61 protein-coding genes (2 of these 61 running past the window's edge) are annotated in these 53,975 nt (G+C 71.9%); 36 read left to right on the top strand and 25 right to left on the bottom strand.

Annotated features, from left to right (window positions below; all coding sequences use genetic code 11):
- Both R2E43_RS17750 and R2E43_RS17745 read right to left on the bottom strand, forming a co-directional pair.
- A protein-coding gene (locus R2E43_RS17750) for a hypothetical protein (RefSeq protein ID WP_093456609.1) crosses the window boundary here: on the bottom strand, positions 1-727 show its 5' portion. The gene continues 77 nt to the left of window position 1, outside the view; only the first 727 of its 804 coding nucleotides appear in the window; the start codon lies at positions 725-727; the stop codon falls past the left edge of the window.
- Between the two features lie 167 nt (positions 728-894).
- A complete protein-coding gene (locus R2E43_RS17745) occupies positions 895-1,203 on the bottom strand; it encodes a membrane protein (protein WP_003974839.1) in 309 nt (102 codons plus the stop codon).
- A gap of 382 nt (positions 1,204-1,585) precedes the next feature.
- Here R2E43_RS17745 and tgdA point away from each other — a divergent pair, with 382 nt between their 5' ends.
- Together tgdA and R2E43_RS17735 are read left to right on the top strand one after the other, a co-directional pair.
- Positions 1,586-2,608 (top strand): transglycosylase TgdA, encoded by a 1,023-nt coding sequence (gene tgdA, locus R2E43_RS17740; RefSeq protein WP_016326784.1) that lies wholly within the window; start codon positions 1,586-1,588, stop codon positions 2,606-2,608.
- 205 nt (positions 2,609-2,813) lie between these two features.
- The gene (locus R2E43_RS17735) at positions 2,814-3,530 is read left to right on the top strand and encodes a phosphatase PAP2 family protein (RefSeq protein WP_003974837.1); all 717 of its coding nucleotides are present in this window, start codon (positions 2,814-2,816) and stop codon (positions 3,528-3,530) included.
- Between the two features lie 3 nt (positions 3,531-3,533).
- Here R2E43_RS17735 and R2E43_RS17730 read toward each other — a convergent pair whose 3' ends face one another.
- The gene (locus tag R2E43_RS17730) at positions 3,534-5,117 is read right to left on the bottom strand and encodes an FAD-binding oxidoreductase (protein ID WP_189284220.1); all 1,584 of its coding nucleotides are present in this window, start codon (positions 5,115-5,117) and stop codon (positions 3,534-3,536) included.
- 637 nt (positions 5,118-5,754) lie between these two features.
- Between R2E43_RS17730 and R2E43_RS17725 the strand changes: the two genes are divergently transcribed.
- Both R2E43_RS17725 and R2E43_RS17720 read left to right on the top strand, forming a co-directional pair.
- On the top strand, positions 5,755-6,654 hold the full coding sequence (locus tag R2E43_RS17725; protein ID WP_106518676.1) for a hypothetical protein: 900 nt from the start codon (positions 5,755-5,757) through the stop codon (positions 6,652-6,654).
- A 77-nt stretch (positions 6,655-6,731) separates the two neighbouring features.
- Positions 6,732-6,896 (top strand): hypothetical protein, encoded by a 165-nt coding sequence (locus R2E43_RS17720; protein ID WP_016326788.1) that lies wholly within the window; start codon positions 6,732-6,734, stop codon positions 6,894-6,896.
- On the opposite strand, the gene R2E43_RS17715 is transcribed toward R2E43_RS17720, so the two are convergent.
- Complete coding sequence (locus R2E43_RS17715) at positions 6,882-7,283, bottom strand: metal-sensitive transcriptional regulator (protein WP_003974833.1); 402 nt, start codon at positions 7,281-7,283, stop codon at positions 6,882-6,884. The two genes, R2E43_RS17720 and R2E43_RS17715, sit on opposite strands and share 15 nt — an antisense overlap.
- 207 nt (positions 7,284-7,490) lie before the next feature.
- On the opposite strand from R2E43_RS17715, the gene R2E43_RS17710 reads away from it, so the two are divergent.
- A complete protein-coding gene (locus R2E43_RS17710) occupies positions 7,491-8,111 on the top strand; it encodes a DUF47 domain-containing protein (protein WP_003974832.1) in 621 nt (206 codons plus the stop codon).
- A 7-nt stretch (positions 8,112-8,118) separates the two neighbouring features.
- Positions 8,119-9,117 (top strand): low-affinity phosphate transporter PitH, encoded by a 999-nt coding sequence (gene pitH / locus R2E43_RS17705; RefSeq protein WP_003974831.1) that lies wholly within the window; start codon positions 8,119-8,121, stop codon positions 9,115-9,117.
- 120 nt (positions 9,118-9,237) lie between these two features.
- On the opposite strand, the gene pstB is transcribed toward pitH, so the two are convergent.
- The 7 genes from pstB to R2E43_RS17670 form a co-directional block, all read right to left on the bottom strand.
- Complete coding sequence (gene pstB, locus R2E43_RS17700; protein ID WP_003974830.1) at positions 9,238-10,014, bottom strand: phosphate ABC transporter ATP-binding protein PstB; 777 nt, start codon at positions 10,012-10,014, stop codon at positions 9,238-9,240.
- 53 nt (positions 10,015-10,067) lie between these two features.
- Positions 10,068-11,132, bottom strand: a complete 1,065-nt coding sequence (pstA, locus tag R2E43_RS17695; RefSeq protein WP_332056349.1) for a phosphate ABC transporter permease PstA — start codon at positions 11,130-11,132, stop codon at positions 10,068-10,070.
- Positions 11,129-12,139 carry a phosphate ABC transporter permease subunit PstC gene (gene pstC, locus R2E43_RS17690; protein ID WP_003974828.1) on the bottom strand — a complete coding sequence of 337 codons (1,011 nt, stop codon included), beginning with the start codon at positions 12,137-12,139 and terminating at the stop codon, positions 11,129-11,131. Before pstC ends, pstA begins: the two co-directional genes overlap by 4 nt.
- Positions 12,140-12,308: 169 nt before the next feature.
- Positions 12,309-13,436, bottom strand: a complete 1,128-nt coding sequence (gene pstS, locus R2E43_RS17685) for a phosphate ABC transporter substrate-binding protein PstS (RefSeq protein WP_016326789.1) — start codon at positions 13,434-13,436, stop codon at positions 12,309-12,311.
- A gap of 329 nt (positions 13,437-13,765) precedes the next feature.
- Positions 13,766-14,194 carry an NUDIX hydrolase gene (locus R2E43_RS17680; protein ID WP_030868516.1) on the bottom strand — a complete coding sequence of 143 codons (429 nt, stop codon included), beginning with the start codon at positions 14,192-14,194 and terminating at the stop codon, positions 13,766-13,768.
- Positions 14,195-14,240: 46 nt separating this feature from the next.
- Positions 14,241-15,383 (bottom strand): CHAD domain-containing protein, encoded by a 1,143-nt coding sequence (locus R2E43_RS17675; RefSeq protein ID WP_030868500.1) that lies wholly within the window; start codon positions 15,381-15,383, stop codon positions 14,241-14,243.
- A 214-nt stretch (positions 15,384-15,597) separates the two neighbouring features.
- The gene (locus R2E43_RS17670; RefSeq protein ID WP_161270140.1) at positions 15,598-17,838 is read right to left on the bottom strand and encodes an RNA degradosome polyphosphate kinase; all 2,241 of its coding nucleotides are present in this window, start codon (positions 17,836-17,838) and stop codon (positions 15,598-15,600) included.
- Between the two features lie 793 nt (positions 17,839-18,631).
- Here R2E43_RS17670 and R2E43_RS17665 point away from each other — a divergent pair.
- From R2E43_RS17665 to R2E43_RS17645, 5 genes are read left to right on the top strand one after another with little or no spacing between them, the layout of a single operon-like run.
- A complete protein-coding gene (locus R2E43_RS17665) occupies positions 18,632-19,174 on the top strand; it encodes an RNA polymerase sigma factor (protein WP_011029464.1) in 543 nt (180 codons plus the stop codon).
- The gene (locus R2E43_RS17660; protein WP_003974822.1) at positions 19,171-20,034 is read left to right on the top strand and encodes a cupin domain-containing protein; all 864 of its coding nucleotides are present in this window, start codon (positions 19,171-19,173) and stop codon (positions 20,032-20,034) included. The genes R2E43_RS17665 and R2E43_RS17660 overlap by 4 nt, the downstream gene beginning before the upstream one ends.
- A 46-nt stretch (positions 20,035-20,080) precedes the next feature.
- The gene (locus R2E43_RS17655) at positions 20,081-20,950 is read left to right on the top strand and encodes an ABC transporter ATP-binding protein (protein WP_011029465.1); all 870 of its coding nucleotides are present in this window, start codon (positions 20,081-20,083) and stop codon (positions 20,948-20,950) included.
- A complete protein-coding gene (locus tag R2E43_RS17650) occupies positions 20,947-22,476 on the top strand; it encodes an ABC transporter permease (protein ID WP_332056348.1) in 1,530 nt (509 codons plus the stop codon). Before R2E43_RS17655 ends, R2E43_RS17650 begins: the two co-directional genes overlap by 4 nt.
- A complete protein-coding gene (locus tag R2E43_RS17645) occupies positions 22,464-23,120 on the top strand; it encodes an ABC transporter (protein WP_265701297.1) in 657 nt (218 codons plus the stop codon). Before R2E43_RS17650 ends, R2E43_RS17645 begins: the two co-directional genes overlap by 13 nt.
- Positions 23,121-23,162: 42 nt before the next feature.
- Here the strand turns inward: R2E43_RS17645 and mshD are convergent, their stop codons facing one another.
- Positions 23,163-24,092 carry a mycothiol synthase gene (gene mshD, locus R2E43_RS17640; RefSeq protein WP_003974818.1) on the bottom strand — a complete coding sequence of 310 codons (930 nt, stop codon included), beginning with the start codon at positions 24,090-24,092 and terminating at the stop codon, positions 23,163-23,165.
- Positions 24,093-24,300: 208 nt separating this feature from the next.
- Between mshD and R2E43_RS17635 the strand changes: the two genes are divergently transcribed.
- The gene (locus R2E43_RS17635; RefSeq protein WP_093456613.1) at positions 24,301-26,139 is read left to right on the top strand and encodes a bifunctional metallophosphatase/5'-nucleotidase; all 1,839 of its coding nucleotides are present in this window, start codon (positions 24,301-24,303) and stop codon (positions 26,137-26,139) included.
- 145 nt (positions 26,140-26,284) lie between these two features.
- On the opposite strand, the gene R2E43_RS17630 is transcribed toward R2E43_RS17635, so the two are convergent.
- Positions 26,285-26,668: a winged helix-turn-helix transcriptional regulator gene (locus tag R2E43_RS17630; protein WP_011029469.1), complete on the bottom strand. Its 384-nt coding sequence runs from the start codon at positions 26,666-26,668 to the stop codon at positions 26,285-26,287.
- A gap of 106 nt (positions 26,669-26,774) precedes the next feature.
- On the opposite strand from R2E43_RS17630, the gene R2E43_RS17625 reads away from it, so the two are divergent.
- On the top strand, positions 26,775-27,176 hold the full coding sequence (locus tag R2E43_RS17625) for a RidA family protein (RefSeq protein WP_011029470.1): 402 nt from the start codon (positions 26,775-26,777) through the stop codon (positions 27,174-27,176).
- Here the strand turns inward: R2E43_RS17625 and R2E43_RS17620 are convergent.
- The 5 genes from R2E43_RS17620 to glnR form a co-directional block, all read right to left on the bottom strand.
- Entirely contained in the window at positions 27,151-28,596 is a 1,446-nt protein-coding gene (locus tag R2E43_RS17620; protein WP_191851118.1) for a sensor histidine kinase, read from the bottom strand. The two genes, R2E43_RS17625 and R2E43_RS17620, sit on opposite strands and share 26 nt — an antisense overlap.
- Positions 28,593-29,339: a response regulator transcription factor gene (locus R2E43_RS17615; protein ID WP_011029472.1), complete on the bottom strand. Its 747-nt coding sequence runs from the start codon at positions 29,337-29,339 to the stop codon at positions 28,593-28,595. Before R2E43_RS17615 ends, R2E43_RS17620 begins: the two co-directional genes overlap by 4 nt.
- A gap of 88 nt (positions 29,340-29,427) precedes the next feature.
- Positions 29,428-30,465, bottom strand: a complete 1,038-nt coding sequence (locus tag R2E43_RS17610; protein ID WP_030868480.1) for a S1C family serine protease — start codon at positions 30,463-30,465, stop codon at positions 29,428-29,430.
- Between the two features lie 126 nt (positions 30,466-30,591).
- A complete protein-coding gene (locus R2E43_RS17605) occupies positions 30,592-31,614 on the bottom strand; it encodes a LacI family DNA-binding transcriptional regulator (RefSeq protein WP_003974813.1) in 1,023 nt (340 codons plus the stop codon).
- Positions 31,615-31,656: 42 nt separating this feature from the next.
- A complete protein-coding gene (glnR, locus tag R2E43_RS17600; protein WP_093456616.1) occupies positions 31,657-32,460 on the bottom strand; it encodes a two-component system response regulator GlnR in 804 nt (267 codons plus the stop codon).
- Positions 32,461-32,678: 218 nt separating this feature from the next.
- On the opposite strand from glnR, the gene R2E43_RS17595 reads away from it, so the two are divergent.
- The 7 genes from R2E43_RS17595 to R2E43_RS17565 all read left to right on the top strand — a co-directional run bounded on the left by R2E43_RS17595 (position 32,679) and on the right by R2E43_RS17565 (position 37,952).
- Positions 32,679-33,539 carry an alpha/beta hydrolase gene (locus R2E43_RS17595; RefSeq protein ID WP_332056347.1) on the top strand — a complete coding sequence of 287 codons (861 nt, stop codon included), beginning with the start codon at positions 32,679-32,681 and terminating at the stop codon, positions 33,537-33,539.
- Between the two features lie 36 nt (positions 33,540-33,575).
- Positions 33,576-33,830 carry a MoaD/ThiS family protein gene (locus R2E43_RS17590; RefSeq protein ID WP_003974810.1) on the top strand — a complete coding sequence of 85 codons (255 nt, stop codon included), beginning with the start codon at positions 33,576-33,578 and terminating at the stop codon, positions 33,828-33,830.
- Between the two features lie 3 nt (positions 33,831-33,833).
- A complete protein-coding gene (locus R2E43_RS17585; RefSeq protein WP_136207981.1) occupies positions 33,834-35,099 on the top strand; it encodes a hypothetical protein in 1,266 nt (421 codons plus the stop codon).
- A 156-nt stretch (positions 35,100-35,255) separates the two neighbouring features.
- Positions 35,256-35,993 (top strand): LmeA family phospholipid-binding protein, encoded by a 738-nt coding sequence (locus R2E43_RS17580; protein WP_003974808.1) that lies wholly within the window; start codon positions 35,256-35,258, stop codon positions 35,991-35,993.
- A gap of 434 nt (positions 35,994-36,427) precedes the next feature.
- Positions 36,428-37,273 (top strand): sulfurtransferase, encoded by an 846-nt coding sequence (locus R2E43_RS17575; RefSeq protein ID WP_003974806.1) that lies wholly within the window; start codon positions 36,428-36,430, stop codon positions 37,271-37,273.
- 33 nt (positions 37,274-37,306) lie between these two features.
- A complete protein-coding gene (locus R2E43_RS17570; protein ID WP_003974805.1) occupies positions 37,307-37,594 on the top strand; it encodes a DUF1416 domain-containing protein in 288 nt (95 codons plus the stop codon).
- A gap of 100 nt (positions 37,595-37,694) precedes the next feature.
- Positions 37,695-37,952 (top strand): DUF3099 domain-containing protein, encoded by a 258-nt coding sequence (locus R2E43_RS17565; protein WP_332056346.1) that lies wholly within the window; start codon positions 37,695-37,697, stop codon positions 37,950-37,952.
- 28 nt (positions 37,953-37,980) lie between these two features.
- Here the strand turns inward: R2E43_RS17565 and R2E43_RS17560 are convergent, their stop codons facing one another.
- On the bottom strand, positions 37,981-38,613 hold the full coding sequence (locus tag R2E43_RS17560; RefSeq protein WP_003974803.1) for a TetR family transcriptional regulator: 633 nt from the start codon (positions 38,611-38,613) through the stop codon (positions 37,981-37,983).
- Between the two features lie 90 nt (positions 38,614-38,703).
- On the opposite strand from R2E43_RS17560, the gene R2E43_RS17555 reads away from it, so the two are divergent.
- The 5 genes from R2E43_RS17555 (at position 38,704) to R2E43_RS17535 (ending at position 42,915) form a co-directional block, all read left to right on the top strand.
- Positions 38,704-39,498: an SDR family NAD(P)-dependent oxidoreductase gene (locus R2E43_RS17555; protein WP_326655727.1), complete on the top strand. Its 795-nt coding sequence runs from the start codon at positions 38,704-38,706 to the stop codon at positions 39,496-39,498.
- 40 nt (positions 39,499-39,538) lie between these two features.
- Positions 39,539-40,303 (top strand): glucose 1-dehydrogenase, encoded by a 765-nt coding sequence (locus tag R2E43_RS17550; RefSeq protein WP_136207977.1) that lies wholly within the window; start codon positions 39,539-39,541, stop codon positions 40,301-40,303.
- 112 nt (positions 40,304-40,415) lie between these two features.
- Complete coding sequence (locus R2E43_RS17545) at positions 40,416-41,273, top strand: hypothetical protein (RefSeq protein ID WP_332056345.1); 858 nt, start codon at positions 40,416-40,418, stop codon at positions 41,271-41,273.
- Positions 41,270-42,025 carry a hypothetical protein gene (locus R2E43_RS17540; RefSeq protein ID WP_265701290.1) on the top strand — a complete coding sequence of 252 codons (756 nt, stop codon included), beginning with the start codon at positions 41,270-41,272 and terminating at the stop codon, positions 42,023-42,025. Before R2E43_RS17545 ends, R2E43_RS17540 begins: the two co-directional genes overlap by 4 nt.
- Positions 42,022-42,915 (top strand): hypothetical protein, encoded by an 894-nt coding sequence (locus tag R2E43_RS17535; protein ID WP_332056344.1) that lies wholly within the window; start codon positions 42,022-42,024, stop codon positions 42,913-42,915. The genes R2E43_RS17540 and R2E43_RS17535 overlap by 4 nt, the downstream gene beginning before the upstream one ends.
- A 19-nt stretch (positions 42,916-42,934) precedes the next feature.
- On the opposite strand, the gene R2E43_RS17530 is transcribed toward R2E43_RS17535, so the two are convergent.
- The 3 genes from R2E43_RS17530 to R2E43_RS17520 are packed head-to-tail and all read right to left on the bottom strand — an operon-like array spanning position 42,935 to position 43,966.
- On the bottom strand, positions 42,935-43,297 hold the full coding sequence (locus tag R2E43_RS17530) for a DsrE family protein (protein WP_003974797.1): 363 nt from the start codon (positions 43,295-43,297) through the stop codon (positions 42,935-42,937).
- A 28-nt stretch (positions 43,298-43,325) separates the two neighbouring features.
- Entirely contained in the window at positions 43,326-43,577 is a 252-nt protein-coding gene (locus R2E43_RS17525; RefSeq protein ID WP_011029485.1) for a hypothetical protein, read from the bottom strand.
- Positions 43,574-43,966, bottom strand: coding sequence for a hypothetical protein (locus tag R2E43_RS17520; RefSeq protein WP_193487456.1), 393 nt, complete (start codon positions 43,964-43,966; stop codon positions 43,574-43,576). Before R2E43_RS17520 ends, R2E43_RS17525 begins: the two co-directional genes overlap by 4 nt.
- 172 nt (positions 43,967-44,138) lie before the next feature.
- On the opposite strand from R2E43_RS17520, the gene R2E43_RS17515 reads away from it, so the two are divergent.
- The 5 genes from R2E43_RS17515 to ygfZ all read left to right on the top strand — a co-directional run bounded on the left by R2E43_RS17515 (position 44,139) and on the right by ygfZ (position 47,442).
- Positions 44,139-44,981: a helix-turn-helix domain-containing protein gene (locus R2E43_RS17515; RefSeq protein WP_332056343.1), complete on the top strand. Its 843-nt coding sequence runs from the start codon at positions 44,139-44,141 to the stop codon at positions 44,979-44,981.
- Entirely contained in the window at positions 44,963-45,256 is a 294-nt protein-coding gene (locus R2E43_RS17510; RefSeq protein ID WP_332056342.1) for a DUF397 domain-containing protein, read from the top strand. The genes R2E43_RS17515 and R2E43_RS17510 overlap by 19 nt, the downstream gene beginning before the upstream one ends.
- 171 nt (positions 45,257-45,427) lie before the next feature.
- Entirely contained in the window at positions 45,428-46,003 is a 576-nt protein-coding gene (locus R2E43_RS17505; RefSeq protein WP_319214727.1) for an FABP family protein, read from the top strand.
- A gap of 15 nt (positions 46,004-46,018) precedes the next feature.
- Complete coding sequence (locus R2E43_RS17500; protein WP_003974790.1) at positions 46,019-46,456, top strand: Fur family transcriptional regulator; 438 nt, start codon at positions 46,019-46,021, stop codon at positions 46,454-46,456.
- 20 nt (positions 46,457-46,476) lie between these two features.
- Positions 46,477-47,442: a CAF17-like 4Fe-4S cluster assembly/insertion protein YgfZ gene (ygfZ, locus tag R2E43_RS17495; protein ID WP_003974789.1), complete on the top strand. Its 966-nt coding sequence runs from the start codon at positions 46,477-46,479 to the stop codon at positions 47,440-47,442.
- A 26-nt stretch (positions 47,443-47,468) separates the two neighbouring features.
- Here ygfZ and dtd read toward each other — a convergent pair whose 3' ends face one another.
- Positions 47,469-47,894 carry a D-aminoacyl-tRNA deacylase gene (gene dtd, locus R2E43_RS17490; RefSeq protein WP_011029487.1) on the bottom strand — a complete coding sequence of 142 codons (426 nt, stop codon included), beginning with the start codon at positions 47,892-47,894 and terminating at the stop codon, positions 47,469-47,471.
- Positions 47,895-48,072: 178 nt separating this feature from the next.
- Between dtd and R2E43_RS17485 the strand changes: the two genes are divergently transcribed.
- The 3 genes from R2E43_RS17485 to R2E43_RS17475 all read left to right on the top strand — a co-directional run bounded on the left by R2E43_RS17485 (position 48,073) and on the right by R2E43_RS17475 (position 51,244).
- Entirely contained in the window at positions 48,073-48,741 is a 669-nt protein-coding gene (locus R2E43_RS17485; protein WP_011029488.1) for an RsiG family protein, read from the top strand.
- A 117-nt stretch (positions 48,742-48,858) separates the two neighbouring features.
- Entirely contained in the window at positions 48,859-49,869 is a 1,011-nt protein-coding gene (locus R2E43_RS17480; RefSeq protein WP_003974786.1) for an asparaginase, read from the top strand.
- Between the two features lie 118 nt (positions 49,870-49,987).
- The gene (locus R2E43_RS17475) at positions 49,988-51,244 is read left to right on the top strand and encodes a GNAT family N-acetyltransferase (protein ID WP_003974785.1); all 1,257 of its coding nucleotides are present in this window, start codon (positions 49,988-49,990) and stop codon (positions 51,242-51,244) included.
- A gap of 175 nt (positions 51,245-51,419) precedes the next feature.
- On the opposite strand, the gene R2E43_RS17470 is transcribed toward R2E43_RS17475, so the two are convergent.
- Entirely contained in the window at positions 51,420-51,605 is a 186-nt protein-coding gene (locus tag R2E43_RS17470) for a hypothetical protein (protein WP_003974784.1), read from the bottom strand.
- Positions 51,606-51,758: 153 nt separating this feature from the next.
- Between R2E43_RS17470 and R2E43_RS17465 the strand changes: the two genes are divergently transcribed.
- Positions 51,759-52,670 carry a FadR/GntR family transcriptional regulator gene (locus R2E43_RS17465; RefSeq protein ID WP_011029489.1) on the top strand — a complete coding sequence of 304 codons (912 nt, stop codon included), beginning with the start codon at positions 51,759-51,761 and terminating at the stop codon, positions 52,668-52,670.
- Positions 52,671-52,679: 9 nt separating this feature from the next.
- Here the strand turns inward: R2E43_RS17465 and R2E43_RS17460 are convergent, their stop codons facing one another.
- Positions 52,680-52,868, bottom strand: coding sequence for a hypothetical protein (locus tag R2E43_RS17460; RefSeq protein WP_011029490.1), 189 nt, complete (start codon positions 52,866-52,868; stop codon positions 52,680-52,682).
- Positions 52,869-53,008: 140 nt separating this feature from the next.
- Here R2E43_RS17460 and R2E43_RS17455 point away from each other — a divergent pair, with 140 nt between their 5' ends.
- Together R2E43_RS17455 and R2E43_RS17450 are read left to right on the top strand one after the other, a co-directional pair.
- The gene (locus tag R2E43_RS17455) at positions 53,009-53,884 is read left to right on the top strand and encodes a winged helix-turn-helix domain-containing protein (protein ID WP_319129948.1); all 876 of its coding nucleotides are present in this window, start codon (positions 53,009-53,011) and stop codon (positions 53,882-53,884) included.
- A protein-coding gene (locus tag R2E43_RS17450; protein WP_319129950.1) for an HAD family hydrolase crosses the window boundary here: on the top strand, positions 53,833-53,975 show its beginning. Its footprint extends 679 nt past the window's final position; only the first 143 of its 822 coding nucleotides appear in the window; it begins with the start codon at positions 53,833-53,835; the stop codon falls past the right edge of the window. The genes R2E43_RS17455 and R2E43_RS17450 overlap by 52 nt, the downstream gene beginning before the upstream one ends.

The following is a 53,975-nucleotide window of genomic DNA, read 5'->3' as shown; positions in this document are numbered from 1 at the left end:
GCCCGATGGGCACCGGCCCGTCCTTCTGCTGGAAGTCGGTGACCTTCCAGTCCCCATTGGTCCAAGTCAGCTGGTACGTGGTGGTGTACCAACTCTCGGTCACAGGGTTGGTCGAGTTGCCGCCCGAGAGCCCGAAGAGCGAGGTGTACCAGACCTCGACGGTCGCCTCCTCGGCACTGGACTTCGTGGCCTTGGTGCCCACCGGGATCACCCGGGAGACGAACGTCTGACCAGCCGGTGCCCTACCGTTCTTGTCCAGGCCGATATTGGCCAGGAACTTCGCGCTGGAGTACGCGCCGTCCAGGTCCGTCTGCCGGGCGGCGGCGACGTCGGGTGCGTAGACGGTACTCACGATCCCGTGCCGTCTCGCCTTGTCGAACATCCCGTCAGAACCCAGCGCCACCGCGTAGTTCGCCGCCGCGCTCTGCGCCCCCTGCGCGTCATGGGCGAAGCCCGACTGCACCGGACGTGTCCCCGAAGGCGCCGTCGCCGAGGTCTTCGGCTTGTCGCCGTCCCCGTCCTCCCCGGACGCGGAATCGCTTCCTCCACGGTTCGCGAAGGCGATCGCGGCGATGAGGAGGACGACGACGCCGACCACGGTGACCAGGCTGCGCGAGGAGGAGCGGCCGCCGCGTCGGGGGCCGCCCTCGTCCTCGGGCAGCCGGAGCCGCGTCCGGCCGGCACCGCCGTAATCGCCGGACGACTGGTGATCGTCTCCGAGACTCATGCCGCGTACGCCCCCTCGACGTCGGGTCGGCCGTGTACGTACGACGGTAGCCGTGCTGGGTCCCGCTCGGGCGCGGTGTTATGACTCGACATCAGGGAAACGCAACCTCAGCCGGTTGGCACGACGGGCGGGTGGGATGGAGGGGGAGGAACGGTTGCGTGCCGGGGTTACACGGCCATCCCGTACACGATGGTGAAGAGCGTGCCGAGCGAGCCGATGATGAACACGCCGGTCAGGCCCGCGATGATCAGGCCCTTGCCCTGCTCCGCGCTGAAGGTGTCCCGGAGTGCGGTGGCACCGATGCGCTGCTTGGCGGCGCCCCAGATGGCGATGCCGAGGCAGAGCAGAATGGCGACGGCCATGACGACCTGGACCATCGTCTTGGCCTCGGTCCCCAGCGCACCGAAGGGGCCCCAGTCCGGAGCGATCCCCCCGATGATGGTGTTGATGTCTCCCTCGTCGGCCGCAAAGAGCATGTAAGTCACCGCCCCTGTTGGGTAGTTCCGCGCCCTCTGCGGACATGCAGAGGTCAAGCCTCATTGTCGCCGACAATGGCACCGTCGCATGTCGACTTGGCGTCATTGATTGGCGGGTTTCGTGCGAATAGCTTGCCACCGGTCCGCGCCGGGTCCTCGCCGGGTGGTGCGGATCGGTGCGTGAAGAGTCGTATGGTCACTCTGTGTATCACGTGAGGTTACGCCGGGCAATGATGCGGGGCGCAACCTGTCGCGTGGTTGCGTCGTTGGACCCCTCTGGGGTGTTCGCGGCCGCTGGGCCGGCCGAGGTGGGCGGTGCCCGGTTGAGGTGGCGTCAGGTCGGTCGCGACATGGCCGGGAAACGTCACTGAACGGTGCGGCCATGGGGGATGGTTGGACCATGCGCAAGATGTGGGTCGGTGCCGGTGTCGCGGTCGCCCTGGGGATGGGCTTCGTGATGCTGCTCGTCGTGGGTGTCTACCTCGTCGCCGGGAACCTGGCCGGCGGCGGTGCGGGCGGCGGGGCCAAGAAGCTCGCCAAGGGGAGCGTGCCCGCGGTGTACCAGCCGATCGTGCAGAAGTGGGGCAATCTCTGCCCGGCCATCAACCCCGCGCTGCTCGCCGCCCAGTTGTACCAGGAGAGCGGGTTCGACCCGAAGGCCCGGAGCGCGGCGACGGCGCAGGGGATAGCGCAGTTCATTCCCGGGACGTGGGCCGTCCACGGTGTCGACGGCGACGGGGACGGCGACCGGGACGTGTGGGACCCCGAGGACGCGATCCCGTCGGCTGCTTCGTACGACTGCTCCCTCGCCTCCTACGTGAAGAGCGTGCCGGGCAATCCGACCGAGAACATGCTGGCCTCCTACAACGCGGGTCCCGACGCGGTGATCAGGTATCAGGGCGTGCCCCCGTACGAGGAGACCAGGAACTACGTCAAGACCATCACCACGCTGGAGAAGAGCTTCGCCGCGCCCACCACCCGGGTCGATCCGTCCGAGCAGGCCGCCGGCGCCATCGCCTACGCGCAGAAGAAGCTCGGGACGCTGTATCTGTGGGGAGGGAACGGGACGCCCGAGCAGGGCGGGCGGTTCGACTGTTCGGGGCTGACCAAGGCGGCGTACGAGAGTGTGGGGATCAAGCTGCCGCGGGTCGCCAACGACCAGTACAACGCGGGGCCCCATCCGGGGCGGGACGAACTGCTGCCGGGGGACCTGGTGTTCTTCTCGGACGACCTCACCAACTCGCGGGCCATCCGGCACGTGGGGATCTACGTGGGCGGTGGGTACATGATCGACGCGCCGCGGACGGGGGCCGTGATCCGGTTCGATCCGATCGACACCCCCGACTACTTCGGGGCCACCCGGGTGACCGAGGATGGCGCGAAAGCGCTGCCCACCACGGTGTGAATGGGAGGGTGGGAACCCAGCGTGAAACCCTGCCCTGAGCTGCGACGACTGTCTCTCTTCGATAACGTCTGCGTGATCATTCAGTGGAGTGTGGAACGTATCACCGGGGACCGTGCGTTCCTGTTGACGTACAGCTGACCACGGGGGTGGCAGAAGAGGCGTGCGCTCGGCGCGCCGGAGGACATGACGAAGGGGCCGCAGCACCATGGCTGGACTCGCCGAATCCGGGTCGAACCCCGACGTCGAGCTGCTCTACGACATCAACGGCCTGGCCAAGGACGCGCCGCACTGGTTCGACCGGGTCATGGAGTTCGTCGGTGAGTACGGACTGCTGTTCGCGATCGTGCTGCTGGTGCTGTGGTGTTGGTGGGGTGTGCGGCGGCGGGGCGGCGAGGACGCGGCCCCGAACGTGGCGGCCCTGGTGTGGGCGCCGCTCGCGGCCGGGGTCGCGGTGCTGGTCAACGTGCCGATACGGGGTTTCGTGGAGCGGCCCCGTCCCTTCAAGTCCCATGAGGGCCTCGAAGTGCTCGTGGAGGGGAAGAACGACTTCTCGTTCGTGAGCGACCACGCCACGCTCTGCATGGCCCTGGCGGTCGGACTGTTCGTCGCCAACCGGAAGTTCGGGATCGCCGCGATCGTGCTGGCGCTGTTCGGCGGCTTCGCCCGGGTCTACATGGGTGTCCACTACCCGACCGACGTCGTGGGCGGCTTCGCCCTCGGTACGGCCGTCGCGCTGCTGCTGTCGCCGGTGGCCATGGCCCTGCTGACGCCGCTGACCCGGGCCGTCGAGCGCTCGCCCCGGGTGGGGTGGCTGATCAGCGCGCGAGGCCGGTCCGGTGCCGCCGGACGCGGTGCCGTGATCCCCGGGGCGCGCAAGGAGAGCGGCGCCGAGACCTCGGGCGAGCGGGATCTCGCCGCCTGAGGCTCACAGCGCCTGCGGGAAGGTGAAGACGCGGTCCGGGTCGTACTGGTGCTTCAGTCGCGCCAGGCGCGGGGCCGCGTCTCCGTAGTAGGCCCGCCGCCAGTCCTTCAGGGCCGGGTCCGTGTAGTTCTGGTAGGCCGCCCCCGAGGCGTACGGGCGCATCGCGTCATGGGCGGAATCCAGCCAGGACCGGGCCGCCTTGCCGCTCGTACCCGGACGCCACGACGCGAGGTACTGGGCCAGCATCCGGGAGCGCCGGTGCACGAACGAGGTGGCCGTGGGCGGGACGCGGTTCACCGCTCCGCCGAGCGCCGTGAACGCGATGCTGCCGGCGCCGCCGTGCACCGGGGTGAGCCGGGAGAGCAGGGCCTTGACGCCGGCCGGCGGGATTGAGCGGTCGAAGAAGTCCGAGCGGGCCGCGTACGTCTCGCGGCCGAGCGAGCCCTGGGGCGAGTGGCCGGGGGCGGAGCCCGGGAGGTGGCAGCGGGCGTCGGTCGGGAAGGACGAGCAGCCCGCGTACATCTCCATCGACTCCTGGTACGTACGGCGCTTGAGGGAGACGTGGCTCGCGGAGGCGCCGACGCGGTCGGCGAGACGGTCCACGGCGTTCTGGAGTTCGCCGTAGGTGCCGAGGGAGAAGGCGGCGACCGAGACGGTGGGGGTGCGGCCGGGGGCGGCGGCCAGGTGGAGGGAGGACCAGATCTCGTCGGGCTGGTCCGGTCCCCACTCCTGCCAGGCTCGGACGACCGCGGCAGCCTTTCGCCAGGGCCAGGAGAGGTACGCGGACACGGCCCGGGGTGCGGGGTGGGTGCGGAAGCGGAACTCCGTGACGATGCCGAAGTTGCCGTTGCCCGCGCCGCGCAGGGCCCAGAAGAGGTCCTTGTGCGCGCCTGTCGCGTCGGCGGTGATCTCCTTGCCGTCCGCGGTGATCAGGGTGGCCCGGGTGAGGCTGTCGCAGGTCAGGCCGTAGGCGCGGGAGACGACGCCGTGGCCGCCGCCGAGGGTGAGGCCGGAGATGCCGACGGTGGGGCAGGAGCCGGCCGGGACGGTCACGCCCTTCGCGGCGAGGGCGCGGTAGACGTCGATCAGTTTGGCGCCGGCGCCGACGACCGCCTCGCCGGCGGAGGCGCGGACGCGATTGAGTGTCGAGACGTCGATGATCAGGCGGCCGTCGCCGGAGGACCAGCCCGCGTAGGAGTGGCCGCCGTTGCGGATCGCGACGGGGATGCGGTGGGCGCGGGCGTAGGAGAGGGCGGTGCGGATGTCGTCGGGGTGGGCGGCGTAGGCGACGGCGGTGGGCTTCAGGGTGTCGAAGCGGGTGTTGTAGAGCTGGTGGGCCGTTGTCCAGGTGCGGTCGCCGGGGCGGATCAGTGGGCCGTCCAGGGACTTGGCGAGGGCGGTCCAGGTGGCGGGGGCCTTGGGAGTGGGGGTGGGGGTGGCGCTGCCGGCGGAGGTGAGTGCGGTGCGCGTTCCGGTTGCGGTGCCTTTGGAATCGGTGCCGGGGGGCTGGTCCTTGCCCGTGCAGGCGGTTGTGGTTGCCGCCAGGGCGGCGGCTGTGGTGGTGGTCAGGAATGTGCGCCGGTGCATGTCGCCTCCGCGTCCCGTGGGGGGTCGTGGAGGGAGACGGGGGTGTGGGGGCGCGGGTTCCCGGGGTGCGGTGGGTGCACAGGTGTACGGCGTTGGGGGCGTCGCGGGGGTGGGGGCGCTGACCGGCGCTGGGCGGGTGCCGCTTGCGCCCACCCGTGCCGCCCCAGCGGCACGACTGCCCGCAGCTGCGTGGGGTGGGGGCGGCGGCGCGATTGCCTGCGGCTGTGGGGGGTGGGGGCGGCGGTGCGATTGCCTGCGGCTGTGGGGGGTGGGGGCGGCGGTGCGATTGCCTGCGGCTGCGGGGTGTGGGAGCGGCGCGCGATCGCCTGCGGCTACGTGGGGGCGGGGGTGCTGTTGCCCGGAGTTGTGGCTACGGCTACGTGGCTGTGTGGGTTTGCGCGTCCGTGCGGGCCTGGCTTCTGGCTCTCCGGGCCGGGCCTCGCCAGCCGCAGGTGCAGCGGGCCAGGCAGAAGGGGCCTTGTTCGACCGTCGTCGTGAGGTGTTCCGGGGCGTCCCCGGGGGCTTCGAGACCGTCCTGCTGCGCCACGCCCACAACGTTACCGGGGTTGCCTGCCCCTCGTTAAGCGGGACGGCAGGGGGTCCGGAACGGGCGTACGGCTTGGGATAGCAGGTGGCGATGGTCGGGCGGGAGCGGGAGCGGGAGCTGCGCAGTGGGTGGACGGGCGGCGGCCCCGCCCTCGCCGGCGGTGCGGTCTGCGTCTGTCTGGCCCTTGCCGGGTGTTCCGGTTCCGGGCAGGGGGCCTCCGTCCAGGGAGCGGGCGGCGGCGACCCGGTCGCCGTGCTGCACCGGGCCGCCGACCGGCTGGTGGCCGCCGGGAGCGCCAAGGCGCGTACCGCGATGCAGATGGCCAGCGGCGGGACGCGGGTGACCATCCGGGGCGAGGGCGTGTACGACTTCGAGGAGCGGCTCGGGCAGTTGAAGGTCCGGCTGCCCCAGGACCCGGCGGGCACGAGTGAGCACCGGCCGATCACCGAGCTGCTCGCTCCGGGTGCCCTGTTCATGAAGAACCGGGGGGCCGGTGTCCCCGACGACAAGTGGGTGCGGGTGGAGACCGACTCGCTGTCCGACGGAAACCTGGTGACCGGCGGGGCGACGGATCCGTTCGCGGCCGCCGAGGTGCTGCGGGGGACGCGGACGGCGACGTTCGTGGGACGCACCGAGCTGGCCGGGACCGAGGTGCGGCACTACCGGGGGACCGCCGATCTCGCGCGGGCGGCGCGCGGTGCCTCGGCGGGCAACAGGAAGGCGCTGGCCGCGGCGGCCCAGGGGTTCGCCACCGCCCAGGTGCCGTTCGACGCCTACCTCGACGACCAGGGCCGCATCCGCAAGGTCCGGCACCGCTTCAGCTTCGCCAACGGGCAGGAGGACGGCACCGGCATCGTGGACGTCGCCTCGACGACGCTGCTCTACGATTTCGGCGCCGCCGTGCGCGTACGGTTGCCCGAGGACCAGGACATCTACGCCGGCAAGATCGCCGCCGAGCCGGGCGAGCGGGGCGTGGACGGCAAGAACTAGCCCTTCCGTGCCATGCGCGGTGCGTAGGCCGCTCCCTACTCTAGGAAGTCGGTGACGGCAGAGACGAGGTGACGCGTGTGGCTCCGGTCGGCGGTACGGCGGTTCAGGACCACGTGGCCCTCGCCGAGATCGAGCTGTGCGGCGAGTTGATCATCGCGGCGTCGGCCGCCCGGGAGCGGCTCAGCATGGAGAGCATCGACGAGGTGCTGCGCGTGGCCGAGGAGCGCTCACGTGCGCAGTAGCCTGCCGATGGCCTTCGTCGCCTCTTCCACCTTCGCGTCGATCTCGGTGCCGCCCTTGAGGGCGGCGTCGGCGACGCAGTGGCGCAGGTGCTCCTCCAGCAGTTGCAGCGCGAAGGACTGGAGGGCCTTCGTGGAGGCGGAGACCTGGGTCAGTATGTCGATGCAGTAGACGTCCTCGTCGACCATCCGCTGCAGGCCGCGGATCTGGCCCTCGATGCGGCGCAGGCGTTTGAGGTGCTCGGCCTTCTGCTTGTGGTACCCGTGCACGCCGCGGTCGTGGTCGGTCACGATGTCCGTGCCGTCCGCCTCGGCCTGGCGCGCCGTCTGGTTCACCGCCCCGTCCACGGCGGGGGAGGGCGCACTCGCGCCGGCCTCGGTGGTCGTCATCGCGTCCTCCAATAACGGACAAATACCCCTGGTGGGTATATGGTAACGAACTTTCCCGGGTAGGGGGCCCTTGCCGGAACGCCCGGCGTCGCCCCCCTGCTCATCACTCTGCCTGATGGGCGACACTGGGGGACGGCCCGTTAGCAGTGGCCGGATGATGCGCCTAGCATCAGCCTGACCGAAACCCATGCACCCCGAGGACCCCACGTGCGCTTTCGTCTGACCCCCAGGGAGACGAGCTTCTACGACATGTTCGCCGCCTCCGCGGACAACATCGTCACGGGCTCCAAGCTCCTGATGGAACTGCTCGGGGCGGACGCATCCGCCCGGGCCGAGATCGCAGAGCGTATGCGGGCCGCCGAACACGCGGGTGACGACGCCACGCACGCGATCTTCCACCAGCTGAACTCCTCGTTCATCACGCCCTTCGACCGCGAGGACATCTACAACCTCGCCTCCTCCCTCGACGACATCATGGACTTCATGGAGGAGGCCGTCGACCTGGTCGTCCTCTACAACGTCGAGGAACTGCCCAAGGGCGTCGAGCAGCAGATCGAGGTGCTGGCGCGGGCCGCCGAGCTGACCGCCGAGGCCATGCCGAACCTGCGCACCATGGACAACCTCACCGAGTACTGGATCGAGGTCAACCGGCTGGAGAACCAGGCCGACCAGATCCACCGCAAGCTGCTCGCCCACCTCTTCAACGGCAAGTACGAGGCCATCGAGGTGCTGAAGCTGAAGCAGATCGTGGACGTGCTGGAGGAAGCGGCCGACGCGTTCGAGCACGTGGCGAACACGGTGGAGACCATCGCCGTCAAGGAGTCCTGAGCCGTTCATGGACACCTTTGCTCTGGTCGTGACCATCGGGGTCGCGCTCTTCTTCACGTACACCAACGGTTTCCACGATTCGGCCAACGCGATCGCCACCTCCGTGTCGACGCGCGCGCTGACGCCGCGGGCGGCGCTCGCCATGGCCGCGGTGATGAACCTGGCCGGCGCGTTCATGGGATCCGGGGTCGCCAAGACCGTCAGCGAGGGGGTCATCGAGACCCCCGAGGGTTCGAAGGGGATGGGGATCCTCTTCGCGGCGCTCGTGGGCGCCATCGTCTGGAACCTCATCACCTGGTACTTCGGGCTGCCCTCGTCCTCGTCGCACGCGCTGTTCGGCGGCATGGTCGGCGCCGCGCTGGCCGGGAGTACGACCGTGTACTGGCACGGGGTCGTCGACAAGATCGTCATCCCCATGTTCGTGTCGCCGGTGATCGGCCTGCTCGCCGGTTACCTGGTGATGACCGCGATCATGTGGATCTTCCGGCGGGCCAACCCGCACAAGGCGAAGCGCGGCTTCCGCATCGCGCAGACCGTGTCGGCGGCGGGCATGGCGCTGGGGCACGGCCTGCAGGACGCGCAGAAGACGATGGGCATCGTGGTGATGGCACTGGTCATCGCCGACGTCGAGGACTACGGCGACCCGATCCCGGTGTGGGTGAAGCTCGCCTGTGCGCTGATGCTGTCGCTCGGGACGTACGCGGGCGGCTGGCGGATCATGCGGACGCTGGGGCGGAAGATCATCGAGCTGGACCCGCCCCAGGGGTTCGCCGCGGAGACGACGGGCGCGTCGATCATGTTCGGTTCGGCGTTCATCTTCCACGCGCCGATCTCCACGACGCACGTGATCACCTCGGCGATCATGGGCGTGGGGGCGACGAAGCGGGTCAACGCGGTGCGGTGGGGGGTCGCGAAGAACATCATCATGGGGTGGTTCATCACGATGCCCGCCGCCGCGGTGGTGGCCGCGGTGTCGTTCTGGATCGTGAACCTGGCGGTCCTGTAGCGGCAAGTGCCCCAGGTACGGCGATGGGCCCGCCCCCGGATTTCCGGGGGCGGGCCCTTGTGCTCCTCGCGGTGGCACCGCCATGCAGCACCGCGAGGGGTTCGGTGGGGCGGGGCCGGTCTAGCCGAAGCGGCCGGAGATGTAGTCCTCCGTGGCCTGGACCGACGGGTTGGAGAAGATGCGCTCCGTCTCGTCGATCTCGATCAGCTTGCCGGGCTGGCCGACCGCCGCCAGGTTGAAGAACGCCGTACGGTCCGAGACGCGCGCCGCCTGCTGCATGTTGTGCGTCACGATGACGATCGTGAAGCGCTCCTTCAGCTCGCCGATCAGGTCCTCGATGGCGAGGGTGGAGATCGGGTCGAGGGCGGAGCAGGGCTCGTCCATCAGGAGCACGTTGGGCTCGACCGCGATCGCGCGGGCGATGCACAGGCGCTGCTGCTGGCCGCCGGAGAGGCCGGAGCCCGGCTTGTTCAGACGGTCCTTGACCTCGTTCCAGAGGTTGGCGCCGCGCAGCGACTTCTCGACGACGTCGTCCAGCTGGGACTTCTTGTACTTGCCGTTCAGGCGCAGGCCCGCCGCCACGTTGTCGTACACCGACATCGTGGGGAACGGGTTCGGGCGCTGGAAGACCATGCCGACCTCGCGGCGCACGGCCACCGGGTCGATGCCCGCGCCGTAGAGGTTCTCGTCGTCGAGCATCACCTTGCCGTCGACGCGGCCGCCCGGGGTGACCTCGTGCATGCGGTTGAGCGTGCGCAGGAAGGTGGACTTGCCGCAGCCGGAGGGGCCGATGAAGGCCGTCACGGAGCGGGGCTCGACGGTCATCGAGATGTCCTCGATGGCCAGGAAGGAGCCGTAGTAGGCGTTGAGGCCGCTGACATCTATGCGCTTGGCCATGGGTATCACTGCTTCTTTCGGTCCGAGTCGCTGACTGTTCTGCGTCGGTCGCGTCAGCGACCCGTCTTCGGGGCCTTCCAGCGGGCGACGCCGCGGGCCGCGAGGTTGAGGATCATGATGAAGGCGATCAGCGTCAGGGCCGCCGCCCAGGCACGGTCGTAGGCCGCGTCGGAGCCCGCGCCGTACTGGAGGTAGATGTACATCGGCAGCGACTCCTGCGGATCCTGGAAGGGATTCGCGTTGATGAAGTCGGTGCCCCAGACCAGCAGCAGTACGGGGGCCGTCTCGCCGGTGATGCGGGCGACGGCCAGCATGACGCCGGTGACGATGCCGCCGATCGAGGTCGGCAGGACCACCTTGAGGATCGTGCGCCACTTCGGCACGCCCAGGGCGAGGGACGCCTCGCGCAGCTCGTTCGGGACGAGCTTGAGCATCTCCTCGGTGGAGCGGACGACCACCGGGATCATCAGGATGCACAGGGCGAAGGAGCCCGCGACGCCGGACGGTCCCATGTCCAGGATCAGCACCCACAGGCTGAGCACGAACAGGCCCGCGACGATGGACGGGACGCCCGTCATGACGTCCACGAAGAAGGTGACGGCCTTGGCGAGCCGGCCGCGGCCGTACTCGACCAGGTAGATCGCGGTGAGCACGCCGACCGGCACGGAGAACAGCGTGGCGAGGCCGACCTGCTCCAGGGTGCCGAGGATGGCGTGGTAGATGCCGCCGCCGGGCTCGCTGTCGCCGACCACGCCCATCGAGTGGGTCAGGAAGTAGCCGTCGAGGACCTTCACGCCCTGCTTCACGGTCTCCCAGATGAGGGAGAGCAGCGGGATCAGGGCCAGCAGGAAGGCGACCCAGACCATGCTGGTCGCGACCCGGTCCTTGGCCTGCCGGCCGCCCTCGACGCGCGCCGAGATGCCGTACGAACCGCCGACGAAGAGGACCGCGGCGATCAGGGCCCACTGGATGCTGCTGTTCAGCCCGGCGGCGGTGCTGATGCCGAGGCCGAGGAGGACCGAGCCGGCCGCGACCGCCCAGGGGAACCACTTGGGCAGGGTGGCGGCGCGCAGGGAGCTGCGGTTCTTGGGGGCGGGGGTCAGGGTTGCGTGGCTCATGCGTTGGCCCCCGAGTACTCCTTGCGGCGGGCGATGATCATGCGGGCGCCGCCGTTGACCAGCAGGGTGATGACGAACAGGACCAGACCGGAGGCGATCAGGGCGTCGCGGCCCATCTGGGTGGCCTCGTTGAACTTGCTGGCGATGTTCTGGGCGAAGGTGCCGCCGCCCGGGTCGAGCAGGCTCGGGGTGATGTCGAAGGTCGGGGAGAGCACCATGGCCACGGCCATCGTCTCGCCGAGCGCGCGCCCGAGGCCGAGCATCGAGGCGGAGATGACGCCGGAGCGGCCGAAGGGCAGCACCGACATCCGGATGACCTCCCAGCGCGTGGCGCCGAGGGCCAGGGCGGCCTCCTCGTGCATGCGCGGGACCTGCCGGAAGACCTCACGGCTGACGTTGGTGATGATCGGCAGGATCATGATCGCCAGCAGGATGCCCACGGTGAGCAGCGAGCGGCCCGCGCCGCCGTTCCACTCGAAGATCCCGGTCCAGCCGAGGTACTCGTCGAGCCAGCCGTAGAGGCCGTTCAGGTGCGGCACCAGGACGAGGGCGCCCCACAGGCCGTAGACGATCGAGGGCACGGCGGCCAGCAGGTCGATCACGTAGCCGATCAGGCCGCCGAGCTTGCGCGGCGCGTAGTGCGTGATGAACAGCGCGATGCCGACCGAGACCGGGACGGCGATGGCCATGGCGATGATCGACGACACGACGGTGCCGTAGGCCAGGACCGCGATGCCGAACTCCGGCGGGCTGCCGGTCGGGTTCCATTCGAAGCTGGTGAAGAAGTTCGCCTCGTCCTCGCCGATGGCGAGAACGGCGCGGTAGGTGAGGAAGGCCGCGATGGCGGCCATGATGACCAGCACGAGGATGCCGGACCCGCGGGAGAGGCCGACGAATATCCGGTCGCCGGGGCGGGTGACGCCGCGGCCGGCGCGCGTGTCCTCGGCGGCGGGCGGCTGGGGTGTGCGGGAGGGGGCTGGCTGCTGGGTGTCCGTTGTTATGTCCATCGGGTTCTCCGGTCTGCGGAGCCGCCGTGGTCGGCGGCTCGGGCGGAGCCCCGGTCGGGGGCTCCTGGCGGCGGTGCACCGGACGGTGCGGTCCGGCCCCCGGCGGGGGCGCTGTCGGTCCCGGGAGGGGACGCTGTCGGCTCCGCGCGGAGGCCGGACCGCACTCGGGTCAGCTCAGGCCCGAGATGGTCTCGCGGACCTTGGTGATGATCTCGGTGGGCATCGGGGCGTAGCCGGCGTCCGCCAGCAGGCCCTGGCCGTCCTCCGAGGCCATGTAGTTCAGGAAGGACTTGGTGGCGGGCAGGGTGTCCGCCTTGTTGCCCTTGTCGCAGGCGATCTCGTACGTCACCAGGACCAGCGGGTAGGCGCCGGCGGCGTCCGGGGTGTAGTCCAGCTCCAGCGCCAGGTCCTTGCCGGTGCCGACGACCTTGGCCGCGCCGATGGCGGCGGTGGCGTTCTCGACGGTGGCCTTGACCGGCTCGGCGGCCGCGGTCTTGACGTCGACGGTCTTGATGCCGTCCTTGGCGTAGGACAGTTCGAAGTACGAGATGGCGCCGGGGGTCTGCTTCACCTGGCCGGCCAGGCCGGAGGAGCCCTGCGCGGACTGGCCGCCCTTGGCCTCCCAGGACTTGCCGCCCTCGTACTTCCAGTCGTCGGGCGCGGCGGCCTTCAGGTACTTGGTGAAGTTGTCCGTGGTGCCGGACTCGTCCGAGCGGTGGAAGGCCTGGATCTTCAGGTCGGGCAGCTTGGCGTCGGGGTTGAGCTTCTTGATCGCCTCGTCGTTCCAGTTGGTGATCTTGCTGTCGAAGATCTTCGCCATGGTCGGCGCGTCCAGGACGAGCGAGTCGACGCCGGTGACGTTGAAGCCGACCGCGATCGGGCCGCCGACCATCGGCAGGTCGATGGCCTGGCCGTCCTTGCAGACCTTCTTCGAGGCCTCGATCTCGTCCGGCTTCAGCGCGGAGTCCGAACCGGCGAACGCGGTCTGGCCCTGCGTGAAGGCGGTGATGCCCGCGCCGGAACCGGTCGGGTTGTAGTTGATCTGCACGCCGTTGCAGGCGGCGACGTACTGCTTGACCCAGGCGTCGATGGCGTTCTTCTGGGCGGACGAGCCGGAGGCCTGGAGCTGGCCCTTGGCGTCGTCGCACTTGATGTTGCTGTTGGCGGCGGCGGAGCTGGAGTCGCTGCCGCTGTTGCCGCCGGTGTCGTCGGAGCCGCACGCCGTGAGGGCCAGGGCGCCGGAGACGGCGAGAGCACCGAGAGCGAGGGCCCGCCGGTTCATGCGCTGAAGCTTCACTTGAGGGAGTTCCTTCCAGGAGCCGCCGTCCTGAATTCGGCGGCGTGCGAGGAGTGGTAAGGCCGAAATTAGGCAGATGAGATGAAGGCGCCGAAGGGCGTAAATGAACGCCGGGTGAACCCCTGTGGACGGTGCGGTGAGGTCACGGAACGCTTACGTCGAGGACACGGGCCGGTTCCGGGGCGCTCGGGCCTCGCTGGGTGCGGGGGGTGGGTGCTCAGGGCTGAGTGCGCGGGGGTGGGTGCTCAGGGCTGAGTGCGCGGGGGTGGGTGCTCAGGGCTGAGTGCGCGGGGCTGAGTGCGCGGGGGTGAGTGCTCAGGCCTGGGTGTTCAGGGAAGACGGGTGGTGAGCAGCTCGTCGACGAGGGCCCGGTCCCGGGGCTGGGTGAGACGGGCGCGGGCCGCCTCGGGGGCCAGCCACAGGATGCGGTCGACCTCGTCCGAGGGGGCGAAGGCGCCGGTGCCGGCCGCCGCGGCCCAGTAGCGGACCTCCTTGGGGCGGCCGTTCGCGAGGTAGCGCACGGTGGTCAGCTCTGCGCCCGGCACGGCGGCGTACCCCGTCTCCTCCGCGACCTCGCGCAGGGCGCCCGCGAGCGGGTCCTCGCCCGGCTTGAGCTTGCCCTTCGGGTGCGACCAGTCGTCGTACTTCGGGCGGTGCACGAGGCACAGCTCCCGGCCGCGGGGGGCCGCCTGGGGCGCGGGACGCCACAGTACGCAGCCGGCCGCGCGGACCGTGGTGTCGTCGTCTGCGGGGCTCACGGTGCGTACGCCTCCCGTCGTCCTGCGGCCGTTCCTGCGACCGTTCCTACGGCAGCCTGATCGGTTCCTTGCGCCAGCTGTGCTGGAACGCGTACCGCGCGGCCTCCACCTCATGCCGCTGGTCGGCGTGGAGCACGCCGAGCGCGTACGCCGTGGCCGGGGCGATGCGCGGGGTACGCGCGGCCTGGGCGGCGGCCGCGGCGGCCTCGGAGGCGTCGCGGTGCCGGTCGAGGGCCTCGCCGGCGGCCAGGAGACGTACGTCCACCGAGTCGTCGGGGGGCCCGGCTGTCCCGTCGGTCCGGGGGTCCGCGCCGGCCAGCGCCTCCAGGGCGTAGCGGTGCAGGCGCAGCAGCAGTCGGACCTGGTGCCACGGGGTGTCCTGGGGGTGCGGGGCGGGGTCCGGGGAGAGCCCGTGGACCAGCGCCTCGGCGTTGTACGGACTGCCCGCGGTGACCAGGGGGAGGGCGGCCACGGCGTCCGTGAGGCGCTCCCGCGCGGCGGTGGCCAGCGGGCGGAGGTCGACGGGCGCGGCGCCGGGGGCGGGGGTGGCGGATCTGCGTCCGGCGCTGCTCAGGGGGACTTCGCTGGCCAGTAAGGCGACCTTGTCGGCGACGGCGTGGAAGCGGCTGCTGCCCAGGGCCTGGAGGGCGGTGGAGTGCGCCCGGGTGCGGGCCAGGGTCAGCTGCCGGTCGAGCAGCGCGCCCGCCTTGGCCGCGCCCACCGTGAGGTTGCCGCGGTTCGCGGACGCCGGGTGGGTGGGGGGTGCGGCGGGTGGCACGGACGTGGTGGTGGCGGTGGCGGCTCGGCCCACTGGGCGCGGGGCCGGGAACGCCGTCGAACCGGAGAGCCGGTGCAGGGCCTGGAGCAGGCGCTCCAGACGGGACGCGTACGCGTGCTCCAGGGCCAGCGTGCCGGACAGCCAGGCCAGCTCGGGGCGCATCTCCTCCGCCCAGCCGGCGTCCAGCAGCGGCTGGAAGGTGTGCAGGGTGCCGCTGATGCGGCGGGCCGCGCGGCGCAGGGCGCGGGCCGCGTCCACGTCGTCCCCGGGCTGGGCCGCCCGGCCCGGTTCGCCGAGGGCACCGTTCGCGCCCGCCGCCGTGCCCGTGCCGGTGCCCGTGCCCGGCCCCGACTCCCGGTGGCGGCGCAGGGCGCGCAGGAACTCGGTGGCCTGGGCGCGCAGGTAGCCCACCAGGGCGTCGGTGCCCGCTTCGGTGCCGGCGTGCGGGGCGGCACCGGTGTCCCGGTTCGGGTCCCCGTGGGCGTGCGCGGCTCCGTGCGGGTGCGCGGCCCCGTGCGGGTGCGCGCCGGTCGAGGCGGGGTGCGGTGGTCCGGTGGTCGCCGGGGTTTTCGTCGGGGTTTCCGGTGGAAAGTCCGTCGGAATGTCCGTCGGAATGTCCGTCGGGTCAAGGTGTCGCTGTGCCACGCCGGCGCCTCCGGGCGTCTATGAGCATCTCCTGGATGTTGCGCAGGGGCTGGCCGTCCGCGTCGGTCGCGTGCCGGGTCCACTCGCCGTCCGGGCCGAGGTGCCAGGAGGCGGTGCCGTCGGACATGCCGTTCTCGAGGAGCCGGTTCAGGGCCGCCCGGTGGGCCGGGTCGGTCACCCGGACCAGGGCCTCTATCCGGCGGTCGAGGTTGCGGTGCATCATGTCGGCGCTGCCGAGCCACACCTCGGGCTCACCGCCGTTGCCGAAGGCGAAGACCCGCGAGTGCTCCAGGAAGCGGCCGAGGACGGAGCGGACCCGGATGTTCTCCGACAGGCCCGGCACGCCGGGGCGCAGCGCGCAGATGCCGCGCACCCACACGTCGACCGGCACACCGGCCTGGGAGGCGCGGTAGCAGGCGTCGACCACGGCCTCGTCGACCATCGAGTTGACCTTGATGCGGACGTGGGCGGGGCGCCCGGCGCGGTGGTGCTGGATCTCCTTGTGGATGCGGGAGACGAGGCCGTCGCGCAGCGACTTGGGCGCGACGAGGAGGCGGCGGTAGGTCTCGCGCCGTGAGTAGCCGGAGAGGCGGTTGAACAGGTCGGAGAGGTCCGCGCCGACCTGCGGGTCCGAGGTGAGCAGGCCCAGGTCCTCGTAGAGGCGGGCCGTCTTCGGGTGGTAGTTGCCGGTGCCGACGTGGCTGTACCGGCGCAGGGTCTCGCCCTCCTGCCGTACGACCAGGGAGAGCTTGCAGTGGGTCTTCAGGCCCACCAGGCCGTAGACGACGTGGCAGCCGGACTCCTCCAGCTTGCGGGCCCACTTGATGTTGGCGGACTCGTCGAAGCGGGCCTTGATCTCCACCAGGACGAGGACCTGCTTGCCGGACTCGGCCGCCTCGATGAGCGCGTCGACTATGGGGGAGTCGCCGGACGTCCGGTACAGCGTCTGCTTGATCGCGAGGACGTCCGGGTCGGCGGCGGCCTGCTCCAGGAACGCTTGCACGGAGGTGGAGAAGGAGTCGTACGGGTGGTGGAGCAGGACGTCCTTGGTGCGCAGGGCGGCGAAGATGTCCGGCGCGGACGCGGACTCGACCTCGGCCAGGTCGCGGTGGGTGCCGGCGACGAACTTCGGGTACTTCAGCTCGGGCCGGTCGATGCTGTGGATGCGGAAGAGGCCGGTGAGGTCCAGGGGGCCGGGGAGCGGGTAGACCTCCGCCTCGCCGATCTTCAGCTCGCGTACGAGGAGGTCCAGGACCTCGCGGTCGACGGACTCCTCGACCTCCAGGCGGACGGGCGGGCCCAGGCGGCGCCGCATCAGCTCCTTCTCCAGGGCCTGGAGCAGGTTCTCCGCGTCGTCCTCCTCGACCTCCAGGTCCTCGTTGCGGGTGAGGCGGAAGGTGTGGTGCTCCAGGACCTCCATGCCCGGGAACAGCTCCTCCAGGTGGGCGGCGATGACGTCCTCGACGGGGACGTAGCGGCCCGGGGAGGCCTCCAGGAAGCGGGAGAGCAGTGGGGGGACCTTGACGCGGGCGAAGTGGCGGTGGCCGGTGACGGGGTTGCGGACGACGACCGCGAGGTTGAGGGAGAGGCCCGAGATGTACGGGAAGGGGTGAGCGGGGTCGACCGCGAGGGGGGTGAGGACCGGGAAGATCCGGTGCCGGAAGAGGGTGAACAGGCGGGCCTGCTCCTTCTCGGCCAGCTCGCTCCAGCGGACCAGGTGGATGCCCTCCTCGGCGAGGGCCGGGGCGACGTCCTCGTGGAAGCAGGCGGCGTGCCGGGCCATCAGCTCGCGGGAGCGGGCCCAGATCATCTCCAGCACCTCGCGGGGCTGGAGGCCGGAGGCGGAGCGGGTGGCGACGCCGGTCGCGATGCGGCGCTTGAGGCCGGCGACGCGGACCATGAAGAACTCGTCCAGGTTGCTGGCGAAGATCGCGAGGAAGTTGGCACGCTCGAGGAGGGGGGTGCTCGGGTCCTCGGCGAGTTCGAGCACGCGTTCGTTGAACGCGAGCCAGCTGCGTTCGCGGTCCAGGAAGCGGCCCTGCGGGAGGCGGGCGCCGCCGTCCTGGGACTCCTCCGACTCCTCGTACGCGTCGAGGTCGGCGTCGATGTCCGGCTCCAGGCCGGAGACCGTGGCGGCCACGGTGTTCGGGCGGTGCGCCGCGATGGAACCCACGGAGGGCTGCGTGTGCTGGGCCTCGGCCTGAGTGTTCGGCTGCCTCATGAACCCATTCTTCCGCGCCGCGCGCGCGTCAGGCGCGTCGGAGGGCCCGAAGGGCCCGGAAGGCTGTGGCTCGGTCGGCTTCATTCGGTGAGCCTCGCAAGGCTGTCTGAATCGATGGTTACGGGGACATGACGTGTGGGATAGCGGGGAGCCTCTGGAGGGTGGTGGCTGGGGGTGCCAGCGGCGGCCTGCGCGGGGTGGCTGGGGGTGCGCGATGCCTGCGGCGGCCTGTGCGGGTTCGGTGGGGGTGCGCGTAGCGCGGTGTGTCCGGTGGGTGGGTCGGGGTCGCGCCGGGGGGTGTCCGTCCTCGGAATGGCGCGGAATCGGTTGGCTACGGGGGTGCGGGGCGTTGACGCGCCAACCGCTGCGGGCGGACACCCCCCGACACGCCCCCTCCTCGCCGTACGCGGCTCTCCCCGCCAACGCTCCGGGTACCCCTCCTCGCCGTACGCGGCTTCCCCCCGCCCACGCCCCGCGTCCCCCGCCCCGCCGCGGCCGTGCGGGCCGCCGCCCGCCACGCCGCCGCCGCGGCGGATCGCCGCTATGCCGCCGCCGCTGCGGGCAGTCGTGCCGCTGGGGCGGCACGGGTGGGCGCTGCGGCACCCCGCAACGCCGGGCTGCGCTCCCCCTCGCGCCCGCACCCACCCCGGGCACCGGGTGCGACGCCGGGCGCGCGACCCGCACCGACCCCGGGTGCCCGCGAACCTTGGTTCACCGCACCCCCCTACCCTCGCCAAAGCCTCCGCCAGGAGATCGTGTGAACCGGTCGGGCGGGCTCGTGCGATGAGGAGATGTGAGCGAAACGAGAAGCGACGGGGAGCTGCTGCGGGCCGTCGCGGCGGATGCCGACCGCCGCGCCTTCGAGGAGCTGTACCGCCGGTACGCCCCTTGGCTGACCGCCCGCATGCGCAGCCGCTGCGCCGACGCCGCCGTGGTCGACGACGTCGTGCAGGAGACCTTCCTCGCGGTGTGGCGCGGCAGCGCGCGCTACCGCGAGGAGGGGGACGTGGCGGGGTGGCTGTGGCGGATCGGGTCGCGGCGGCTGATCGACGCGCTGCGCGGAGAGGGCGCGCGCGGACGGCTGCGGCAGGCGCTGGCGCGGCTGCGGCACCGGGACGAGGTCTCGGCGGAGGAGCGCGTCCTGGCCGGGGTCGAGCACGGCGACCTCGCCGGTGCGCTCGTGCGGCTCTCGCCGGAGCTGCGCGCGGTGCTCCAGGCCACCGTCGTCGACGGGCTGACCACCCGTGAGGCGGCCGTCCTGCTCGGCATCCCGCCGGGCACGGTCAAGACGCGGGCGATGCGGGCCCGCCGGCAGCTGCGGGAGGCGCTGGCATGAGGATCGAGGAAAGCCGTCCCCGGGACGCCTGGCACGTGGACGAGGACGACCTGCGGGCCTACGCCCGGGGCGAGCTGGCGGCGCCGGCGCTCTGGTCCACCGACGCACATCTGACCGCCTGCGCCACGTGCCGGGGCGTCCTCGCGCGGGTGAGCGACGCCGCCGCGCTGGACGCGGGGTGGGCACGGCTCGACGCCGAGCTGGACGCGCCCCGGCCGGGGTGGTTCGAACGGCTGCTGGTGCGGTGCGGGGCGGGCGACGGCACCGCGCGACTGCTCGCCGCCACCCCCATACTGCGCCGGTCCTGGTTCGGCGCGCTCGCCGCCGTGCTGTTCGTGACCTTCCTCGTGGCCGTCTCGGCCGGTGCCGCCGGCCGGCCCACGCTGTTCCTGGTCTGCGCCCCGCTGCTGCCGCTGGTCTCGGTGGCGCTCGCCTACGGGCCCGCGCTGGATCCCACGCACGAGATGGCCGTCGTCTCGCCGATGCACGGCTTTCGGCTGCTGATGATCCGTACCGTCGCCGTGCTCGTGGTGGCGCTCGGGGTGGGCGGTCTGGCCAGCCTCGCGCTGCCGGGGTACGGACCGGCCGCCCTGGCCTGGCTGTTGCCCGGGCTCGCGCTCACCGCGACCGGGCTCGCGCTGACGCCCAGGCTGGGTCCCGTGCTCGCGCCGTCCGTGCTCGTGTGCGCCTGGGCGGCGGTGCTGTTGGCCGCGGACGCGGCCCGTGCGTCCACGGACGGCCCGCTGGCGCCGTTCACCGCGGCCGGGCAGGGCGTGTCCGGACTCGTGGCGGTGCTGGGCGCCGGGTTGCTGTTCCTCTTCCGTGACCGGTTCGACGTCTCCGCGCGCGGTGTCGCGTGAGCTTCTCCTTCTTCTTCTCGATCCCCTTCGTGTACGGGAGTGCCGTATGACCCCCACTGTTTCCGCCTCCGGGCTGAGCCTGCACTACGGGCGCACCCGTGCTCTCGACGACGTCTCGCTGCGGCTGACCCCGGGCGTCACCGGGCTGCTCGGGCCCAACGGCGCCGGGAAGACCACGCTGCTGCGGGTGCTTGCCACCGCGGTGCCCGCGGACCGGGGGGCCTTCACCGTTCTCGGGCACGACCCCGGGAGTTCGCGCGGCCGGCAGGAGGTGCGGCGGCGGCTCGGCTATCTGCCGCAGACGCCCGGATTCCACCCCGACTTCACCGCCTTCGAGTTCGTCGACTACGTGGCGATCCTGAAGGAGCTGGCGGACCGCCGGGAGCGGCACCGCGAGGTGCGGCGGGTACTGGAGGAGGTCGACCTCGGGGAGGTGCGCGGGCGCCGGATCAAGAAGCTGTCAGGGGGCATGCGGCAGCGGGTCGCGCTCGCGGCCGCGCTGGTGGGCGACCCGGGGTTCCTGGTGCTGGACGAGCCGACCGTCGGTCTCGATCCCGAGCAGCGGATGCGGTTCAGGGAGCTGATCGCCGGGGCCGGGGAGGGGCGGACCGTGCTGCTGTCCACCCACCAGACCGAGGACGTGGCGATGCTCTGTCACCGGGTGATCGTCATGGCGGCCGGGGCGGTGCGCTTCGACGGGACTCCGGCCGAGCTGACCGCGCGGGCCGCCGGGCGGGTGTGGAGCAGCACGGAGAAGGACCCCGGCGCGAAGGCCGGATGGCGCACCGGGACCGGTTCCTTCCGGAACGTGGGCGACCCGCCCCCGGGCGCCGAACCGGCCGAACCCACCCTGGAGGACGGCTACCTCCTCGTCCTCGACGGCTCGGACGACACCGGCACGGAGGTGGCCGCATGAGCGCCGTACTGACGGAGGAAGCCGTGCCCGCGCGGACGCCGGCCCAGGACGGGCCCGACCATGGGACGCGGGCCGTGCGGGCCCTGGCTCGGTTCGAGGCCCGCAGACTGCTGCTGAGCACCCCCGTCCTCATCGCCTTCGCGGCCTACGTCGCGTGGATCGTGTGGCGCACGAGGACTTCCTGGGACGGCAGCCCCGCCCTCCAGGACGCCGACCGCGCCACCCAGTCCATGCCGATGCTCGTCGGCCTCGCCGTCCTGCTGTGCGCCGCCCGCGCGGTCCTGCGCTCCGAACGGCACGGCACCGAGCACCACTTCTCGGTGCTGGTCCTGCAACCCTGGCGCCGTACGGCGGCCCACGCGCTGTCCGTCGTGCCGGCCGCCCTGCTCACCACCCTCTGCGTGGCCGGGCAGTTCACCTGGGAGGCGCTCAAGCCGGGCGCGATCGGGCATGCCTCACCGGCCGAGCTGGCCGTGGGACCGCTGACGGTGCTGGTGTTCGGGGCGCTCGGGGTGCTGCTCGGGCGACTGGTGCGGTCGGCGATCGCCGCGCCACTGCTGGTGGTCGTCCTGCTGTTCGTCTTCGTCCTCGGTACCGGGCCGAGCGAGGGGAGCGGGCTGTCCTGGCTGGCACCGGTCGTCTCCGTGACCGGCCCGGACACCCTGCCCTCCGATCTGCTGGGGCGGCCCGCCGCCTGGCACGCTCTGTACCTGGCGGGCGCGGCCCTGAGCGTGGCCTTCCTCGCCATGGCCGTCTCCGGCGGGCGCGGCATCCTCGTCCGGGTGGGCCTCGCCCTGAGTCTGGCGGGGGCGGTGACGGGCGGGGTGCTCCAGGCCGGAGGCGTGACACCGTCGCCGGAGCTGACCGCGGCCCGTGAGCGTGCCTCGGTGCGCCCCGAGCTGACCTGCTCCGAGCACGGCCGGTCGAGGTACTGCGCCTTCCCCGAGTGGGCGCCGCGCACCGGCACCTGGGCCGCGGTCGTGGACCACGTCCAGTCCCTGTCCGGCGGCTCCGCACACGACCGGCCCCTCGTCGTACGGCAGCGGATCGACGCCCGCTACGGGCTGGGCACCGACACCGCGCTCCCCGCGTCGACCGAGCCGCACCGGGTCACCGTGGGTACCGCCTGGGGCGGCAACCGGGTCCCGGAGTTCTCCAGTGCCGTCGCCGCCGTCCTCGTCGCGGGCACGGAGGCGGCGGGGAGCGAGTTGTGCGACGGGCGGATGGTCACCGTCATGTGGCTCTCGCTCAGCTGGCAGGACGACCCGATGGACGCGCTGCGCCGGGTCCGCCTCGACGACAGTGTGACGGGCTCCGCGATCGTCCTGTCGCCCACCAATCCGCTGTCGATGACGGAGGGCCAGACCGATGTGGTGCGCCGCCTGCTGGAGGACCCGCCCACCGGGACCGGGGCCCGGGTCAAAGAGCACTGGGCCGAACTGACCGCACCGGGCGTCCCGACCGCCCGAGTCGCCGAACTGCTCGGCGTGGCCGGGCCGGAGAAGGCGGACTCGTGCGAGGACTGACGGCGGTCCGAGGGGCGACGACGGTGGATCTGGCCGGCGCGCTGTGGCGCACGCTCCCCTGGCGTGCCCTGGCGGCGGCGGGGGCACTCGGCCTGCTGGTCGCCGGCGCCCCCCTCGCCACCGGCGCCGAACCGGCGCCCTGGCAGACGCTGTTGCTGCTGCGGGGCGCCGCGCTGATCGGCGCGCTCGGCCTGGCCTTCCTGCTGGACGACCCGGCCCGCCACCTGACCGTGCCCGTGCCGACGCCGAGGCTCGTCCGGCAGATGCTGCGGGTGGCCCTGGTCGCGCCGCTCGCCGTGCTGTGGTGGACGGCGGCCCTGCTCCTGACCCCCTCGGCGTCCCGGCCCCCGGCCGGCGGGGTCACCCTGGAGGCGGTGGCGGTGGGCGCCCTCGCCCTCGCCGCTGCGGCCCTGGCCGTACGGCTGACGGACGAGGCGCGTCCGGGGCCGTACGTCGCCGCGGTCCTGCTGCTCACCGCCGTCCTCGCGCCCCTGCTCGCCCCGGAGGACTGGGCGCTGTTCGTCCAAGCGAGCGACCCGCGCTGGTCCGTCGGGCACGACCGGTGGGCGGTGCTGGCGGCGGCGGTGGCCCTGGTGGGGGCGGTGTGCGGGCCGGAGCCGTTGGGCCGCAAGGCCGGTCGGTGACGGACGCTTCACCGGTTCGCCCCGCCGGGCGGCCCCGGCGGCTCACGTCTCCGTGCGGTACATCAGGTCCGTCTCGTGGGTGACGAAGCCGAGGCGCTCGTAGACGGCCACCGCCGCCTTGTTGTCGGCGTCGACGTACAGCATCGCGGTGGGCAGGCCCTGCCCCTCCAGGTGGCGCAGGCCGATGGTGGTCAGGGCCTTGCCCAGGCCGCCGCCCTGGGTGTCGGGGCGGATACCGAGGACGTACACCTCGCCCAGCCGTTCCTCGGCGTGCACCTTGGTCCAGTGGAAGCCGATCAGTTCGCCGTCCCGTTCGGCGAGGAAGAATCCCGCCGGGTCGAACCACGGCTCCGCCTTGCGGTCGTCGAGGTCGCGCTGGGTGAGCGACCCCTGTTCGGGGTGGTGGGCGAACGCGGCCGCGTTCACGGCGAGCCAGGCCGCGTCGTCCTGGCCGGGCACGAAGGTGCGCACGCTCACGCCCTCGGGCAGCCGCGGCTCCGGCAGGTCCAGGCCGGTCAACGGGCGGCGCAGCTGGCGCAGTTCCCGGAAGAGGGAGAGCCCCAGCACCTGCGCGAGGTGCCGGGCCGCGGAGTGCCCGCCGTGGGCCCAGATCCGCAGCCGCTTGCCGGAGGCGGCGAGCAGCGCGGAGCCCAGGGCCCGCCCGTGTCCCTGGCCCCGGTGCGAGGGGTGGACGACCAGCTCGGCGGCCGGCGGCTCGACCGGGTCGGTGCCCTCCAGCTGGGCGTAGCCGACGAGTTCACCGCCGTCCAAGGTGAGCAGGAGGTGTACGACGCCCTCCCGGGCGGGGCCGCGCAGTTGCAGCCGGCCCTGCTCGGACACGGCGTGCTGACCGTCGGTCCGGGCCGCCTCGGTGAGCAGGGCGAGGACGGCGTCGGTCTGCTCCGGCGTGAGTTCGGCGAGGGTCTCGATCGAGCGGGGGCGGCCGGGCCGCACGGTGTCGTCGCTGGTCATGCGTACGAGAGTAAGGGGCGGGCGGGGCAAAGCGGCGGCAGTGGACGAGGACGAGGGAGGGGGCGAGGAGGAGGGCGAGGACGGGGGTGAAGCTAAACCAGGCTGTAACCCGGACGCCCCTGTCGCGCTACGCGCGTTGACTCTAGGCTGCTGCGCCGACGAGCCGTCGCCTCAGCGGCTCGCGCCACGCACACCCACAGGGGGGCGCATGCCAGTCACAGCACAGCCGCACCAGCCGCGTCGCAGACGCCGTACGAGCCGTCTCCTCGTCGCCGCCGCCACCGTCGTCACCGCCGGGGCGCTCGCCGCGGCGGCGCTGCCGGCCTCGGCGAGCGCGGGCGGGAACGACCGCGGGCACGGCGGCCACGGGCACGGTCATGGTCACGGCCAGGGCCGTTATCAGGACGTCCAGCTGCTCTCCTTCAACGACCTGCACGGCAATCTGGAGCCGCCCGCCGGTTCCTCCGGCCGGGTCACCGAGGTCCAGCCGGACGGCACGACGAAGACGATCGACGCAGGCGGTGTGGAGTACCTGGCCACCCATCTGCGCGAGGCCCGCAAGGGCAACCGGTACTCCATCACCGCCGCGGGCGGCGACATGGTCGGCGCCTCCCCCCTGCTGTCCGGTCTCTTCCACGACGAGCCGACCGTCGAGGCGCTGAACAAGCTCGACCTGGACGTGACCAGCGTCGGCAACCACGAGTTCGACGAGGGGGCCAAGGAGCTGGCCCGTCTCCAGAACGGCGGCTGCCACCCCACCGAGGGCTGCTACTCGGACAAGGAGTTCAAGGGCGCCGACTACCCGTACCTGGCGGCGAACGTCCTGGACGAGAAGACCGGGAAGCCCCTCCTCAAGCCCTACTGGGTGTGGAAGCAGCGGGGCGTCAAGGTCGGCTTCATCGGCGTGACCCTGGAGGGCACCCCGGACATCGTCTCGGCGGAGGGCGTGAAGGGCCTGAAGTTCGAGGACGAGGTCGAGACGATCAACAAGTACGCCAAGGAGCTGCAACGCCAGGGCGTGAAGTCGATCGTCGCGCTCATCCACGAGGGCGGCTTCCCCGCCTCGTCCTCCTACAACTACGACTGCGACTCCCCGGGCGCGGGCGACGGCATCTCCGGCCCGATCGTCGACATCGCCAAGAACATCACCCCGCAGGTCGACGCGCTGGTCACCGGCCACACCCACAACGCGTACGTCTGCACGATCCCCGACCCGGCGGGCAACCCGCGCATGGTCACCTCGGCCTCGTCCTTCGGCCGCCTGTACACGGACACCACGCTGACGTACGACCGCCGCACGGGTGACATCGCCCGTACCTCGGTGAAGTCGGCCAACCACGTGGTGACGCGGGACGTCCCGAAGGCGCCCGACATGACCCGGCTGATCGCCAAGTGGAGCACCCTGGCCGCCCCGATCGGCAACCGCCCCATCGGCTACGTCTCCGCCGACATCAACCGCGACGGCACCGAGTCCCCGCTGGGTGACCTGATCGCCGACGCGCAGTTCGCGTACGGCGAGGCGCAGGACCCGGAGACCGACCTGGCGCTGATGAACCCGGGCGGCATCCGGGCCCCGCTGACCTACACGGCCTCCGGCGCCGAGGGCGACGGCGTCGTCACCTACGCCGAGGGCTTCACGGTCCAGCCCTTCGCCAACACGGTGAACCTCAAGGACTACACGGGCGCACAGCTGATCCAGGTCCTCAAGGAGCAGGTGAGCGGCCCGAACGAGGCGGCCCCGAAGATCCTCCAGGTCTCCTCCGGCCTCACCTACACCCTGGACCTGACCAGGTCGGGCGCGGACCGCGTCGTCACGGACTCCATCCGGCTGAACGGTGCCGCGATCGACCCGACGGCCACCTACCGCGTCGCGTCCAACAGCTTCCTCGCGGGCGGCGGCGACGGCTTCACGACCCTGGGCGAGGGCACGAACGAACGCGTCGGTGCGGACGACCTGGCGGCCTTCGAGCAGTACCTGACGGCCAACTCCTCGGCGACCGCCCCGATCGCTCCGCCGGCGGCGGACCGGATCACGGTCGTCCGGTAGGCGACGGCCGGCTCCGGGCGAGGGGCCCGGCACGTCCGACGGCCGAGGGACCGCGGATGCGCCGGGCCCCTCGCCGTGCGTGCCGGGCCCCTCGCCGTGCGGGGACATCGACTCGCCAGGCATGCTCGGCTTCCACGGACGCCGCTCAGGCGTCGAAACGCTCCCGTGCGCCCTCGATGTGGCCGAGGTGGCGCTGGGTCCAGTCGCAGATCGCGTCGACCGTGGCGCGCAGGGCGCGGCCCGGCTCGGTGAGGGTGTACTCGACCTTCGGCGGCACGGTCGGATGCACCGTGCGGTCGACCAGGCCGTTGCGCTCCAGCATCCGCAGGTTCTGGGTGAGCATCTTGTGGCTGATGCCCTCCACCTCGCCGCGCACCTCGCTGAAGCGCAGGGTGCGCTCGCCGAGCGCCTCGATGATCAGGAGCGCCCACTTGTTGGCGACGTCCGAGAAGATCTCCCGCGCCAGGGAGTCCGCGCGCCGCAGGTCCGCGTCCTCGGGCAGGCCGTTGAGCAGTTGCTTGGTCACCATCAGGTACCCCAGTCACCGAAAAGTGCGTTCTTCCAGTTCAGCCATCACTCTCCTACGGTTCCCGAGTAACCACAAGAGAGTGGACCTGAGCGAAAGGGCGAGCACCATGACCACCCACGATGTCTTCCGCTTCGACGTGCCGGCCGAGGACGACTTCGGCTACTCCCAGGCGATCGGGTCGGGCGAGCTGGTCCACGTCTCCGGGCAGCTCGCGTTCGACGAGGCGGGTGAGTTCCCGGACGGGGGCGACTTCGCCGCCCAGCTCCGGCGCACGCACGCCAACATGGACCGGGTCCTGGAGCACTACGGAGCCACCCGCAACCAGATCGTGTCGCAGACCCAGTACGTGGTGGACCTGCGGCAGCACGCCGCCGCGGTGGCGCGGGGCAACCTGGCGTACTTCGGCGAGCACCGCCCGGCCAGCACGGTCCTGGGCGTGACCGAGCTGACCCTGCCCGGTCAGGTCGTCGAGATCGGCTTCGTCATCGATCTTCGGCTGCCTGCCTGACGTCTCCCTCCGGCGGCGGCACCGGCGCCCCCGGCAGCCGGATCGTGGCGGTGGTGCCGCCGCCGTCGGCCCGGGTCAGGGCCACCGTGCCGCCCGCCTGCTGCACCGTCCGCGCCACGATGGACAGACCCAGGCCCGAGCCGGGCAGCGCGCGGGCGCTGGGGGAGCGCCAGAAGCGGTCGAAGACGTGGGGGAGCTCGTCGGCGGGGATGCCGGGGCCGTGGTCGCGGACAGTGAGGACGCCGTCGGCGAGGCGTACGCCGATCGTGCCGCCGTCCGGGCTGAACTTCACCGCGTTGTCCAGGATGTTGACCACCGCGCGTTCCAGCGCGGCCGGCTCCGCCCGTACGTACCAGGGGCGGACGTCCGCGTCGATCGCCAGCTCCGGGCCGCGCAGCCGGGCGCGGCGCAGCGCCGACTCGACGACGTCGTGCCAGGCGAGGATGCGGGTGCGGCCCTCGTGCTGGCCGGTGTCGGGGCGGGAGAGTTCCTGGAGGTCGCCGATGAGCGCCGCCAGTTCCGTCATCTGGGCCTTGACCGAGGCGAGCAGCGCCTTGCGGTCGGCCTCCGGGATCGGGCGGCCCGTCTCCTCGCTGCGGGTGAGCAGTTCGATGTTGGTGCGCAGCGAGGTGAGCGGGGTGCGCAGTTCGTGGCCCGCGTCGGCGATGAGCTGCTGCTGGAGGTCGCGGGAGCTGGCCAGGGACGAGGTCATGCTGTTGAAGGACCGGGACAGGCGGGCGATCTCGTCGTCGCTGTCGTCCGCGACCGGGATGCGCACGGTGAGGTCCTCGGTGCGGGCGACGTGTTCGACGGCCCGGGTCAGATCGTCGACGGGGCGCAGGCCGGTGCGCGCCACCCACAGCCCGGCGGCGCCGGCTCCGACGACACCCGCGCCCGCGACGATCACGAGCACCAGGGCGAGGTCGTTGAGGGAGCGGTTCACCTCGCCCAGCGGCCGGGCGGCGGAGACGGCCACGCCCAGCTCGGGCAGCACGCTGTAGGTGTAGACGCGGTACTGGGCGCCGTCGTCCCCCGTGGCGTCGTGCAGCGCGTCGGTGGTCCTGCCCTCGGCCACGGCGTGGTCGGCGTCGCTGAGCGGCACCTCCTGGGTGCCGATGATGAGGCAGCTCCCGCCCGTGCCGTCCACGAGCTGTACGGACGAGCCGAAGGGGTTCTGTTCGTGCGTGACGGGGTCGTGGGCACACGCGCCGGTGCGCAGGTTGACGTACTGGCTCACCTGCTGCTTGGTCATGCGGTTCGCCTTGAGGGCCTCGTCCAGCGAGCTGACCAGCACGCTCTTGACCACGAACCAGCAGGCGACCGCCGCCGCCGCCACCGCGAACGCCACCGCCGCCGTCACCAGCAGCGAGAGTCGCGCCCGCAGGGGCAGGGCGCGGACCCGGCGGACCAGGCCTGTCACTCGGCGCCGCCCTGCCGCAGGACGTAGCCGACGCCGCGCACGGTGTGCACGAGGCGCGGCTCGCCGCCCGCCTCGGTCTTGCGGCGCAGGTACATGACGTACACGTCGAGGGAGTTCGACGACGGCTCGAAGTCGAAGCCCCAGACGGCCTTCAGGATCTGCTCCCGGGTGAGGACCTGGCGCGGGTGCGCCATGAACATCTCCAGCAGGGTGAACTCCGTGCGGGTCAGCTCCACCGGGCGTCCGGCCCGGCTGACCTCCCGGGTGGCCAGGTCCATGGTCAGGTCGGCGAAGGTGAGGGTGTCGTCGTCCTCGGCGGTGGCCTCCACGGCCGCCGCGTAGGAGCTGCGGCGCAGCAGCGCGCGGATGCGGGCGAACAGCTCGTCCAGCTCGAACGGCTTCACCAGGTAGTCGTCCGCCCCCGCGTCCAGGCCGGTCACCCGGTCGCCGACCGTGTCGCGGGCCGTCAGCATCAGGATGGGGGTCAGGTCACCCGCGCCGCGGATGCGGCGGGCGGCGGTCAGGCCGTCCATGCGGGGCATCTGGATGTCCAGGACGACCAGGTCGGGCCGGTACGCCGTCGCCTTCTCCAGCGCGTCGGCGCCGTCGACCGCGACCTCGGTGTCGTACCCCTCGAAGGCGAGGCTGCGCTGGAGGGCTTCGCGGACCGCCGGCTCGTCGTCGACGATCAGGATGCGCTGGATCTCGCGGTCGCGGTCGCGGTCGGCGTCTGCGGGGCTCATGGGCTCGGGTCCTCGGATGCGGTCGGGTACGGGTACGGGGTGTCAACGCCTTCAGCGTCGCACGTCTTCGCGCCCGCTCAGTTGCTCGTCAGTTGCTCGCGCCCGCCCGCAGCTCGGGCAGGTCGGCCTTGACCGTGTTGATCGGGATGGCGAAGCCGAGGCCCACGCTGCCCGCGCTCGCGGAGGACTCGGTCGCCGAGTACATCGCGGAGTTGATGCCGATGATGTTGCCGTTCATGTCGATCAGCGCGCCGCCGGAGTTGCCCGGGTTGAGGGACGCGTCGGTCTGGATCGCCTTGTACGTCGTCGTGGACGAGCCGGTGTCGCCGTTGAACTGCTGCCCGCCGAACTCGAACGGCCACTGGCCGCCCTGCCGCTGCTGCTGTTGCTGCTGGCCCTCGTCCGTCGAGACGGTCACGTCCCGGTCGAGGGCGGAGACGATGCCGCTGGTCACGGTACCGGTCAGTCCCTCGGGGGAGCCGATGGCGACGACCTGGTCGCCGACCCCGATGCCGGCGGAGTCGCCGAGGGTGGCGGCCTTCAGCCCGGAGGCGTTCTCCAGCTTGATCAGCGCGAGGTCCTTCTTGCTGTCGGTGCCGACGACCTCGGCGGTGTACTGCTTGCCGTCGTTCGTCGTCACCTTGACGGAGGAGGCCCCGGCGACGACGTGGTTGTTGGTGATGATCTCGCCGTCGTCGGTGATGATCACGCCGGAACCGGTGGAGGAGCCGGCGTTCGAGGTGGCGTTGATCTCGACGATGCTCGGGCTGACCGCCTTCGCGACGCCGGAGACCGTGCCCTTCTGGCTGGAGGGCACCACGTTGGTGCTGGTCGAGCTGGAGGCGACGGTGTCGCTGCCGGTCAGCTCCTGGATGCCGTACGCCGTGCCGCCGCCGACGGCCGCCGCGACGATCGCCACGGCCACCAGCAGGGCGGCGGGGCCGCGCCGCCGGGCGGGGCGCCCGCCGTGCGGCGGCTCGGGCAGGGGCTGCGTGGCGTGGTTCCCGGGCGGCTGGGCCGGCGGGGGCGGCCACTCCGGGCTGACGGGAGAGGAGGCGTGCTGGGGGGTTCCCTGGTACGGGTTCGCGTGCTCGTACTCGCCGTTGTGGCGGAGGCTCTCGGTCATGTCCATGAGCTTCCCGCCCGCGGATGAGAGCGGCCTGAGTGCTGCCTGAGAAGCCCGGCAGAACCTCGTATGCCCGATATAAGGGCGTCCGCCGGGACAAGGGCGCGCGCCGCGCCTGGGCGGCAGCTACGCGCAGCCGCAGGACTGCCGTACGACCAGCTGCGACGGGAACACCTTCAGCCGCTCGCGGCGGGAGCCCGCCACCCGCAGGCCGTCGTCCAGGACCAGGTCCACGGCGGACCGTGCCATCGCCGACCGGTCCGAGGCGACCGTCGTCAGGGGCGGGTCGGCGAGATCCGCCTCCTTGATGTCGTCGAACCCGGCCACCGCCAGCTCGCCGGGGACGTCGATGCGCAGCTCGCGGGCGGCGCGCAGCAGGCCGATCGCCTGGTCGTCGGTGGAGCAGAAGATCGCGGGCGGGCGCTGCGGCCCGGAGAGCAGCTCCAGACCCACGCGGTACGCGTCGTAGCGGTTGTACGGCGCCTCGAAGAGCCGGCCCTCGGTGGAGAGCCCGGCCTCCTTCATCGCGCGCCTCCAGCCCTCGACGTGGTCGGAGACCGGGTCGCCGACGGACGGCGTCTCGGCGGTGCCGCCCATGCAGGCGACGTACGCGTACCCGTGCTCCAGCAGGTGGCGTACGGCGAGCTGGGCGCCGCCCAGGTCGTCCGTGACCACGGCGACGTCGTCGATGGCCTCGGGGCGCTCGTGCAGCAGGACCACCCGGGCGTCCCAGGCGTCGATCTCGGCGGCCGCGTTGTCGTTCAGCGCGTGGCTGACCAGGATCAGGCCGGAGACCCGCATGCCGAGGAAGGCGCGCAGGTAGTGGACCTCGCGCTCGCCGACGTAGTCGCTGTTGCCGACGAGCACCATTTTCCCGCGCTCGGAGGCGGCCCACTCGACCGCGTGCGCCATCTCCGCGAAGAACGGCTGGCGCGCGTCCGGCACGATCAGGCCTATGAGGTCCGTGCGCCGCGACGCCATCGCCTGGGCGACCCGGTCCGGGCGGTACCCCAGTTCCTTGATCGCGGCGAGGACACGCTCGCGCGTGGCCGGGGCGACCGGCCGGGGTCCGTTGTTGATGACGTAGCTGACGACGGCGGTGGAAGTCCCCGCCAGTCGCGCCACATCATCCCGAGTCACCTTGGCCACGCGCGGAGTCTACGCGGATGGACCCGCTCCGGGCAGGGCGTATCACACCTTGGATGACCTTGCGCCCGCCGCCTCGTTCGTCTCGGCGGCCGCCTTTCCGGGCGTCTCGGCCCTCTCCGTCTTCTCCGCCCTCTCGCCCTTCTCGGACTTATCGCTCTTCTCGCCCTTCTCGGGCTTCTCCGGCGTCACGAAGCGGTAGCCGACGTTGCGGACGGTGCCGATCAGCGACTCGTGCTCGGGGCCGAGCTTGGCGCGCAGCCGCCGCACGTGCACGTCGACCGTGCGGGTGCCGCCGAAGTAGTCGTAGCCCCACACCTCCTGGAGCAGCTGCGCGCGGGTGAACACGCGGCCCGGGTGCTGGGCGAGGTACTTCAGCAGCTCGAACTCCTTGAAGGTCAGGTCCAGGACCCGCCCCTTCAGCTTCGCGGAGTACGTCGCCTCGTCCACCGACAGGTCGCCGTTGCGGATCTCCATGGGGGAGTCGTCGCCGCCGAGCTGCTGGCGGCCCGTGGCCAGCCGCAGCCGCGCCTCGACCTCCGCCGGACCGGCGGTGTCGAGCAGTACGTCGTCGATGCCCCAGTCGGCGGTGACGGCGGCGAGACCGCCCTCGGTGACGATGAGGACCAGCGGACAGCTGAGGCCCGTGGAGCGCAGTAGCTGGCACAGGCTGCGGATCTGGGGGAGGTCGCGGCGGCCGTCGACGAGGATGACGTCGGCGCCGGGGGTGTCGACGAGGGCGGGGCCCTCGGCGGGGGCGACGCGTACGTTGTGCAGCAGCAGGCCGAGGGCGGGAAGCACCTCCGTCGACGGCTGGAGGGCGTTGGTCAGGAGCAGCAGAGAACTCATCGTGCCCCACCTGCCTGGGACGGTTTGTGGTCGTGCCCGGTTCGCTCGCCCATAACGTCTGGTTCCTCCTGGGTCCCTGCGAGGACGTTTGCGGCACTGCTTCGTACTGGTGGCGTCCGGGAGGTGAACGCCCGGCGCCCGCCCGGCATCGCTCCCGAAAGCACAAAAGGACCCGGGGGCTACGTTGCCCGAGTCCTCTGCCCAGCAGAATAGCCGACATGAGCAACCGACCGCTGGGTCATGTGGCGCGTTCCACCCGTGGTCCAGCCAATCGTCCGCATCCCGAGACGCCTCGGGGAGCGCCGCGCCGCACGCCCGCGCGTACCTTCCTCCGTACGGCCGACGGTGTCCCCATCGACGCCGTGTACGAGCCGGGACCAACCGGGCGCGACCGCTCTGACCTGGTGTTCGTCGTCGCGCACGGGTTCACGGGCGACGCCGACCGACCGCATGTGCGGCGGATCGCGGCGGCGTTCGCGCGGCACGGTGCCGTGGTCACGTTCTCCTTCCGGGGCCACGGCGCGTCCGGCGGGCGCTCCACCGTCGGCGACCGCGAGGTGCTCGACTTGGCCGCGGCGGTGGCGTGGGCGCGCGGCTTCGGACACGCGCGCGTGGTGACCGTCGGCTTCTCCATGGGCGGCTCGGTGGTCCTGCGGCACGCCGCGCTGTACGCCGACGACGCGGTGGCGGGCACGGACGCCGTCGTGTCGGTCAGTTCGCCCGCCCGCTGGTACTACCGGGGCACGGCACCCATGCGCCGGCTGCACTGGCTGGTGATGCGCCCCGCCGGGCGCCTGGTGGGCCGCTACGGCCTGCGCACCCGCATCCACCACCGCGACTGGGACCCGGTGCCGCTGTCGCCGGTGGAGGCGGTGCCCCGGATCGCGCCGAGGCCGCTGCTCGTCGTGCACGGCGACCGGGACGGCTACTTCCCCCTCGACCACCCCCGGATGCTGGCCGAGGCCGCCGGTGACCACGGCGAACTCTGGCTGGAGCCCGGCATGGGCCACGCCGAGAACGCCTCCGGCGAGGCGCTCCTCGAACGCATCGGCGCCTGGGCGGTGGCCCGGGCGGGCTAGCCTGACGTTGTTCATCGGCGACGACGAAGGAACGAGATGGCAAAGGTCACGGTGCGCTACTGGGCCGCCGCGAAGGCCGCGGCGGGGGTGGCCGAGGAGCCCTACGACGCGGCGACGCTCGCCGACGCGCTCGGCGCGGTCCGCGAGCGCCACCCCGGCGAACTCACCCGCGTGCTGCTGCGTTGCTCGTTCCTCGTCGACGGCGACCCCGTGGGCACCCGCGGGCATGAGACGGTACGGCTGGCCGAGGGCGGCACGGTCGAGGTGCTCCCGCCGTTCGCAGGAGGGTGAGCGATGACCGACCAGCCGCATCAGCAGTACGACCCGAACCAGCCGTACGACCCGAACCAGCCGTACGACCCGGGCCAGCCGTACGACCCGGGCCGGCAGTACGGCCGGGACCAGCAGTACGAGGGGTACGACGCCCAGGCGTGGCCCGGGCAGCAGCCGTACCAGTCGCACCAGGGGTACGGGGAGCCGCAGCCGGACCCGAACGCCGGCCAGTACACGCAGCAGTGGCAGGGGCAGACCTGGGAGACGCAGGTGCAGCCGCCGGTCTCCGCGGAGGAGACGGCGTACCTGCCGCCGCTCGCCCAGCCGCAGCCGCAGCCAGAGCCACAGCCGTACGCGTCGCAGGGGTACGGGCAGCCGCAGCCCCAGCCTCAGCAGTACGCGCCGCAGCCCCAGCCCTCGCCCGCGCCGTACGCGCACGTCACGGCCGCGCCGAGCCCCGCGCCCACTCCCGCCCCCGCCCCTTCCGCCTCCGGTGATCCCGGTTACGGTCCCGCGACCGTCGCCGGGAACACGCGGATCACGGACGCGCAGCGGGCCCGCGCCGAGGGGCGTTCGCCGATCATCGACCCGGGCATGCAGCCGGCCGGTCTCACCGCGCTGCTCGGGCTGCTGCTGTCCGGCGCGGCGGCGCTCGGCACGTACGCCCTCCTCGTCCCGGTCGTCGTCCTCCAGGCGGTCACCGCGGCGGGCTGGTTCCGGCTGAACGGCATGTGGCCCGCCCGGCAGGGCATCGCACTGGGCTTCGCGGGGGCGCTCGCCGCCGACGCTGCGCTGCTGGTGTCGGACCGCTCCCCGGCGGCGATCCTCGGCACGCTCGGGGTGTGGGTGCTGCTCTCCCTCGTCCTGCAACTGCGTTCGCACGCCGACCCCGACGAGCGGATGTACGGCCTGATGGCGACCATCGCCGCGGCGGCCCTGGCCGTCGTCGCGGGCGGGTACCTCGCCGCCGACGCGGATGCGGTGACGGTCGGCGGCATCGCGGTGGCCGTGGCCGCCGTGGCCCGCGCGCTGCCGCTGCCGACCCCGGCGTCCGTGGTCGTCGCGCTGCTCGCGGCGGCCGGGGCGGGGATCGCGGCCGGCTCGATGACGGACTTCGGGGCGTCGGGCGCGCTGCTCGGCGCGGGTGCGGCGGTCTGCGCGCTGATCGGCCTGCGGGTGGCGGCCTACGACTACCCCTCCCGCTTCGTCCACTTCACGGCGGGCGTGGCCCTGCCCCTGGCGGCGGCGGCCCCGGCCGTGTACCTGCTGGGCCGGGCCCTGGCCTGAGCCCGGCGGCGCCTCCTGTCACGGGTGGCGGCACTCCCTGTCACAGCTGTTCGACAAAATCCGGGGGGTGCCACCGGCCCGCGTTACGCTCGCGCTGGACGGCCGCCGGTCGTCGGGTCCGCCGCCGTCGAGCGTCCAGGGTTGGGGAAACACCGCATGCGAGCACTGCGAATACTGTTGATCGTCGTCGTGATCCTGGGCGGCCTCTTCGTGATCGCCGACCGTGTCGCCGTCAACTTCGCCGAGGACGAGGCCGCGGACAAGCTGCGCAGCACCGAGAACCTCGCCTCGACGCCGGACGTCTCCATCAACGGCTTCCCCTTCCTCACCCAGGTCGCCGGCGGCTCCCTGGACGACGTGGAGGTCGGCATCGACGACTACGAGGCGTCCACCGGCAAGGGCGGCGAGAAGATCCGCATCGCGGAACTGCGCGCGCACATGAAGGGCGTCGAGTTCTCCGGCGACTACAGCTCCGCCACCGCGGCCACCGCCACCGGTACCGCGACCGTCGGCTACGACGAGCTGATGAAGGCCACCAAGTCCCAGCCCACGGAGATCGCGCCCGGTATCGACGCCAAGGTCATCGGCCTCTCCGACGGCGGCAACGGAAAGATCAAGGTGTCGCTGCGGGCCACGGTCCTCGGTGTCGAGGTGCCCGAGCCGGTCGAGGTGCTCAGCTCGGTCAAGGTCAAGGACGACGACGTCGAGGTCGTCGCCGACGGCCTGCCGGAGATCGGCGGCAAGCAGCTCGCCGAGTCCCGGATCCGGGCCATCACGGACTTCCAGCAGACCATCGACGAGCTGCCGGGCGGCATCGAGCTGGACAAGGTCGAGGCGGCGAAGGACGGCGTCGAGATCACGGTGAAGGGTTCGAACGTCAAGCTGGCCGGGTAGGACGAAGGCCGGTGCCTCGGGGACCGGCCTTCGCCCGTGTCCGACAGGCGAGACGGTGCCGTCCGTACCGCAGATGCGGCGGCGCCGGCGTCGGCCCCGCCGACCCTCGGGGGCAGGGCGACCGGCCTCCTTATCCCACATCTCGGACGATCGCGTCTCATCATGCGACACGTCGGTGACACGGCCCGCCCTCAATCCCTACGATCGGGACTTATGAAGCGACAGGCGGACCTCACGAAGCGGCGGGCAGTGGACCTGTGCCGCGTTGCCGCCATGCTCTGTCGCTCCTCCTGAGACGGACGGCGACGCCGCCGTCCACGTCCCCCTCATCCTCGCCCCGCACCGTCGTGGGCACCCGCGTGCGCCGCGGCACGGCCCGAGCGCGCACCCCTTCTCACCGCACGCCCCGCCGCACCTGCCCCGGAGGAGAAAACATGAGCCGCAGCGACGTCCTGGTCGACGCCGACTGGCTGCAGGACCACCTGGACGACACCGACATCGCGATCGTCGAGGTGGACGAGGACACGTCCGCCTACGAGAAGAACCACATCAAGAACGCGATCCGGATCGACTGGACCCAGGACCTCCAGGACCCGGTCCGCCGCGACTTCGTCGACCAGGAGGGCTTCGAGAAGCTCCTGTCGGCCAAGGGCATCGGCAACGACACGCTGGTGGTCCTCTACGGCGGCAACAACAACTGGTTCGCGTCGTACGCCTACTGGTACTTCAAGCTCTACGGCCACGAGAACGTCAAGCTCCTCGACGGCGGCCGCAAGAAGTGGGAGCTGGACGCCCGCGAGTTGGTCCCCGGCGACGAGGTGCCCCAGCGCGCCGCCACCGACTACAAGGCCAAGCCGCAGAACACCGCGATCCGCGCCTTCCGCGACGACGTCGTCAAGGCGATCGGCGCGCAGAACCTGGTCGACGTCCGCTCGCCCGACGAGTTCTCCGGCAAGCTGCTCGCCCCGGCCCACCTGCCCCAGGAGCAGTCGCAGCGTCCGGGCCACGTCCCGTCCGCCCGCAACATCCCGTGGTCGAAGAACGCCAACGACGACGGCACCTTCAAGTCGGACGACGAGCTGAAGCAGCTCTACACCGACGAGCAGGTCGACCTGGCGAAGGACACCATCGCCTACTGCCGCATCGGCGAGCGCTCGGCCCTGACCTGGTTCGTCCTGCACGAGCTGCTGGGCGTGGAGAACGTCAAGAACTACGACGGCTCCTGGACCGAGTACGGCTCCCTCGTCGGCGTGCCGATCGAGCTCGGCGCCAACAAGTAAGCCCGCCCCCTCTCAACCCCTCAGGAGTACGACATGTGCGGAGCGAAGGCCGGCGGCCCCGACGCCTCGACGATCAAGCCCGGTGAGACCACCATCCAGGGTCAGGTGACCCGCGACGGCGAGCCGGTGACGGGCTACGTCCGTCTGCTGGACGCCACCGGCGAGTTCACGGCGGAGGTCCCGACCTCCGCGACGGGCCAGTTCCGCTTCTACGCGGCCGAGGGCACCTGGACCGTACGCGCGCTCATCCCGGGCGGCACCGCCGACCGCACGGTCGTCGCCCAGCAGGGCGGCCTCGCGGAGGTCGCGATCGCCGTCTGACGGCGGCAACGGCCGAAGGGGCCGCACCCACCGGGTTGGACGCCTGGGGTGCGGCCCCTTCGGCGTGTCCGGACCGGGGTTCCGGACCTACGCTGGAGGTATGTACGCACGGCGGCGGCACGTCTACTTCGCCATGATGGGCACCTGCATCGTGCTCTTCGTCCTGGCCTGGGGAGTCGTACGCCTCTGGTCCGTCCCGGCGGCCGTCGGCCTGTGCGTGTTCACGATGCTCATCCCCCCGGTGGCCGCGATGGTCGCCAACCGGCGCGGTCCGGAGGACCGCTGGTGGGACGACCCGTCGGGCGACGCCCAGTCCGACGAGTGGTGGGACGAACTGGACGGCAAGAAGCGTCACTGACGAGAAGCGTCACTGACAGGAGGCGCCACTAAGGGGTGTCGTCCCCGGCGCCGAGGAGGCTGCGCAGACAGCGCACCGCCAGGTCGGCGGGGGAGTCGGGGCCCTCGGTCGCGGCCTCGGTGCCGGACCAGGTCTCCAGGGCGATCCGGATGGCGTCGGTGGCCGCGGCGGCGACGAGGCGCACCTCCAGCGGGTCCCGGCGGCCGTCCGTCAGCCGGGCGATCACCGGAACGAGCAGCTCCTCCGACTCCTGGTTGACGCGGTACCAGACCGCCCGCAGTGCGGGATCGTCCGCGGCGGCGCGCAGCAGCCCGCGCGTGCGCAGCAGCGCCTCGACGGCCTGCGGATCCGGCGTCGCCAGCGCCTGCTCGACCGCGCCGCGCAGGGCGGGACCGAGCGCGCTGCCCGGCGGCGCCTCGGCCAGCAGCGCCCGCCAGCGGTCGGCGCCGTCCGTGAGCAGCGGACCGACGGCGTCCTGCTTGGAGCGGAAGTACCGGTAGAAGGTCCGCAGCGCGACCCCCGCCCGCCGGGCGATCTCCTCCGCCGTCGTGGCCTCCGGGCCCCGGGTGGCGAAGAGCTCTGCCGCTGCGTGCGCGATGTCGAGCTGGGTCGCGGCCTTGCGGCGTTCGGTCAGCGTCGGGGGCGGTGGCTCGGTGCTCACCCGAGAAGCGTACGGCCTGCGACCACCCGGCGGCATGCCGTGACGTAATGGCAAAACGTGCCACCCAGGCGTACGGTGACGGGCATGGATATGAACTACGTGCATCGTTACGAAGGCCGTCGCGCCCTGGTCACCGGCGGCGGCTCCGGCATAGGCCAGGCCACCGTGCTGCGGCTGCTCGCGGAGGGCGGCAGCGTCGTCGCGGTGGACGTCAGCGAGCCGGGCCTGAAGGACACCGTGGAGAAGGCCGGGGCCCGCGCGGAACGGCTCACCACGCTCGTCGTCGACATCGCCGACGAGACCTCGGTGCGCGAGGGGGTCCGGGCCGCGACGGAGGCGCTGGGCGGCCTCGACGTCCTGGTCAACGCGGCCGGCATCCTGCGTTCCTCGCACACCGGGCAGACCAGCCTGGCGGACTTCACCCGGGTCCTCACGGTGAACCTCGTCGGCACCTTCCTGGTGATCCGCGAGGCGGTCCCGGCGCTGTTGGAGGGCCGGGACGCGGCGGTGGTCAACTTCAGCTCGACCTCCGCCGCGTTCGCGCACCCCTACATGGCGGCCTACGCGGCGAGCAAGGGCGGCATCCAGTCCATGACCCACGCCCTGGCCGCCGAGTACGCGGGGCGCGGCATCCGCTTCACCGCCGTCCAGCCCGGCTCCATCTCCTCCGGCATGACGGACGGCAGCGGGGCCAGCGGGCAGAGCGTCGGTCCCGGGCTGCCCGAGGACGCCGACATGGCCCTGTTCGCGAAGCTCTCCCCCGCACTCGGCCGGGGCTTCGCCGGTCCGGAGACGGTGGCGTCGGTCGTCGCGATGCTGGCCTCCGAGGACGGCCGGTTCATCACCGGCACCGAGGTCCGCGTCGACGGCGGCACCCACTTCTGAGGGCGCCCGCCCCCAGAACCCAGAAAGGAAAGCACGCACCATGCACGACCTGACCGGCAAGAACGTGATCATCACCGGCGGCGCCCGGGGTCTCGGCGCGGAGGCCGCGAGGCAGGCGGTCGCCGCCGGGGCGCACGTCCTGATCACCGACGTGCTGGACGACGACGGCGAGAACGCCGCCCGCGAACTCGGCGACCGCGCCCGCTTCCTGCACCACGACGTGACCTCGGAGGAGGACTGGAGCCGGGCCGCCGACTTCGCCGTCACCGAGTTCGGCGCGCTGCACGGACTGGTGAACAACGCCGGGATCTCGACCGGTACGCCGCTGGAGTCGGAGTCCGTCGACCACTTCCGGAAGGTCCTCGACGTCAACCTCACCGGCGTCTTCATCGGCATGAAGACCGTGGTCCCCGCGCTGAAGGAGGCCGGCGGGGGATCGATCGTCAACATCTCGTCCGCGGCCGGCCTGATGGGCCTCGCCCTCACGGCCGGCTACGGCGCCTCCAAGTGGGGCGTGCGCGGGCTCACGAAGATCGGCGCCGTGGAGTGGGGCACCGCCCGCCTCCGCGTGAACTCCGTGCACCCCGGGATGACGTACACCCCGATGACCGCGGCCGTCGGCATCGAGCGCGGCGAGGGGAAGTACCCGAACACGCCCATGGGCCGGGTCGGCGAGGCCGACGAGATCGCCGGCGCGGTCGTCTTCCTGCTCTCGGACGCCGCGTCCTACGTCACCGGCGCCGAACTCGCGGTGGACGGCGGCTGGACCACCGGTCCGACGGTGGCGTACGTCATGGGGCAGTGAGCGCCGCCGCGGCCGAATCGTGATCAACGGCGCCGCAACCCCGAACCCCGGCTGTGGGTCTCCTGTGTGCGCGCACACGGAACGCGCGCTTCACGTTCTGTGGGGGGACGTCATGGAAGAGGAACCGGCGAGACCCGCGGCACCGGCCGCGCCGACGCCACCGGACGCGCCGCAGACGGCGGCGGCCCCCGAGCCGCCGCCCGTCGACGAGGCCGCACCCGTCGACGAGGCCGCACCCGACGCAGCGGCCGGAGGAAGCCGGCGGCGCGGGCGCACGACCCTGCTCATCGCCGCCGCCGCCGTGCTGGGGCTGGTCGCCGGCACGTGTACCGGGGTTCTCGTGCAGGCGGGCCGGGAGCCGACGAAGCTGCCGCCACTGTCGCAGGCCGCGCTCACGCGCGGCGAGGGCGCGGCGCCGAAGCCGCTGCCCGCCGACCAGGACCGCCGGGTGCGTACCGACGGCGACCTGCGCGAGCTGCTGTTGAAGAAGCCGCGCGGGGCGCGGGAGATCGAGTGGCTGGACGGCGTCGACGGCTGGATGGACCTCGCGACCTACGTCGGAGCCTTCGGGAGCCCGAGCGAGCAGTTCTCGGAATACGTCCATGACGACTTCCGCCGGGCGGCCGTCACCCGCTGGAAGACCGGCGCCACCCGCACCGTCGAGATCCGGCTCATCCAGTTCCACCAGGAAGAAGTCCTGTCCGCGCTGGAGGGCAGCGACACCGGGCGGCATTGGGCCGGATGGGGACGGGAGGACGACACCGACAGGTGGCCCATTCCCGGCACCGGTGACGGCGAGGTGTTCGTGCACAACCGTCCGGAGTCCGTGGACGGGTCTCCGCCGCTGTACTCCGCCGAGGCACATGCCTGGCGGGGCGACATCGAGATGGAGATCTGGATGGCCGACACGGAGCGGATCGGCAAGGACCAGATCATGGACCTGGCCCGGCGGCAGATGGAGCGGTTGTGAGCGGGCAGAGGACGCGGCGCGGGCGGGCGACCGCCGCCGCAGCGGGCGGTCTGTTGCTGGCCGTCGTCGTGGGAGCGGTCGGCTACACCGTCGACACGGTCAAGGATGCCGATCGGGCCTCCGGCGCACCCGTCTGGACACCGCCCGGTGCTCCGACGGACGACGAGAAGGAGGCACCGGCGACCGGACTGTCCGGAGCCCTGGTGCCGTACCGGTCCGACGGGTGGACGCGGGGCCCCGACCTCGGAGAGTTCGGGGCGGACGCCGCGCTGACCGGTGCTCATGCGGCTGCTCTGACCAAGGAGTCGCTGAGCGACCTGCCCCGCTCGCAGCGCAAGGAGCTGGAGAAGGAGATCGACCGCCTGCACATCACGGGCGTGGCGATGCGCAGCTACGCCACCACGGGCGGCCTCCACAGCGGTGAGCAGACCGGTGCGGCCACGCTCAGCATCGTGCTGACCCGGATGGACCGGCGCGCGGCCCGTTCCGGTGCGAGCGACCGGAACGAAGCCTTCGAATCCCTGGACGTCTTCGAGGCGGGACCGAGCATCAAGGGCCACAAGAACGCCCGCTGCTACCGCCTTCCGGGCGAATCGGATGAGGAACTCGACGTCATGTTCTGTACCGCCTCCCAGGGAGACGTCCTCGTCTCCGCCACCGCCGAAGGCGTGCGGCCGTTCGGTGCCGAGGGTGTCGCCGCGCTGCTGACCGAGCAGCTCGACCGCCTCGGCGAGACCGGGGTGGCGGTGTGACCGAGCAGACCGAGCAGACCGAGCAGGCCGAGCAGGCCGAGCAGCCCGCGCAGCCGTCCGTGGAGCCCGACATCGCCCCGCCGGTCGCCGAGCCCGCTGCCGCTGCGGTGCCTCCCCCGGTACGGAAGGACCGTCGCATCCTTCGCGGCGTGCTGCGCTGGACCGCGGCCGTCGCCGTCTTCGCCGCCGTCGGGTCGGCCACGGCGTACGGCGTCACGGGCATGGACCGGACAGACGTACCGGGCTTGGCGACCCGGACGGACGGGCGCTGGACGTACCCCGAGCTGACGGCCCCGCCGCTGCCGACCGGCAGCCCCCGCCCGTTCGCACGGACCAATCCGGCCGGCACCCACTACGCGGACCTGCGGAAGCTCGTGCTGCCCGCGCCCGAGGGCGCCGAGCCGGACAAGCGCCTGCGAGGCAAGGACGGCTGGCTGGCGACGGACGAGTTCCTCAAGGAGTACGGGGACACCTCCGAACAGGAGGAGCTCCGCCAGCTGTTCGTCGACTACGGACTGCGCCACATCGCCGCTCACGGCTGGACCACGTCCGACGGCACTCACACGCGCGTCTACCTGCTGCACTTCGACACCGCGGCCGTGGTGGACGAACTGCGCAACAGCCACCTCGCGTCGTACAGCGAGCCCGCCTACGCCGTGCGCGGGACGGACCTGAGCTTTCCCGACGAGAAGTTCCCGACGGAGGCCGTGAGCGACGACCTGTACTACTCGGTCTACGTCGAGCCCGAGCCGTACGGCGCCGAGCAGGTGAGGCAGGCGTACCTCGGCGCCGGGGACGTGCTGGCCGTCGTCCTGCAGACCCGCAAGGGAGGAGCGGCCGCCGTGCCCTTCCAGCAGACGGTCGCCCTACAGAGCAGGCTCCTCGGGTGATCGGGGTGGCGCGGACCGCTCAGTAGACGAGGGCCTGCGTGTCGTCGGCCAGTGCCTCCTGCACGAAGACCTGCGCGCCCGCGATGCGCACGCCCTCGATGACGTCCTTCTCGGTGAGGTCGCGCCGGGCCGCGCACTGGGTGCACAGCGTCACCCGGCCGCCCGCCAGGAGCGAGTCCAGCAGGTCGGGCAGCGGCGCGGCGTGCGGCAGCTCGAACTCGGCCGCGCGCCCCGGCACCGCGAACCACGCGGACTCACCGGTCAGCCACAGCGACACGTCGACCCCGCTGGCCACGGCCACCGCCGCCACGGTGAACGCCTGCGAGCAGCGCTCCGGGGCATCGGCCCCCGCCGTCACCTTGATCACGAGCTTCTTCGCCATGCCGGAAGCGTAGCCCTCGCGGGCGGTGTCAGACCGCGAAGGTGATCGTCACCAGCAGCGTGGCCACGCACAGGACGGTGAGCAGGCCGCTGACCGTGGCACCGTCCAGCCCGGCCCGCCGCCGGGACCGGGCCTTGTGCCTCGGCGCGGGCCTCGGCGGGTGGTCCGGATGGAACGGGGGCATCGCGAAGCCGGGAGAAAGGGGCGCCCGGTCCCGTCGGGGCGCGAGCCGCTGGGCCCGCCGGCACTCCTCGTAGGGCAGTCCGCCGTCGTACGTCATCCCTCGTGCTCCTTGCGCTGGTGCTGGCGCAGCAGGACGTTCGCGTCCGTCACCGCGCTGTGGTCGAACGCCGCCCGCGCGGTCTCCCGCCGCTCGGCCAGCCAGGCGCAGGCCTCGCAGTCCGGCACCGGCAGCGGCGGCCGCTCCAGCTCGGCAGGGGCCGGGGGCGTGGCGAGGGTGCGGTCGTTCGCGGCGCGCAGGCTCGCCCCGAGGCGCTCGCGGTCGGTCGCCGGGCGCAGTACGGGCGGCTCCGCCTCCCACTCCCGGCCGCCGCCGAGCGGTCGGAGCAGCACGCGCGCCCCGCTGCGGCCCCGGTACTCACCGACCTTCGCGGCGGCGGTGTCGTAGAGCACGGTGCCGGGCTCGTAGGTGGCCGGTTCTGTTCTCACGGGTCCGCTCCCTTACGTCAACGTCTGTACGGAATGCGACAGTTGCCCTACTCTGCGTAGTGGTGGGCAGTTACGAGCATGACCCACGGCGGGGGTCGCCAAGCCCGGAACGGCCGCTAGTGCCACACCGGGCGCTCCAAATTCCACAAATTCCACAGCCGGGAGGGGTGCGGTGCCGCAGCGGAGGGCGATCACGGGTCGCAGTCAGGAACCGAGGGCACGGTTCGCGGAGGAGCTGCGGCTGCTGCGCAACGGGCGGGGCGTGTCCCTGCGGGGCGTCGCGGAGGTGGTGGGCTGGGACGCGTCCCAGTTCGGGAAGATGGAGCACGGCCACACGCTGGGCGGCCCGGAGATCGTGGAGGCGCTGGACCAGTACTACGGCACGGGCGGCATGCTGCTCACGCTGTGGGAGTTGGCGGTGGCCGATCCGACGCAGCTCCGCGAGCAGTATCGGCGGTACATGATCCTGGAGGCCGAGGCGATCAGCTTGTGGTACTACGCGGTGAGCGCTCCACCGGGGCTCCTTCAGACCGCCGGGTACGCGCGCGAGGCTCTTGCCGCAGGCTGGCTGACTGTCCCCGAGCTTGAGCAGCAGGTGGAGGCGCGTCTCGGTCGCCGGCAGTTGTTGGAGGGCGACACCCCACCGCCGTTTCGCGTCATTCTGTCCGAGGCGGTGCTGCGTACGTTGCTGCGTGACATGGGTGCATGGCGTGAGCAGTTGACCCACTTGGTGGAGATGTCCGAGCGGGCGAACATCACCCTCCATGTGCTGCCGTTCAGTGCCGGGCGGCACGGGCTGACCAACACCGACGTGATGTTTCTGCGGCTGCCGAACGGCCGCGTAGTGGCATACATCGAGAACGATTTGCGCGGCGAACTGGTCGAAGAAAACGCCTCGGTTGAGCTGCTTCAGCGCAGGTACGATTCGACGCGTGACTTGGCGCTGTCACCGGCCGAGTCGCGCGAGTTCATCCTGCGGACGTTGGAGGAAGCGCCATGCGAGCCATCGACCTGAGCACCGTGTCTTGGCGCAGGAGCAGCTACAGCAACTCAAGCGGTGGCAACTGCGTCGAGGTCTCCGACGATCTCCTCCGCGCTGCGGACTGGCGTAAGAGCAGCTACAGCAACCCGGACGGCGGCAACTGCGTAGAGGTCGCCGCGGGCCTCCCCTCCCTCGTCCCCATCCGGGACAGCAAGGACCCCGCCCGCGGAGCCCTCCTCTTCGCCGCCCCCGTGTGGGCCGCCTTCCTGGACGGAGTCCGGCGAGAAGAGGCGGGGCGGGCCGCGTAAGCTGGGGCCGGCCCTGTTTATGCCCCCCGCTCAAGGAGCACCCCGTGGAGATCTTCTTCGAAGCCCTGCTGGTCCTGGTCTGCGTCGGCGTTCTCGCCTTCGCCGGTCTGACCGTGAAGAAGCTGTACCAGGGCCAGCGCTGATCACCGACGCCAGGAAGTAAGTCCGCTCATGATCGAGATCCCGTCCGACCTGCACAAGGACCTCGTCCCCCTCGCCTTCCTCCTCGGGAACTGGGCGGGCGCGGGTGTGCACGACTTCCCCGGTGCCGAGAAGTGCAACTTCGGCCAGGAGGTCTCCTTCACCCACGACGGCCGGGACTTCCTGGAGTACCAGTCCCACACCTGGGTGCTGGACAACGACGGCAACAAGGTCCGCCCGCTGGAGTCGGAGCACGGCTTCTGGCGCATCGACGCCAACCGCAAGGTCGAGGTCACGATGACCCGCGACGACGGCGTCATCGAGATCTGGTACGGCGAGCTGGCCGACCAGAAGCCCCAGATCGACCTGGTCACGGACGCGGTGGCCCGCACCGCGGCCTCTCAGCCCTACACGGGTGGCAAGCGGCTGTACGGCTACGTCAAGAGCGACCTGATGTGGGTCGGCGAGAAGCAGACCCCCGAGGTCGAGCTGCGCCCGTACATGTCGGCGCACCTGAAGAAGGTCGTCACGCCGGAGGACGTCGAGCGCTGGGCCAAGGCCCTGCCGGACGACATGCCGGACGACGGGATCGCTTTCTTCAAGTAGTCCTAGACTCGTGGTGTGGTGAGCACCGACTGGAAGAGCGACCTCAGGCAGCGCGGCTACCGGCTGACGCCCCAGCGGCAGCTGGTGCTCGAAGCCGTCGACACGCTGGAGCATGCGACCCCGGACGACATCCTCGGCGAGGTGCGCAAGACGGCGTCGGGGATCAACATCTCCACCGTGTACCGCACGCTGGAGCTGCTGGAGGAGCTGGGGCTGGTCAGCCACGCCCACCTCGGGCACGGTGCGCCCACCTACCACCTGGCCGACCGGCACCACCACATCCACCTGGTCTGCCGGGACTGCACCAACGTGATCGAGGCCGATCTGTCGGTGGCCGCCGACTTCACCGCCAAGCTGCGCGAGCAGTTCGGGTTCGACACCGACATGAAGCACTTCGCGATCTTCGGCCGGTGCGAGAGCTGTTCCCTGAAGGGTTCAACTACCGACTCGTAAGCGAGTCGTAGGCTGGGCGTATGAAGAGCCCCCTGCTGTCCCTGCCCGGCGCCGTACCCGCCGAGGGTGTGGACGAAGGCGTCGCCGCCCACTACGGCGACCTGTTCCGCGAGCAGCGTGCCCTCGCCGACGGCACCGGCTTCGTCGACCTCTCCCACCGCGGTGTCCTCGCCGTCACGGGCGACGACCGGCTGAGCTGGCTGCACCTGCTGCTCACCCAGCACGTCAGCGACCTGCCGGCCGGCCAGGCCACCGAGGCGCTGATCCTCTCCGCGAACGGCCACATCGAACACGCCCTGTACCTCGTCGACGACGGCACGACCGTCTGGGCCCACGTCGAGCCCGGCAGTCAGGAGGCGCTGATCGCCTACCTGGAGTCGATGAAGTTCTTCTACCGGGTCGAGGTCGCCGACCGCACCGCCGACACCGCCCTCGTGCACCTGCCGGCCGGGTCGATCGCCCAGGCCCCCGCCTCGGCCGTCGTCCGCGAGACGCCGTACGGGCGTGACCTCTTCCTGCCGCGGGAGGAGCTGGAGGCGTTCGCCGCCCAGGCCGGTCCCGCGGCCGGGATCCTCGCCCACGAGGCGCTGCGGGTCGAGCAGCACCGCCCGCGCCTCGGCTTCGAGACCGACCACCGCACCATCCCGCACGAGCTGGGCTGGATCGGTACGGCCGTGCACCTCCAGAAGGGCTGCTACCGGGGGCAGGAGACCGTCGCCCGGGTGCAGAACCTCGGCAAGCCGCCGCGCCGGCTGGTCTTCCTGCACCTGGACGGCAGTGAGGTCCACCTGCCGCCGAACGGGGCGGAGATCCGCCTCGCGGACGACGGGCCCGACGGCCGGAAGATCGGTTTCGTCACCACGTCCGTGCGCCACCACGAGCTGGGCCCGGTCGCCCTCGCCCTGGTCAAGCGGAACGTACCGGTGGACGCCCGGCTGATGGCCGAGGAGACCGCGGCCGCACAGGAGACCGTCGTCGAGCCCTGAGCGGCGGGGCTCAGGCCTCCACGGGCTCAGACCTCCACGAGGACCGTGAACGGGCCGTCGTTCGTCAGGGACACCCGCATCTGCGCGCCGAAGCGGCCCGTCGCCACGGTCGCGCCCAGCGCGCGCAGCTGGGCGACGACCTCGTCGACCAGCGGTTCGGCGACGTCACCGGGGGCGGCGGCGTTCCAGGTGGGGCGGCGGCCCTTGCGGGCGTCGCCATAAAGAGTGAACTGGCTGATCACCAGCAGCGGGGCGTCGAGGTCGCTGCACGACTTCTCGTCGTGCAGGATCCGCACCGACCAGAGCTTGCGGGCCAGCTGCGCCGCCTTCTCCTTGGTGTCGTCGTGGGTGACGCCGACCAGGACGCACAGGCCCTCGCCGTCGATCGCCCCCACGGTCTCGCCGTCCACCACGACGCTCGCGCCGTCCACCCTCTGCACCACTGCACGCATCCCGCAATGATGCCGTGCGCCCCTAGGGTGTGGAGGGGCGGGGCCGTAGGGGGTTTCTTTTCACTGCGAACCCCCCATCTGGGGCCGATCGGGTCCGATCGGGGGCACTCGGTCACATAGCGGCCACTTGGGGTGGCACGATGCTCCCAGACGCCGGGCGAGGGGACGGTTGAGGCGCATGAGCACACCGAGTACGGGGCGGTCGTTCGGGACTGCCGCGTTGACATGTCCGAGTGGCCGGGGCGGTCCGAGCGGTCCGGCCGGCCTGGGTGGTCTGGAGGCACCCCGGGCGCCCGTGCAGCGCACGGACAGCCCCGAGCTGCCGGCGGATGCCCCGCAGGGGGACCTGACCGCGCTGAGCCTGCCGGAGCTGCGCACGCTGCGCCGGGACGCCCAGCGCGAGGAGGCCGACCTCAGTTACGTACGGCGGCTGCTCCAGGGCCGTATCGACATCCTGCGCGCGGAGCTGGCGGGGCGCGGGCCGGCGACGCCGTCGTCGTCCGTGGTCACCACCGCGGCGACCGGGTCGGTGGTGGAGCGGCTCTCGGAGATCCTCGCCGACGCGCCGGCCCGGCAGCGCTCCTCCGCCCGGCACGTGACGCTGGCCACCCCGCGCAGCGAGGAGTGCCGGCGGCTGGCCGCGGAGATGATGGGCGAGGTGGAGCTGTCCGACCTGACGGCCCGCACCGACGTCGAGCTGACCGCCGGGATGGGGCGGCTCGTCCGCTACGAGCAGCAGGTCTCCCGGAGCCGGCAGCGGCTCCAGCGCACGGCGGACGGCTGCAGCGCGGAGATCGCGCGCCGGTACCGTGAGGGGGAAGCACAAGTCGACGACCTGCTCGTGTGACACGGGGGGCGGCCATCCGCGCCGCCCTCGGAGCCCGGTGATCCCGGGCCGTCGCCGCGGGGGGTCGCCCGTTCCGGAAGGCCACCGCCGATGCCCGCGCCCCAGCCGTCGCAACCGATGCAGCCGTCACACCCGTCGCAGCCGTCGCATGCGGACCGGGCCGCGCCCACGTCCGCCCTCGCGCCAGTCGTGCCGCCCGTCCTCGCCGAGGTCGTCCGGTCCGGCTTCGTCGAGGGGCGGCACCGGGGCAGCCTGGTGGTGCTGGGCGCCGACGGGGCGGTGGAGCTGGCGCTGGGCGAGGTGACGGCGCCGGTCTTCCCGCGTTCCTCCAACAAGCCGATGCAGGCGGCGGGCGTGCTGCGGGCGGGCCTCGACCTCGCGGGGGAGCGGCTGGCGCTGGCCGCCGCGAGCCACTCCGGAGAACCGTTTCACCGGGACCTGGTCCGCAAGATGCTGGACGAGTACGGCCTGGACCCGGCGCTGCTCCAGTGCCCGCCCGACCTGCCGCTGGACGCCGAGGAGCGGGAGACGTACCTGGCGTCCGGCGCCGAGCCCGACCGCGTCACCATGAACTGCTCCGGCAAGCACACCGCGATGCTGGCGGTCTGCGCGCAGCAGGGCTGGCCGCTGGAAACCTATCTCGACCCGGAGCACCCGCTCCAGCGTGTTATCCACAGGGTTGTGGAGGACGCGGCGGGCGAGCCGGTCGCCGCCGTCGGCACCGACGGGTGCGGGGCGCCGCTGATGGCGATCAGCCTGGTCGGGCTGGCCCGCGCCTTCCGCTCCTTCGTCGCCGCCGAGCCCGGTTCGGCCGAGCGCCGGGTCGCCGACGCGATGCGCGCGCACCCCGAGTACGTCGCCGGCAGCCGGCGTGCCGACACCTGGCTGATGCGCGAGGTGCCCGGCAGCCTCTCCAAGATGGGTGCCGAGGCCGTACAGGCGGTGGCCCTGCCGGACGGCCGCGCCCTCGCCTTCAAGATCGAGGACGGCGCGACCCGGGCCCTGGGCCCGGTGCTGGCCCGCGCCCTGACGCTGCTGGGCGTGGACGCGCCGGTCGTCGGGCGCATCGGGCGTGCGCCGCTGCTGGGCGGCGGCCGCGAGGTGGGGGAGATCCGGGCGTCCTTCTGACGTCCGGGTCCTTCGGGGTCCGGGTCCTTCGGGGTCCGGGTCCTTCGGGGTCCGGGTCCTTCGGAGCCGCCCCGTTAATCCCCGCGACGGAGCCGGGCAGGCGATCTACGGTGAGCGTATGAGCCGCCGCACCGAGATAGACGTACGTCCCATCACCGAGGCCGAGTTCCCCGACTGGAACCGGGCCCTGAACACGGGGTTCCTGCGACCGCCCGCCGTGGCCGAGGAGCAGTTGGAGGCCCGCCGCAACGAGTTCGTGCCCGGCCGGTCGCTCGGCGCCTTCGACGGCGACCGGTGCGTGGCGACCTTCCGGTCCTTCGACCAGGAGCTGACGGCCGTCGGGGGCGGCCTGGTCCGGGCCGACGCGGTCTCCAACGTCACCGTCACCGCGACCCACCGGCGCCGCGGTCTGCTCACCCGGATGATGGCGCAGGACCTGGCCGCCGCGAAGGAGCGCGGGGACGTCGTCGCGACGCTGATCGCGGCCGAGTACCGGATCTACGGCCGGTACGGCTTCGGCCCCGCCACGAGCATGACCGAGTGGGCGGTCGACGTCCCCCGCGCCGGTCTGGACCCGCGCTGGGCGGCCCCGGAGGACGGCGGCCGGATCGACCTCGTGGACGGCGCCGACGTCCGGCGGCTCGGACCCGAGCTGCACGAGCGGCTGCGCCGGGCCCAGCCGGGCGCGGTCAGCCGGACCGAGCTGTGGTGGCGTTACCGGACCGGTGTCATCGACTGGAACGGCTCCCCCTGGACCGAGCCCTGCTACGCCCTGTACCGCTCGGCGGACGGCGAGGTCGAGGGCATGGCCTCCTACCGGACCGACGACCGCTGGGGCGACGCCAAGCAGCCGCTGAACACGGCGACCGTGGACTGGCTGCTCGCCGTGACCCCGGCCGCCGAGCGCGCGCTGTGGCACTACCTGTGCTCGATCGACTGGGTCCAGACGGTGAAGAGCGGCTGGCGCTCCCCCGACGACCTGCTCCCGCATCTCCTGCCGGACCCGCGGGCGGCCCGCATCACCACGCAGGCCGACTGGCTGTGGGTGCGGATCCTGGACGTCGCGCGGGCGCTGGAGGCGCGGACGTACGAGGGGCAGGGATCGGTGGTCCTCGAGGTCGTCGACCGGGGAGGGCTCACCGGCGGGCGGTGGCGGCTGGAGGCGGGGCCGGACGGGGCGTCCTGCGCGCCGACCACCGAGAGCGCCCACTTCGTGCTGGACGTGGGCGACTTGGCCGCGCTGTGGCTGGGCGACGAGTCGGCGGTGCGGCTGGCCGCGCTCGGCCGGGTGCGGGAAGAACGAGCGGGCGCCGCCCGTGTGGTCGACGCCCTGCTGCGTACGTCCAGGCGGCCTTGGTGCCCGGACATGTTCTGAGGTGACTCCCTTCCTCCGGTGACGGTGGACGTGCGCATCCGTAGCGCGGGTTCTTCGACGTGCTCTTCAGTTGTGGTTGTGGTTGTGCCTGTTGTGCCTGTTGTGCGTGGTGCCTACTGACCGGCCGGGCACCCGGCTCCCCTCCGGAAGGGGGCCCGGCCGTCAGTACGTCGGTTCAGCCGGACTGGGCGAGCAGCATCACGAGGATCACCGCACCCACACCGCCGATCATGGTGTTCTTCGCCTTGATGCCGATGGACAGCGCGACGAACGCGATGATGCCCATCGGCCCGTACTTCCACTGCACGAGCTGCTCGAACCCGATGGCCAGAGCCGCGACGACGATGGCGATGAGCGGCATGGTGGTCCCCCTGTCACCGTGGTGGCCAACCCTCGTGAGGCTCGACCACGTTGCTCAAGTTGGCTGCCAACTTCACTGTACTTATCTCCGCTTGGAAGCGTCTCATAACCACCTTTCCGCGAACTGCCGGAAGATGGCGAGAAGTTGTAGGGTTTGGTCGTGGAGCCGGAACACGCCCCCGTCAACGGGCGGGAGAGACCGCAGCGGCCACAGGCAACACATCGAGAGGTGGCCGACGAGCTGCGCGCCCGGATCAGGTCCGGTCGGCTGCGGCCGGGCCAGCGCATGCCCACGCAGGCCCAGTTGGCCGAGGAGTTCGGCGTGGAGCGGGGCGCTGTCCGCCAGGCCCTGCGCATCCTTCAGTCGGAACGTCTGCTCACCAATGTGTCCAAGGGGAGCCCGGCGACCGTCGCGCCCGATCCGTACGGCCCCCAGTCCGGTCCCGAAGCGCGGCCGATGCCCACGACCGTGGCGCTCGCCTCCCGGATCGCGGCGGCCTTCGCCGCCGAGCACGTCGAGATCGACGCGCTCTGCCTGACCTCCGTCTCCCTCACCCTCGCCCTCGGCGAACCGCTGAGCCAGATCCACGCGGGGCGACTGAAACCGGCCAAGGTCGACGTCCGGGTCCTGCTGCCGAGCGGCGACATCGACCTCGCCTTCCCGGTGGCGGTCTCGGGCGGCGCGGCGGGCGGACCGGTGCACGAGCGGTGGCTGGCGATGCGCAACGCCCAGGGGCAGGTGCTCCGGCACAACCTGCTGAGCCTGCGCGCCACGCACGGCATAGACGTGCGCGTCTCCTTCCGCGCGCTGCCCTTCACCCCGCCCGTGAAGCTGTACGTGCTCAACGGCAGCGAGGCCCTGTTCGCGTACTACACCCTCGGCCGGCGCGAGCAGGAGATCGACCACGAGCAGCTGGAGATGTACGACGCGGAGGGCATCCGGTCGACGCTGTTCGCCTTCGAACAGGGCGGTGGCCTGCGCGACGGCGTGTTCGTGAAGCAGTCCCGGCTGTGGTTCGACGCACTGTGGGGGACGATCAGCTCGGAGCTGGTGCTCGCGGGCTGACCGTCCCCGTCACAGCGCGGGACCCGCGACCAGGAGGGCCAGCAGCACCGCTCCGGCGGAGCTGACGGAGGGGCTCTTGGCCTTGATGCCTATGGTGAGCAGGAGCAGGCCGACGATGCCGGTGGCACCGTACCTCCACTGGACGATCTGCTCGAAGGCGATGACGAAGACCGCGGAGACCAGGGCGAGGACGGGCATGGCCTTCCCCCCTTCGGGAAGATAGACTTTCGCCAACTGGGCGAAGTTGGCAACCAACTCTCCCTATGTTGTCCCCACTTGGCTACTACCTATAAACAAGTTTCAAACAACTCCCTATAGGTAGGTCGAAGTTGTAGCGTTTGGTCGTGACTCAGGAGAACGTGTCCGTGAACGGCAGCAGAAGGCTCTCGTCCCAGGAGATCGCCGACGTCCTGCGGGAGCGGATCCGCGGGGGAGACCTCAGGGCGGGCGACCGCCTGCCCACCCAGGCCGAACTGGCCGAGGAGTTCGGCGTGGAGCGCGGCACCGTCCGCCAGGCCCTGCGCGCACTCCAGGAGGACGGCCTGCTCACCAACGTCAGCAAGGGCAGCCCGCCCCGCATCGCCGAGCCCGCCGCACCGCGGGCCGAGCCGCAGCCGACGATGGTGGCGCTCGGGCCGCGCCTGGCGGAGGCGTTCGCGGCACCGCACGTCCGGGTCGACGTCGTGTGCCACACCTCGGAGACGCTGATGCTCGCCCTCAGCGAGCCGCTCCGCCTGATCCACGAGGGCCGCATCCACCCGGAGTCGATCGACTTCCGCGTGCTGATGCCCTCCCGCGACATCGCACTCGCCTTCCCCGTCCTGGTCGAGGACGAGGAGGACGACCCGGTCCACCAGCGCTGGCTCCAGATGCGCAACGCCCAGGCCCGCGTCCTCCAGCACAACCTGCACGCCGTGCGCTCCACCCACCGCGTCGACGTGCGCATCGCCTTCCGCGCCCTGCCGTTCACCCCGCCGATGAAGCTGTACCTGCTCAACGGCGAGGAGGCCCTCCTCGGCTACTACATGCTGACCCGGCGCGAGGAGGAGTACGAGAGCCGGACGCTCCAGATGTACGACGCGCTCGGCTCCCAGTCGCTGCTGTTCTCGTTCCTGAACCGGACCGGTCACCGGGACGCGGTGTTCGTGGAGGAATCACAGAAGTGGTTCGACGCCCTCTGGGAAACCATCACCACGGACATGACACTCTCCTAGTGACTTCCGATACGGATCAGACGGAACCGGTGAGCGAGCGGACCGGCCGGGACGAGCAGTCCGAGGCCCTGCGGGACCTGGTCGTGGGTGC

This window comes from Streptomyces violaceoruber, from assembly GCF_033406955.1.
In the GTDB taxonomy this organism is placed as follows: domain Bacteria; phylum Actinomycetota; class Actinomycetes; order Streptomycetales; family Streptomycetaceae; genus Streptomyces; species Streptomyces violaceoruber.
Note: the sequence above shows the minus strand (reverse complement) of the source record. Positions and strands in the feature narration are given on the sequence as shown.

Excerpts from the sequence above, each read along its gene's own strand:
- R2E43_RS17745 (WP_003974839.1), bottom strand. The coding sequence starts at position 1,203 with ATGCTCTTTGCGGCCGACGAGGGAGACATCAACACCATCATCGGGGGG.
- tgdA (WP_016326784.1), top strand. The coding sequence starts at position 1,586 with ATGGGGGATGGTTGGACCATGCGCAAGATGTGGGTCGGTGCCGGTGTC.
- R2E43_RS17735 (WP_003974837.1), top strand. The coding sequence starts at position 2,814 with ATGGCTGGACTCGCCGAATCCGGGTCGAACCCCGACGTCGAGCTGCTC.
- R2E43_RS17730 (WP_189284220.1), bottom strand. The coding sequence starts at position 5,117 with ATGCACCGGCGCACATTCCTGACCACCACCACAGCCGCCGCCCTGGCG.
- R2E43_RS17725 (WP_106518676.1), top strand. The coding sequence starts at position 5,755 with ATGGTCGGGCGGGAGCGGGAGCGGGAGCTGCGCAGTGGGTGGACGGGC.
- R2E43_RS17715 (WP_003974833.1), bottom strand. The coding sequence starts at position 7,283 with ATGACGACCACCGAGGCCGGCGCGAGTGCGCCCTCCCCCGCCGTGGAC.
- pitH (WP_003974831.1), top strand. The coding sequence starts at position 8,119 with ATGGACACCTTTGCTCTGGTCGTGACCATCGGGGTCGCGCTCTTCTTC.
- pstB (WP_003974830.1), bottom strand. The coding sequence starts at position 10,014 with ATGGCCAAGCGCATAGATGTCAGCGGCCTCAACGCCTACTACGGCTCC.
- pstA (WP_332056349.1), bottom strand. The coding sequence starts at position 11,132 with ATGAGCCACGCAACCCTGACCCCCGCCCCCAAGAACCGCAGCTCCCTG.
- pstC (WP_003974828.1), bottom strand. The coding sequence starts at position 12,139 with ATGGACATAACAACGGACACCCAGCAGCCAGCCCCCTCCCGCACACCC.
- R2E43_RS17670 (WP_161270140.1), bottom strand. The coding sequence starts at position 17,838 with ATGAGGCAGCCGAACACTCAGGCCGAGGCCCAGCACACGCAGCCCTCC.
- R2E43_RS17660 (WP_003974822.1), top strand. The coding sequence starts at position 19,171 with ATGAGGATCGAGGAAAGCCGTCCCCGGGACGCCTGGCACGTGGACGAG.
- R2E43_RS17655 (WP_011029465.1), top strand. The coding sequence starts at position 20,081 with ATGACCCCCACTGTTTCCGCCTCCGGGCTGAGCCTGCACTACGGGCGC.
- R2E43_RS17650 (WP_332056348.1), top strand. The coding sequence starts at position 20,947 with ATGAGCGCCGTACTGACGGAGGAAGCCGTGCCCGCGCGGACGCCGGCC.
- mshD (WP_003974818.1), bottom strand. The coding sequence starts at position 24,092 with ATGACCAGCGACGACACCGTGCGGCCCGGCCGCCCCCGCTCGATCGAG.
- R2E43_RS17635 (WP_093456613.1), top strand. The coding sequence starts at position 24,301 with ATGCCAGTCACAGCACAGCCGCACCAGCCGCGTCGCAGACGCCGTACG.
- R2E43_RS17630 (WP_011029469.1), bottom strand. The coding sequence starts at position 26,668 with ATGGTGACCAAGCAACTGCTCAACGGCCTGCCCGAGGACGCGGACCTG.
- R2E43_RS17625 (WP_011029470.1), top strand. The coding sequence starts at position 26,775 with ATGACCACCCACGATGTCTTCCGCTTCGACGTGCCGGCCGAGGACGAC.
- R2E43_RS17615 (WP_011029472.1), bottom strand. The coding sequence starts at position 29,339 with ATGAGCCCCGCAGACGCCGACCGCGACCGCGACCGCGAGATCCAGCGC.
- R2E43_RS17610 (WP_030868480.1), bottom strand. The coding sequence starts at position 30,465 with ATGACCGAGAGCCTCCGCCACAACGGCGAGTACGAGCACGCGAACCCG.
- glnR (WP_093456616.1), bottom strand. The coding sequence starts at position 32,460 with ATGAGTTCTCTGCTGCTCCTGACCAACGCCCTCCAGCCGTCGACGGAG.
- R2E43_RS17595 (WP_332056347.1), top strand. The coding sequence starts at position 32,679 with ATGAGCAACCGACCGCTGGGTCATGTGGCGCGTTCCACCCGTGGTCCA.
- R2E43_RS17590 (WP_003974810.1), top strand. The coding sequence starts at position 33,576 with ATGGCAAAGGTCACGGTGCGCTACTGGGCCGCCGCGAAGGCCGCGGCG.
- R2E43_RS17585 (WP_136207981.1), top strand. The coding sequence starts at position 33,834 with ATGACCGACCAGCCGCATCAGCAGTACGACCCGAACCAGCCGTACGAC.
- R2E43_RS17580 (WP_003974808.1), top strand. The coding sequence starts at position 35,256 with ATGCGAGCACTGCGAATACTGTTGATCGTCGTCGTGATCCTGGGCGGC.
- R2E43_RS17575 (WP_003974806.1), top strand. The coding sequence starts at position 36,428 with ATGAGCCGCAGCGACGTCCTGGTCGACGCCGACTGGCTGCAGGACCAC.
- R2E43_RS17570 (WP_003974805.1), top strand. The coding sequence starts at position 37,307 with ATGTGCGGAGCGAAGGCCGGCGGCCCCGACGCCTCGACGATCAAGCCC.
- R2E43_RS17565 (WP_332056346.1), top strand. The coding sequence starts at position 37,695 with ATGTACGCACGGCGGCGGCACGTCTACTTCGCCATGATGGGCACCTGC.
- R2E43_RS17555 (WP_326655727.1), top strand. The coding sequence starts at position 38,704 with ATGAACTACGTGCATCGTTACGAAGGCCGTCGCGCCCTGGTCACCGGC.
- R2E43_RS17550 (WP_136207977.1), top strand. The coding sequence starts at position 39,539 with ATGCACGACCTGACCGGCAAGAACGTGATCATCACCGGCGGCGCCCGG.
- R2E43_RS17545 (WP_332056345.1), top strand. The coding sequence starts at position 40,416 with ATGGAAGAGGAACCGGCGAGACCCGCGGCACCGGCCGCGCCGACGCCA.
- R2E43_RS17530 (WP_003974797.1), bottom strand. The coding sequence starts at position 43,297 with ATGGCGAAGAAGCTCGTGATCAAGGTGACGGCGGGGGCCGATGCCCCG.
- R2E43_RS17525 (WP_011029485.1), bottom strand. The coding sequence starts at position 43,577 with ATGACGTACGACGGCGGACTGCCCTACGAGGAGTGCCGGCGGGCCCAG.
- R2E43_RS17510 (WP_332056342.1), top strand. The coding sequence starts at position 44,963 with ATGCGAGCCATCGACCTGAGCACCGTGTCTTGGCGCAGGAGCAGCTAC.
- R2E43_RS17505 (WP_319214727.1), top strand. The coding sequence starts at position 45,428 with ATGATCGAGATCCCGTCCGACCTGCACAAGGACCTCGTCCCCCTCGCC.
- ygfZ (WP_003974789.1), top strand. The coding sequence starts at position 46,477 with ATGAAGAGCCCCCTGCTGTCCCTGCCCGGCGCCGTACCCGCCGAGGGT.
- dtd (WP_011029487.1), bottom strand. The coding sequence starts at position 47,894 with ATGCGTGCAGTGGTGCAGAGGGTGGACGGCGCGAGCGTCGTGGTGGAC.
- R2E43_RS17485 (WP_011029488.1), top strand. The coding sequence starts at position 48,073 with ATGAGCACACCGAGTACGGGGCGGTCGTTCGGGACTGCCGCGTTGACA.
- R2E43_RS17480 (WP_003974786.1), top strand. The coding sequence starts at position 48,859 with ATGCAGCCGTCACACCCGTCGCAGCCGTCGCATGCGGACCGGGCCGCG.
- R2E43_RS17475 (WP_003974785.1), top strand. The coding sequence starts at position 49,988 with ATGAGCCGCCGCACCGAGATAGACGTACGTCCCATCACCGAGGCCGAG.
- R2E43_RS17470 (WP_003974784.1), bottom strand. The coding sequence starts at position 51,605 with ATGCCGCTCATCGCCATCGTCGTCGCGGCTCTGGCCATCGGGTTCGAG.
- R2E43_RS17460 (WP_011029490.1), bottom strand. The coding sequence starts at position 52,868 with ATGCCCGTCCTCGCCCTGGTCTCCGCGGTCTTCGTCATCGCCTTCGAG.